At 61.4% G+C, this 53,435-nt stretch carries 68 protein-coding genes, 1 tRNA gene and 1 pseudogene (1 of these 70 running past the window's edge); 44 read left to right on the forward strand and 26 right to left on the reverse strand.

Annotated features, from left to right (window positions below):
• The 29 genes and pseudogenes from tuf to D0Y60_RS23135 form a co-directional block, all read left to right on the forward strand.
• A pseudogene (gene tuf, locus D0Y60_RS22995) lies at positions 1–122 on the forward strand (elongation factor Tu); the annotation flags it as partial.
• A 187-nt stretch (positions 123–309) separates the two neighbouring features.
• The gene (rpsJ, locus tag D0Y60_RS23000; RefSeq protein ID WP_003507767.1) at positions 310–618 is read left to right on the forward strand and encodes a 30S ribosomal protein S10; all 309 of its coding nucleotides are present in this window, start codon (positions 310–312) and stop codon (positions 616–618) included.
• Positions 619–776: 158 nt separating this feature from the next.
• On the forward strand, positions 777–1,460 hold the full coding sequence (rplC, locus tag D0Y60_RS23005; RefSeq protein ID WP_024270438.1) for a 50S ribosomal protein L3: 684 nt from the start codon (positions 777–779) through the stop codon (positions 1,458–1,460).
• Between the two features lie 12 nt (positions 1,461–1,472).
• Positions 1,473–2,093 carry a 50S ribosomal protein L4 gene (rplD, locus tag D0Y60_RS23010; RefSeq protein WP_117372285.1) on the forward strand — a complete coding sequence of 207 codons (621 nt, stop codon included), beginning with the start codon at positions 1,473–1,475 and terminating at the stop codon, positions 2,091–2,093.
• On the forward strand, positions 2,090–2,383 hold the full coding sequence (locus tag D0Y60_RS23015; protein WP_117372286.1) for a 50S ribosomal protein L23: 294 nt from the start codon (positions 2,090–2,092) through the stop codon (positions 2,381–2,383). Before rplD ends, D0Y60_RS23015 begins: the two co-directional genes overlap by 4 nt.
• 31 nt (positions 2,384–2,414) lie before the next feature.
• Complete coding sequence (gene rplB, locus D0Y60_RS23020; protein WP_117372287.1) at positions 2,415–3,251, forward strand: 50S ribosomal protein L2; 837 nt, start codon at positions 2,415–2,417, stop codon at positions 3,249–3,251.
• Positions 3,252–3,267: 16 nt separating this feature from the next.
• On the forward strand, positions 3,268–3,546 hold the full coding sequence (gene rpsS, locus D0Y60_RS23025; protein WP_023517272.1) for a 30S ribosomal protein S19: 279 nt from the start codon (positions 3,268–3,270) through the stop codon (positions 3,544–3,546).
• Positions 3,547–3,548: 2 nt separating this feature from the next.
• Positions 3,549–3,938 (forward strand): 50S ribosomal protein L22, encoded by a 390-nt coding sequence (rplV, locus tag D0Y60_RS23030; protein WP_117372288.1) that lies wholly within the window; start codon positions 3,549–3,551, stop codon positions 3,936–3,938.
• A complete protein-coding gene (gene rpsC, locus D0Y60_RS23035; RefSeq protein ID WP_117372289.1) occupies positions 3,938–4,669 on the forward strand; it encodes a 30S ribosomal protein S3 in 732 nt (243 codons plus the stop codon). The genes rplV and rpsC overlap by 1 nt, the downstream gene beginning before the upstream one ends.
• A 38-nt stretch (positions 4,670–4,707) precedes the next feature.
• Positions 4,708–5,121 carry a 50S ribosomal protein L16 gene (gene rplP / locus D0Y60_RS23040; RefSeq protein ID WP_117372290.1) on the forward strand — a complete coding sequence of 138 codons (414 nt, stop codon included), beginning with the start codon at positions 4,708–4,710 and terminating at the stop codon, positions 5,119–5,121.
• A 12-nt stretch (positions 5,122–5,133) separates the two neighbouring features.
• Entirely contained in the window at positions 5,134–5,334 is a 201-nt protein-coding gene (rpmC, locus tag D0Y60_RS23045; protein ID WP_117372291.1) for a 50S ribosomal protein L29, read from the forward strand.
• A gap of 12 nt (positions 5,335–5,346) precedes the next feature.
• Positions 5,347–5,583, forward strand: coding sequence for a 30S ribosomal protein S17 (gene rpsQ / locus D0Y60_RS23050; RefSeq protein WP_117372292.1), 237 nt, complete (start codon positions 5,347–5,349; stop codon positions 5,581–5,583).
• A gap of 249 nt (positions 5,584–5,832) precedes the next feature.
• Positions 5,833–6,201 carry a 50S ribosomal protein L14 gene (gene rplN, locus D0Y60_RS23055; protein WP_117372293.1) on the forward strand — a complete coding sequence of 123 codons (369 nt, stop codon included), beginning with the start codon at positions 5,833–5,835 and terminating at the stop codon, positions 6,199–6,201.
• Between the two features lie 12 nt (positions 6,202–6,213).
• Positions 6,214–6,525: a 50S ribosomal protein L24 gene (gene rplX, locus D0Y60_RS23060; protein WP_117372294.1), complete on the forward strand. Its 312-nt coding sequence runs from the start codon at positions 6,214–6,216 to the stop codon at positions 6,523–6,525.
• The gene (gene rplE / locus D0Y60_RS23065; protein ID WP_117372295.1) at positions 6,518–7,075 is read left to right on the forward strand and encodes a 50S ribosomal protein L5; all 558 of its coding nucleotides are present in this window, start codon (positions 6,518–6,520) and stop codon (positions 7,073–7,075) included. Before rplX ends, rplE begins: the two co-directional genes overlap by 8 nt.
• Positions 7,076–7,108: 33 nt before the next feature.
• Positions 7,109–7,414, forward strand: coding sequence for a 30S ribosomal protein S14 (gene rpsN, locus D0Y60_RS23070; RefSeq protein ID WP_117372296.1), 306 nt, complete (start codon positions 7,109–7,111; stop codon positions 7,412–7,414).
• 12 nt (positions 7,415–7,426) lie between these two features.
• Positions 7,427–7,825: a 30S ribosomal protein S8 gene (gene rpsH, locus D0Y60_RS23075; protein WP_117372297.1), complete on the forward strand. Its 399-nt coding sequence runs from the start codon at positions 7,427–7,429 to the stop codon at positions 7,823–7,825.
• A gap of 42 nt (positions 7,826–7,867) precedes the next feature.
• Positions 7,868–8,401 carry a 50S ribosomal protein L6 gene (gene rplF / locus D0Y60_RS23080; RefSeq protein ID WP_117372298.1) on the forward strand — a complete coding sequence of 178 codons (534 nt, stop codon included), beginning with the start codon at positions 7,868–7,870 and terminating at the stop codon, positions 8,399–8,401.
• A 12-nt stretch (positions 8,402–8,413) separates the two neighbouring features.
• On the forward strand, positions 8,414–8,776 hold the full coding sequence (gene rplR / locus D0Y60_RS23085) for a 50S ribosomal protein L18 (RefSeq protein ID WP_117372299.1): 363 nt from the start codon (positions 8,414–8,416) through the stop codon (positions 8,774–8,776).
• Positions 8,777–8,904: 128 nt separating this feature from the next.
• On the forward strand, positions 8,905–9,471 hold the full coding sequence (gene rpsE / locus D0Y60_RS23090; protein ID WP_117372300.1) for a 30S ribosomal protein S5: 567 nt from the start codon (positions 8,905–8,907) through the stop codon (positions 9,469–9,471).
• A gap of 12 nt (positions 9,472–9,483) precedes the next feature.
• A complete protein-coding gene (gene rpmD, locus D0Y60_RS23095) occupies positions 9,484–9,687 on the forward strand; it encodes a 50S ribosomal protein L30 (protein WP_064329863.1) in 204 nt (67 codons plus the stop codon).
• 11 nt (positions 9,688–9,698) lie between these two features.
• Positions 9,699–10,178 carry a 50S ribosomal protein L15 gene (gene rplO, locus D0Y60_RS23100; RefSeq protein ID WP_117372301.1) on the forward strand — a complete coding sequence of 160 codons (480 nt, stop codon included), beginning with the start codon at positions 9,699–9,701 and terminating at the stop codon, positions 10,176–10,178.
• A gap of 318 nt (positions 10,179–10,496) precedes the next feature.
• Complete coding sequence (gene secY, locus D0Y60_RS23105) at positions 10,497–11,837, forward strand: preprotein translocase subunit SecY (RefSeq protein WP_117372302.1); 1,341 nt, start codon at positions 10,497–10,499, stop codon at positions 11,835–11,837.
• Entirely contained in the window at positions 11,834–12,418 is a 585-nt protein-coding gene (locus D0Y60_RS23110) for an adenylate kinase (protein WP_117372303.1), read from the forward strand. The genes secY and D0Y60_RS23110 overlap by 4 nt, the downstream gene beginning before the upstream one ends.
• A gap of 228 nt (positions 12,419–12,646) precedes the next feature.
• The gene (gene rpsM / locus D0Y60_RS23115; RefSeq protein WP_117372304.1) at positions 12,647–13,015 is read left to right on the forward strand and encodes a 30S ribosomal protein S13; all 369 of its coding nucleotides are present in this window, start codon (positions 12,647–12,649) and stop codon (positions 13,013–13,015) included.
• A gap of 244 nt (positions 13,016–13,259) precedes the next feature.
• Complete coding sequence (gene rpsK, locus D0Y60_RS23120) at positions 13,260–13,649, forward strand: 30S ribosomal protein S11 (protein WP_023513823.1); 390 nt, start codon at positions 13,260–13,262, stop codon at positions 13,647–13,649.
• Between the two features lie 100 nt (positions 13,650–13,749).
• On the forward strand, positions 13,750–14,760 hold the full coding sequence (locus D0Y60_RS23125) for a DNA-directed RNA polymerase subunit alpha (RefSeq protein WP_117372305.1): 1,011 nt from the start codon (positions 13,750–13,752) through the stop codon (positions 14,758–14,760).
• Positions 14,761–14,898: 138 nt separating this feature from the next.
• Positions 14,899–15,324, forward strand: coding sequence for a 50S ribosomal protein L17 (rplQ, locus tag D0Y60_RS23130; RefSeq protein ID WP_117372306.1), 426 nt, complete (start codon positions 14,899–14,901; stop codon positions 15,322–15,324).
• Positions 15,325–15,502: 178 nt separating this feature from the next.
• Positions 15,503–16,702 (forward strand): GGDEF domain-containing protein, encoded by a 1,200-nt coding sequence (locus tag D0Y60_RS23135; protein ID WP_158565540.1) that lies wholly within the window; start codon positions 15,503–15,505, stop codon positions 16,700–16,702.
• Here D0Y60_RS23135 and msrQ read toward each other — a convergent pair.
• Both msrQ and msrP read right to left on the reverse strand, forming a co-directional pair.
• Complete coding sequence (msrQ, locus tag D0Y60_RS23140; RefSeq protein ID WP_117372308.1) at positions 16,699–17,346, reverse strand: protein-methionine-sulfoxide reductase heme-binding subunit MsrQ; 648 nt, start codon at positions 17,344–17,346, stop codon at positions 16,699–16,701. The genes D0Y60_RS23135 and msrQ overlap by 4 nt on opposite strands.
• Positions 17,346–18,287, reverse strand: coding sequence for a protein-methionine-sulfoxide reductase catalytic subunit MsrP (gene msrP / locus D0Y60_RS23145; protein WP_117372309.1), 942 nt, complete (start codon positions 18,285–18,287; stop codon positions 17,346–17,348). The genes msrQ and msrP overlap by 1 nt, the downstream gene beginning before the upstream one ends.
• Positions 18,288–18,526: 239 nt before the next feature.
• On the opposite strand from msrP, the gene D0Y60_RS23150 reads away from it, so the two are divergent.
• Positions 18,527–19,894, forward strand: a complete 1,368-nt coding sequence (locus D0Y60_RS23150) for a DegQ family serine endoprotease (protein ID WP_245409283.1) — start codon at positions 18,527–18,529, stop codon at positions 19,892–19,894.
• Positions 19,891–21,204, forward strand: coding sequence for a replication-associated recombination protein A (locus D0Y60_RS23155; protein ID WP_117372311.1), 1,314 nt, complete (start codon positions 19,891–19,893; stop codon positions 21,202–21,204). Before D0Y60_RS23150 ends, D0Y60_RS23155 begins: the two co-directional genes overlap by 4 nt.
• Here the strand turns inward: D0Y60_RS23155 and D0Y60_RS23160 are convergent.
• Positions 21,201–21,515 carry a DUF1883 domain-containing protein gene (locus D0Y60_RS23160; protein ID WP_117372312.1) on the reverse strand — a complete coding sequence of 105 codons (315 nt, stop codon included), beginning with the start codon at positions 21,513–21,515 and terminating at the stop codon, positions 21,201–21,203. The genes D0Y60_RS23155 and D0Y60_RS23160 overlap by 4 nt on opposite strands.
• 263 nt (positions 21,516–21,778) lie before the next feature.
• On the opposite strand from D0Y60_RS23160, the gene D0Y60_RS23165 reads away from it, so the two are divergent.
• Entirely contained in the window at positions 21,779–22,723 is a 945-nt protein-coding gene (locus tag D0Y60_RS23165; RefSeq protein WP_117372313.1) for an alpha/beta hydrolase, read from the forward strand.
• 108 nt (positions 22,724–22,831) lie between these two features.
• On the opposite strand, the gene D0Y60_RS24810 is transcribed toward D0Y60_RS23165, so the two are convergent.
• The 10 genes from D0Y60_RS24810 to D0Y60_RS23205 form a co-directional block, all read right to left on the reverse strand.
• Entirely contained in the window at positions 22,832–23,008 is a 177-nt protein-coding gene (locus D0Y60_RS24810) for a hypothetical protein (protein ID WP_158565541.1), read from the reverse strand.
• A gap of 101 nt (positions 23,009–23,109) precedes the next feature.
• Positions 23,110–23,748, reverse strand: coding sequence for an alpha/beta family hydrolase (locus D0Y60_RS23170; protein ID WP_117372314.1), 639 nt, complete (start codon positions 23,746–23,748; stop codon positions 23,110–23,112).
• Between the two features lie 33 nt (positions 23,749–23,781).
• The gene (locus D0Y60_RS24920; RefSeq protein WP_199564261.1) at positions 23,782–23,952 is read right to left on the reverse strand and encodes a hypothetical protein; all 171 of its coding nucleotides are present in this window, start codon (positions 23,950–23,952) and stop codon (positions 23,782–23,784) included.
• A gap of 59 nt (positions 23,953–24,011) precedes the next feature.
• On the reverse strand, positions 24,012–24,971 hold the full coding sequence (locus D0Y60_RS23175; RefSeq protein WP_158565542.1) for an endonuclease/exonuclease/phosphatase family protein: 960 nt from the start codon (positions 24,969–24,971) through the stop codon (positions 24,012–24,014).
• A gap of 178 nt (positions 24,972–25,149) precedes the next feature.
• Complete coding sequence (locus tag D0Y60_RS23180; protein ID WP_117372316.1) at positions 25,150–25,785, reverse strand: hypothetical protein; 636 nt, start codon at positions 25,783–25,785, stop codon at positions 25,150–25,152.
• 279 nt (positions 25,786–26,064) lie between these two features.
• Positions 26,065–29,877, reverse strand: a complete 3,813-nt coding sequence (locus tag D0Y60_RS23185) for a vitamin B12-dependent ribonucleotide reductase (RefSeq protein WP_117372317.1) — start codon at positions 29,875–29,877, stop codon at positions 26,065–26,067.
• Positions 29,878–30,502: 625 nt separating this feature from the next.
• Complete coding sequence (locus D0Y60_RS23190; protein WP_117372318.1) at positions 30,503–31,084, reverse strand: cache domain-containing protein; 582 nt, start codon at positions 31,082–31,084, stop codon at positions 30,503–30,505.
• Positions 31,085–31,266: 182 nt separating this feature from the next.
• On the reverse strand, positions 31,267–31,764 hold the full coding sequence (gpt, locus tag D0Y60_RS23195; protein WP_117372319.1) for a xanthine phosphoribosyltransferase: 498 nt from the start codon (positions 31,762–31,764) through the stop codon (positions 31,267–31,269).
• Positions 31,765–31,876: 112 nt separating this feature from the next.
• The gene (locus D0Y60_RS23200) at positions 31,877–32,719 is read right to left on the reverse strand and encodes a universal stress protein (protein ID WP_117372320.1); all 843 of its coding nucleotides are present in this window, start codon (positions 32,717–32,719) and stop codon (positions 31,877–31,879) included.
• Positions 32,720–32,783: 64 nt separating this feature from the next.
• Positions 32,784–33,539: a competence/damage-inducible protein A gene (locus tag D0Y60_RS23205; RefSeq protein WP_117372321.1), complete on the reverse strand. Its 756-nt coding sequence runs from the start codon at positions 33,537–33,539 to the stop codon at positions 32,784–32,786.
• Positions 33,540–33,705: 166 nt separating this feature from the next.
• Between D0Y60_RS23205 and wrbA the strand changes: the two genes are divergently transcribed.
• Positions 33,706–34,305 (forward strand): NAD(P)H:quinone oxidoreductase type IV, encoded by a 600-nt coding sequence (wrbA, locus tag D0Y60_RS23210; RefSeq protein WP_117372322.1) that lies wholly within the window; start codon positions 33,706–33,708, stop codon positions 34,303–34,305.
• A 136-nt stretch (positions 34,306–34,441) separates the two neighbouring features.
• A tRNA-Leu gene (locus D0Y60_RS23215) sits at positions 34,442–34,526 on the forward strand.
• Positions 34,527–34,546: 20 nt separating this feature from the next.
• Here the strand turns inward: D0Y60_RS23215 and D0Y60_RS23220 are convergent.
• The 5 genes from D0Y60_RS23220 to D0Y60_RS23240 form a co-directional block, all read right to left on the reverse strand.
• The gene (locus D0Y60_RS23220; RefSeq protein WP_117372323.1) at positions 34,547–34,852 is read right to left on the reverse strand and encodes a hypothetical protein; all 306 of its coding nucleotides are present in this window, start codon (positions 34,850–34,852) and stop codon (positions 34,547–34,549) included.
• A gap of 142 nt (positions 34,853–34,994) precedes the next feature.
• On the reverse strand, positions 34,995–35,999 hold the full coding sequence (locus D0Y60_RS23225) for an inorganic phosphate transporter (RefSeq protein ID WP_117372324.1): 1,005 nt from the start codon (positions 35,997–35,999) through the stop codon (positions 34,995–34,997).
• Complete coding sequence (locus D0Y60_RS23230) at positions 35,999–36,643, reverse strand: DUF47 domain-containing protein (protein WP_117372325.1); 645 nt, start codon at positions 36,641–36,643, stop codon at positions 35,999–36,001. The genes D0Y60_RS23225 and D0Y60_RS23230 overlap by 1 nt, the downstream gene beginning before the upstream one ends.
• 112 nt (positions 36,644–36,755) lie before the next feature.
• Complete coding sequence (locus tag D0Y60_RS23235; protein ID WP_117372326.1) at positions 36,756–37,334, reverse strand: hypothetical protein; 579 nt, start codon at positions 37,332–37,334, stop codon at positions 36,756–36,758.
• 52 nt (positions 37,335–37,386) lie between these two features.
• Positions 37,387–38,841, reverse strand: coding sequence for a TrkH family potassium uptake protein (locus tag D0Y60_RS23240; protein ID WP_117372327.1), 1,455 nt, complete (start codon positions 38,839–38,841; stop codon positions 37,387–37,389).
• A gap of 244 nt (positions 38,842–39,085) precedes the next feature.
• Between D0Y60_RS23240 and ilvA the strand changes: the two genes are divergently transcribed.
• From ilvA to D0Y60_RS23265, 5 genes are all read left to right on the forward strand, one after another.
• A complete protein-coding gene (gene ilvA, locus D0Y60_RS23245) occupies positions 39,086–40,333 on the forward strand; it encodes a threonine ammonia-lyase (RefSeq protein ID WP_117372328.1) in 1,248 nt (415 codons plus the stop codon).
• A 64-nt stretch (positions 40,334–40,397) separates the two neighbouring features.
• Positions 40,398–40,712 carry an HlyU family transcriptional regulator gene (locus tag D0Y60_RS23250; protein ID WP_117372329.1) on the forward strand — a complete coding sequence of 105 codons (315 nt, stop codon included), beginning with the start codon at positions 40,398–40,400 and terminating at the stop codon, positions 40,710–40,712.
• A gap of 156 nt (positions 40,713–40,868) precedes the next feature.
• Entirely contained in the window at positions 40,869–42,119 is a 1,251-nt protein-coding gene (locus D0Y60_RS23255; protein ID WP_199564262.1) for a GGDEF domain-containing protein, read from the forward strand.
• Positions 42,120–42,228: 109 nt separating this feature from the next.
• Positions 42,229–43,137, forward strand: coding sequence for a polyphosphate kinase 2 (gene ppk2 / locus D0Y60_RS23260; protein ID WP_117372331.1), 909 nt, complete (start codon positions 42,229–42,231; stop codon positions 43,135–43,137).
• Positions 43,138–43,152: 15 nt separating this feature from the next.
• Positions 43,153–44,163 (forward strand): CorA family divalent cation transporter, encoded by a 1,011-nt coding sequence (locus D0Y60_RS23265; protein WP_117372332.1) that lies wholly within the window; start codon positions 43,153–43,155, stop codon positions 44,161–44,163.
• Here the strand turns inward: D0Y60_RS23265 and D0Y60_RS23270 are convergent.
• A complete protein-coding gene (locus D0Y60_RS23270) occupies positions 44,160–44,621 on the reverse strand; it encodes an Lrp/AsnC family transcriptional regulator (RefSeq protein WP_117372333.1) in 462 nt (153 codons plus the stop codon). The genes D0Y60_RS23265 and D0Y60_RS23270 overlap by 4 nt on opposite strands.
• 159 nt (positions 44,622–44,780) lie before the next feature.
• On the opposite strand from D0Y60_RS23270, the gene ald reads away from it, so the two are divergent.
• Positions 44,781–45,899, forward strand: a complete 1,119-nt coding sequence (gene ald, locus D0Y60_RS23275) for an alanine dehydrogenase (protein ID WP_117372334.1) — start codon at positions 44,781–44,783, stop codon at positions 45,897–45,899.
• Between the two features lie 48 nt (positions 45,900–45,947).
• On the opposite strand, the gene D0Y60_RS23280 is transcribed toward ald, so the two are convergent.
• From D0Y60_RS23280 to D0Y60_RS23310, 7 genes are all read right to left on the reverse strand, one after another.
• On the reverse strand, positions 45,948–46,415 hold the full coding sequence (locus tag D0Y60_RS23280; protein WP_117372335.1) for a DUF1203 domain-containing protein: 468 nt from the start codon (positions 46,413–46,415) through the stop codon (positions 45,948–45,950).
• Between the two features lie 113 nt (positions 46,416–46,528).
• A complete protein-coding gene (locus tag D0Y60_RS23285) occupies positions 46,529–47,089 on the reverse strand; it encodes an OmpA family protein (RefSeq protein WP_117372336.1) in 561 nt (186 codons plus the stop codon).
• Positions 47,090–47,187: 98 nt separating this feature from the next.
• Positions 47,188–47,778, reverse strand: a complete 591-nt coding sequence (locus D0Y60_RS23290; protein ID WP_117372337.1) for a GNAT family N-acetyltransferase — start codon at positions 47,776–47,778, stop codon at positions 47,188–47,190.
• Positions 47,779–47,780: 2 nt separating this feature from the next.
• Positions 47,781–48,635, reverse strand: a complete 855-nt coding sequence (gene sseA, locus D0Y60_RS23295; RefSeq protein WP_117372338.1) for a 3-mercaptopyruvate sulfurtransferase — start codon at positions 48,633–48,635, stop codon at positions 47,781–47,783.
• Between the two features lie 12 nt (positions 48,636–48,647).
• Positions 48,648–49,391, reverse strand: coding sequence for an alanyl-tRNA editing protein (locus tag D0Y60_RS23300; protein WP_117372339.1), 744 nt, complete (start codon positions 49,389–49,391; stop codon positions 48,648–48,650).
• 5 nt (positions 49,392–49,396) lie between these two features.
• Positions 49,397–50,437 (reverse strand): cysteine synthase A, encoded by a 1,041-nt coding sequence (locus D0Y60_RS23305; RefSeq protein WP_117372340.1) that lies wholly within the window; start codon positions 50,435–50,437, stop codon positions 49,397–49,399.
• 127 nt (positions 50,438–50,564) lie between these two features.
• Positions 50,565–51,830 carry a cyclopropane-fatty-acyl-phospholipid synthase family protein gene (locus D0Y60_RS23310; RefSeq protein WP_117372341.1) on the reverse strand — a complete coding sequence of 422 codons (1,266 nt, stop codon included), beginning with the start codon at positions 51,828–51,830 and terminating at the stop codon, positions 50,565–50,567.
• 224 nt (positions 51,831–52,054) lie between these two features.
• Here D0Y60_RS23310 and D0Y60_RS23315 point away from each other — a divergent pair, with 224 nt between their 5' ends.
• From D0Y60_RS23315 to D0Y60_RS23330, 4 genes are all read left to right on the forward strand, one after another.
• Positions 52,055–52,267, forward strand: a complete 213-nt coding sequence (locus tag D0Y60_RS23315) for a hypothetical protein (RefSeq protein ID WP_117372342.1) — start codon at positions 52,055–52,057, stop codon at positions 52,265–52,267.
• A gap of 86 nt (positions 52,268–52,353) precedes the next feature.
• Positions 52,354–52,545, forward strand: a complete 192-nt coding sequence (locus D0Y60_RS23320) for a hypothetical protein (protein WP_117372343.1) — start codon at positions 52,354–52,356, stop codon at positions 52,543–52,545.
• Between the two features lie 48 nt (positions 52,546–52,593).
• Positions 52,594–52,869, forward strand: a complete 276-nt coding sequence (locus D0Y60_RS23325) for a PepSY domain-containing protein (protein ID WP_245409282.1) — start codon at positions 52,594–52,596, stop codon at positions 52,867–52,869.
• A 261-nt stretch (positions 52,870–53,130) separates the two neighbouring features.
• Positions 53,131–53,435, forward strand: partial view of a site-specific integrase gene (locus D0Y60_RS23330; RefSeq protein WP_117372344.1) — the start only. The gene runs 874 nt beyond the window's last position; the window shows 305 of its 1,179 coding nt (coding positions 1–305); the start codon lies at positions 53,131–53,133; its stop codon lies beyond the right edge, outside the window.

Genomic DNA, 53,435 nt, shown 5'->3' on the forward strand with positions numbered 1-53,435 from the left:
ACAACGTCACGGTTGCGGTTGAGCTGATCGTTCCGATCGCGATGGAAGAAAAGCTGCGCTTCGCAATCCGCGAAGGCGGCCGCACCGTCGGCGCCGGCATCGTCGCATCGATCGTCGAGTAAGTCTTAAGGCCCCAGGCCGCTGAAATAGGAAGGGCAGGATCACATCCTGCCCCTCCGGTCTTTGATAATTTAGCGGACTGGCCTTTCGGCATTGTGTTTTCATGTGCGTTCCGTTATGGGAACCGCAGAATCAAAAAAGCGCGTATTCCCCAAGCGAATCGCGAATAACGAACTAAGGAAAAGTCGTATGAACGGCCAGAACATCCGCATCCGCCTCAAGGCGTTTGACCACCGGATCCTTGATGCCTCCACGCGTGAAATCGTGTCGACGGCAAAGCGCACCGGCGCAAGCGTCCGCGGTCCCGTTCCTCTCCCGACCCGTATTGAAAAGTTCACCGTCAACCGTTCGCCCCACGTGGACAAGAAGAGCCGTGAACAGTTCGAGATGCGCACCCACAAGCGCCTGCTCGACATCGTAGATCCGACGCCGCAGACGGTCGATGCTCTCATGAAGCTCGATCTTGCGGCCGGTGTGGACGTAGAGATCAAGCTCTAAGTCCTGGCGCAAGCCGAATAACAAGGAAGGTACGTGGCGAAAGCCGACGTCTTCTAAAAACGGGAAACCCGACGGCCGCAGAGCCCGAGTGGAATCCTTAAACCAAGAGGCATGACGGGGCGTCACGATCCCGCCAGGACTTCTAAGAGGATTGAACCATGCGTTCAGGTGTGATTGCACAGAAAGTAGGGATGACTCGCGTCTATAATGACGCAGGTGAGCACATCCCTGTAACAGTACTGCGACTGGACAACGTCCAGGTCGTCGCTCAGCGTACGCAGGACAAGAACGGCTACACGGCTGTTCAGCTCGGCGCCGGCTCTTCCAAGGTGAAGAACACGGCAAAGGCTCTGCGTGGCCAGTTTGCTGCCGCAAGCGTCGAGCCCAAGGCCAAGCTCGTTGAATTCCGCGTTTCGGAAGACAACCTCATCGAAATCGGCGCGGAACTGACCGCCAGCCATTTCGTCGCCGGCCAGCTGGTCGACGTTACCGGCACCACGATCGGTAAGGGTTTTGCCGGTGCCATGAAGCGCCATAACTTCGGCGGTCTTCGTGCAACGCACGGCGTTTCCGTTTCGCACCGTTCGCACGGTTCGACGGGTAACAACCAGGACCCGGGCAAGGTCTGGAAGGGCAAGCGCATGGCTGGTCACATGGGCCAGACGCGCGTCACCACCCAGAACCTCGAAGTCGTCTCCACGGACGAAGAGCGCGGTCTCATTCTCGTCAAGGGCGCAGTCCCGGGCTCCAAGGGCGCCTGGATCGTGGTCCGCGACGCCGTCAAGTCCGGCACCCCGTCCGACGCTCCGCGTCCGGCCGCCGTGCGCGCCGCAGCTAAGTAAGGGAGCCTGATCATGGATCTCAAAGTCACGACCCTCGCAGGGAAGGACGCCGGCAAGGTCTCCGTTTCCGACGCGATCTTCGGCCTCGAGCCGCGCGAAGACATTATTGCCCGCGTCGTTCGCTGGCAGCTCGCAAAGAAGCAGCAGGGCACGCACCAGTCGCTGACGCGCGCTGAAGTGTCGCGCACCGGCGCCAAGATGTTCAAGCAGAAGGGTACGGGCCGCGCTCGTCACCATTCGGCTCGCGCTCCGCAGTTCCGCGGCGGTGGCAAGGCTCATGGCCCGACCGCTCGCAGCCACGCTCACGACCTGCCGAAGCAGGTTCGCGCTCTTGGCCTGCGTCATGCCCTTTCGGCCAAGCTGAAGTCCGACGACGTTATCATCATCGACGACCTCGTTGCCTCGGAAGCCAAGACGAAGGCTCTGGCCGGCGTGTTCGCTTCGCTCGGCCTCACCAATGCCCTCTTCATCGGCGGCGCTGAACTTGACGGCAACTTCAAGCTCGCAGCACGCAACATCCCGAACGTGGATGTTCTGCCGATCCAGGGCATCAATGTTTACGACATCCTGCGCCGCGGCAAGCTCGTGCTCTCCAAGGCTGCTGTAGAAGCCCTCGAGGAGCGGTTCAAATGACGGATCTTCGCCACTACGATGTGATCGTATCTCCTTCGATCACCGAAAAGTCGACGCTGGTATCCGAAAACAACCAGATCGTCTTCAACGTCGCCAAGCGCGCCTCCAAGCCTGAAATCAAGGCTGCTGTGGAAGCTCTGTTCGGCGTCAAGGTCACGGCTGTGAACACGCTCGTCCGCAAGGGCAAGGTTAAGCGTTTCCGCGGCTTCGCCGGCCGGCAGGGAGATGTCAAGAAGGCGATCGTCACGCTTGCTGACGGTCAGTCCATCGACGTCTCCACCGGGCTCTAATCGAGCAGTCGGCTAAAGAGGAAACAAGAAAATGGCATTGAAAAGCTACAACCCGACCACTCCGAGCCAGCGCCAGCTGGTCATCGTCGATCGGTCCGGCCTTTACAAGGGCAAGCCCGTCAAGGCTCTGACCGAAGGTCTGTCCAAGAGCGGCGGTCGTAACAACCTCGGTCGCATCACCGCTCGCTTCATCGGCGGCGGTCACAAGCGTACCTACCGCCTGGTCGACTTCAAGCGTCGCAAGTTCGACGTCGAAGGCACGGTCGAGCGTCTGGAATACGACCCGAACCGCACGGCGTTCATCGCTCTGGTGAACTATGCCGACGGCGAGCAGGCCTACATCCTGGCTCCGCAGCGCCTGACGGCCGGCGACAAGGTCATCGCCTCCACCAAGGCTGTTGACGTCAAGCCCGGCAACACCATGCCGCTGCAGTACATCCCGGTTGGTTCGATCGTCCACAACGTCGAAATGAAGCCGGGCAAGGGCGGTCAGATCGCCCGTTCGGCCGGTACCTTCGTACAGCTGGTCGGTCGCGACCAGGGCATGGCGATCCTTCGCCTGAACTCGGGCGAACAGCGCCTGGTTCACGCATCCTGCCTCGCAACCGTCGGCGCCGTCTCCAACCCGGACCACGGCAACATCAACGACGGTAAGGCTGGTCGTACGCGTTGGCGCGGTAAGACCCCGCACAACCGCGGCGTCGTCATGAACCCGGTCGACCACCCGCACGGCGGTGGTGAAGGCCGCACCTCCGGTGGTCGTCACCCGGTATCCCCGTGGGGCAAGCCCACCAAGGGCAAGCGTACCCGCTCGAACAAGTCGACCGACAAGTTCATCATGCGCTCGCGCCACTTGAAGAAGAAGTAAGAGAGGTTAGTCAGAAATGGCTCGTTCAGTATGGAAAGGCCCGTTTGTTGACGGCTATCTTCTCAAGAAGGCTGAGAAGGTTCGTGAAGGCGGTCGCAGCGAAGTAATCAAGATCTGGAGCCGTCGCTCCACGATCCTGCCGCAGTTCGTTGGACTGACCTTCGGCGTCTACAATGGCAGCAAGCACATCCCGGTTGCTGTCAACGAAGACATGGTCGGCCACAAGTTTGGTGAATTCGCTCCGACCCGGACCTACTACGGTCACGGTGCGGACAAGAAGGCGAAGAGGAAGTAACGATGGGTAAGGCTAAAGCCGAACGCCGGCTGAAGGATAACGAGGCGCAGGCCATCGCGCGCACGATCCGCGTCAGCCCCCAGAAGCTCAACCTGCTTGCTGCGCTCATCCGCGGCAAGAAGGTGGACCGCGCTCTCGCCGAGCTCGAGTTCTCGCGCAAGCGTAGCGCCGAGACCGTCAAGAAGACGCTCGAGTCCGCGATTGCCAACGCAGAAAACAACCACGACCTCGACGTCGATAGTTTGATCGTCGCTGAGGCCTATGTCGGCAAGTCGATCGTCATGAAGCGTTTCCACGCTCGTGGCCGCGGCCGCGCATCGCGGATCGAGAAGCCCTTCTCGCATCTCACGATCGTCGTCCGTGAAGTCGAAGCCAAAGGGGAGGCCGCATAATGGGCCAGAAGATTAATCCAATCGGTTTCCGCCTCGGCATCAACCGTACCTGGGACAGCCGTTGGTTCGCCGACAACGCCGAATACGGCCAGCTGCTCCACGAAGACCTGAAGATCCGCGCTTTCGTCATGGAAGAGCTGAAGCAGGCCGGTATCGCCAAGGTCGTCATCGAGCGTCCGCACAAGAAGTGCCGCGTCACGATCCACTCGGCTCGTCCCGGTCTGATCATCGGCAAGAAGGGTGCAGACATCGAGAAGCTCCGCAAGAAGCTTTCCGAAATGACGAATTCCGAAACGCACCTCAACATCGTTGAAGTGCGCAAGCCGGAAGTCGACGCAACGCTCGTCGCTCAGTCGATCGCCCAGCAGCTCGAACGCCGCGTGGCTTTCCGCCGTGCGATGAAGCGCGCTGTTCAGTCGGCCATGCGTCTTGGCGCCGAAGGCATCAAGATCACCTGCGCCGGCCGCCTCGGCGGCGCGGAAATCGCACGTACCGAATGGTACCGCGAAGGTCGCGTTCCGCTTCACACGCTGCGTGCAGACATCGACTACGGTACGGCTGAAGCCGAAACCGCATTCGGCATCTGCGGCATCAAGGTCTGGATCTTCAAGGGCGAAATCCTTGAGCACGACCCGATGGCCTCTGAGCGTCGCGCAAGCGAAAGTGACAGCCAGGGTCCCGCAAGCCGTGAACGCGGCGATCGCGGCGACCGTCGTCGTGAAAACGCGTAACAGTCGCGTTTGGCAGCCAATATCGGAGAAGTAAAAAAATGTTGCAGCCAAAGCGTACCAAGTACCGCAAGCAGTTCAAGGGCCGCATCAAGGGTGTCGCCAAGGGCGGCTCCGACCTCGCTTTCGGCGAGTTCGGCTTGAAGGCTCAGGAACCGAATCGCGTGAACGCTCGCGAGATCGAAGCGGCCCGCCGCGCGATCACCCGTTACATGAAGCGTGCCGGCCGTGTGTGGATCCGCGTGTTCCCCGACGTCCCGGTCACCGCTAAGCCCACGGAAGTCCGCATGGGTAAGGGTAAGGGTTCGGTCGAATACTGGGCAGCCAAGGTCAAGCCCGGCCGTATGATGTTCGAGATCGACGGTGTTTCCGAGGAAATCGCGCGTGAAGCGCTCCGCCTCGGCTCGGCCAAGCTCTCGGTCAAGACGCGCTTCGTACAGCGCATTGCAGAGTAAGGAGCGAGCGTCATGAAAGCCGCAGACGTCAAGGCGCTGAGCGCCGACCAGCTGAACGACGAACTGGCCAAGCTGAAGAAGGAGCAGTTCAACCTGCGCTTCCAGAAGGCGACCGGCCAGCTCGAAAAGACCTCGCGCATCAACGAAGTCCGCAAGGACATCGCGCGCGTCAAGACCATTGCCCGCCAGAAGGCGGCAGAAGCCAAGGCCTAAGGACCAAAAAATATGCCGAAACGCATTCTGCAGGGCACTGTTGTCAGCGACAAGAACGACAAGACCGTTGTCGTTCGCGTCGAACGCCGTTTTGCCCATCCCCTGCTTCAGAAGACCGTTCGCCGGTCGAAGAAGTACAAGGCGCATGACGAAACCAACCAGTACAAGGTCGGCGACGTCGTTTCCATCCAGGAATGCGCCCCGATCTCCAAGGACAAGCGCTGGACCGTCGTAGCGGCCCAGGCTTAAAATCAGTAGATTTCGCGCCCGGCCCTTGCGTCTGGCGCGAAACACTGTATGAAGCAGCGCAAGGACGCTCGGAATCACGAGCGTCTTTTGCTTTGAGCGCACGGAAGGTCCGTCGGTTCGCCGAAGGGAAACCACCCTGGCAACACATCTTCCCGCGCGAAGACATGAATTTCCATATGCTGGAACAGGGGGCCTTTCCTTGATCGGGATTGGCCCAACCGGTCTGGTGAAACAAGAAGGCGACCTGACATGATTCAGATGCAGACTAACCTCGACGTGGCGGATAATTCCGGCGCACGTCGTGTCATGTGCATCAAGGTGCTGGGCGGCTCCAAGCGCAAGTACGCTTCGGTCGGCGACGTTATCGTTGTCTCGATCAAGGAAGCTATTCCGCGCGGCCGCGTGAAGAAGGGTGACGTGATGAAGGCGGTTGTTGTTCGCACCGCCAAGGACATCCGCCGCCCCGATGGCAGCGTCATTCGTTTTGACAGCAACGCCGCTGTCCTGATCGACAACAAGAAAGAGCCCATCGGCACCCGTATCTTCGGACCGGTTCCGCGCGAACTCCGCGCCAAGAACCACATGAAGATCATCTCGCTGGCTCCCGAAGTACTCTAAGGAGCGATGGCTATGCAGAAGATCCGTAAAGGCGACAAGGTCGTCGTACTCACCGGCAAGGACAAGGGCCGTACCGGTGAAGTCGTGCAGGTGCTGCCGAAGGAAGACCGTGCGGTCGTCAAGGGTATCAACCTGGTGAAGCGTCACCAGCGCCAGACCCAGACCCAGGAAGCCGGCATCATCACCAAGGAAGCTTCGATCCACCTGTCGAACATCGCGATCGCCGACCCCAAGGACGGCAAGCCGACCCGCGTCGGTTTCAAGGTCGAGGGCGACAAGAAGGTTCGTGTAGCAAAGCGTTCGGGAGTGTCGATCGATGGCTGACACCAAGTATGAGCCCCGGCTCAAGAAGGAATATGTCGAGCGTATTCGCGCGGCGCTGAAGGAGCAGTTCTCCTACGCCAACGAGATGCAGATCCCGAAGCTCGACAAGATCGTGATCAACATGGGCGTGGGCGAAGCCACGGGCGACTCCAAGAAGCCGACCGTTGCCGCAGCCGACCTCGCAGCGATCGCCGGCCAGAAGCCGGTCATCACGCGCGCTCGCAACTCCATCGCGGGCTTCAAGGTCCGTGAAGGCATGCCGATCGGCGCGAAGGTTACCCTGCGCGGCGCCCGCATGTACGAATTTCTGGATCGCCTCGTGAACATCGCGCTGCCCCGCGTACGCGACTTCCGTGGTCTGAACCCGAAGTCCTTCGATGGCCGTGGCAACTTCGCCATGGGTATCAAGGAGCACATTGTGTTCCCTGAGATCAACTACGACAAGGTTGATCAGATGTGGGGCATGGACATCATCGTTTGCACGACGGCACCGACGGACGACGAAGCACGCGCTCTTCTGAAAGAGTTCAGCTTCCCGTTCCGCGCCTGACCGTAACGACAAGCGTAAAGAAGGATTACTGTTATGGCTAAAACCAGCGCAGTCGAGAAGAATAACCGCCGTCGCAAACTGGTCGCCAGCCAGGCTGCCAAGCGTGCAGCCCTCAAGGCGATCATCCAGAACCAGTCTCTTCCGATCGAAGAGCGCTTCAAGGCAACCCTCAAGCTTGCCGAGCTGCCGCGCAATGGTTCGAAGACCCGCATCCGCAACCGTTGCCAGGTAACGGGCCGTCCGCGCGCCTATTACCGTAAACTCGGTATGTCGCGTATTGCGCTTCGTGAACTGGGCAATTCCGGCAAGGTGCCGGGCATTGTCAAGTCGAGCTGGTAAGGAGACGGGTACATGGCAATGACTGATCCCCTGGGCGATATGCTCACCCGTATCCGCAACGGCGCCGCACGCCGCAAGTCGAGCGTTTCCACGCCGGCTTCCAACCTGCGTGCCCGCGTTCTGGATGTCCTTCAGGCTGAAGGCTACATCCGCGGATATTCGGAAGTCGAATTCGGCAACGGCAAGTCCGAGCTGAACATCGAACTCAAGTACTACGAAGGCGCGTCCGTGATCCGCAAGATCGACCGCGTCTCCAAGCCGGGCCGCCGGGTCTATGTCTCGGTCAAGTCCATCCCGCAGGTCGCGAACGGCCTCGGCATCACCATCCTTTCGACCCCGAAGGGCGTGATGGCCGATCACCAGGCACGCGAACAGAACGTTGGTGGCGAGGTTCTTTGCTCGATCTTCTAAGATCGGGCAAGGATCTCCATAACGAACAGACAGGATATAAAAATGTCTCGTATCGGTAAGAAGCCCGTTCAGGTTCCCGCTGGTGTCACCGCGACCGTTGATGGTCAGAAGGTCACCGCAAAGGGCCCGAAGGGCGAACTGTTCTTCGTCGCAAACGACGAAGTTTCGGTAAAGCTCGAAGACAACGCCGTTGTCGTTCAGCCGATCAACACGTCGAAGGACGCTCGTTCCAAGTGGGGCATGTCCCGCACGATGGTCGAGAACATCTTCAAGGGCGTCAAGGACGGCTACGAGCGCAAGCTCGAAATCAACGGCGTCGGTTACCGCGCGTCGCTGCAGGGCAAGAACCTGCAGCTGGCACTCGGCTTCAGCCATGACGTCGTCTACCAGACGCCGGAAGGCATCACGATCGCTGTTCCGAAGCCGACCGAAATCATCGTGTCCGGCATTAACAAGCAGCAGGTCGGCCAGGTCGCTGCGGAAATCCGCGAGTACCGTGGCCCCGAGCCCTACAAGGGCAAGGGCGTCAAGTACGCGGAAGAACGCATCGTCCGCAAGGAAGGCAAGAAGAAGTAAGGATCACGCGAAATGGCTAGCACCAAAGAAGCTCTCGTGCGCCGCGCCAACCGCGTGCGCCGTACCCTCAAGTCGGTGGCCAACGGCCGTCCGCGCCTGTCGGTTCATCGCTCGTCGAAGAACATCTACGTACAGGTCATTGACGACGTTGACGGCAAGACCCTTGCGGCTGCCTCCACGCTCGACACCGATCTGCGTTCGTCGCTGAAGACGGGCGCTGACACGGCAGCTGCTGCTGCCGTCGGCAAGCTCATTGCCGAGCGCGCAGTCAAGGCCGGCGTCACCGATGTCGTCTTCGATCGTGGCGCCTTCCTCTATCACGGCCGCGTCAAGGCTCTCGCCGAAGCCGCCCGTGAAGGTGGTCTGAACTTCTGATCATTCGGCTGGGCACTTTTCGTGCCCCGCCGATCACTCAGTAGGGTACTGGTCGCTACCATTTCCTGAATGGTGGCGGCTTTCGACAATCTGCCGATTGCACCCGGAAAAGAAAAAGGAAAAGGACAATGGCACAGGAAAAGCGCGGTCGCGAAGACCGCCAGCCCCGCGAAGAGCGCGACAGCGAGTTTGTCGATAAGCTCGTCGCGATCAACCGCGTCGCGAAGGTCGTCAAGGGCGGCCGTCGTTTCGGTTTTGCAGCTCTCGTCGTCGTCGGCGACCAGAAGGGCCGCGTCGGCTTCGGCCATGGCAAGGCTCGTGAAGTTCCGGAAGCGATCCGGAAGGCCACCGAAGCCGCCAAGCGCGACCTGATCTTCGTACCGCTGCGCTCTGGCCGCACGCTGCACCACGACGTGCACGGCCGTCACGGCGCCGGCAAGGTTCTGCTTCGTTCGGCCAAGGCCGGTACCGGTATCATCGCCGGTGGCCCGATGCGCGCCGTCTTCGAAACGCTCGGCGTTCACGACGTCGTCGCCAAGTCGACCGGCTCCTCGAACCCGTACAACATGATCCGTGCGACGTTCGACGCCCTCAAGAGCCAGATGCACCCGAAGGACATCGCAGCTCAGCGCGGCATGAAGTACGCCACGCTGCAGGCTCGCCGTACGTCTGCCGGCGTTGCTGCCGAAGAATAAGGAGCACTGATCATGGCTAAGAAAGAAACCGCCAAGAAGACGGTGACTGTCGAGCAGATCGGCAGCCCCATCCGCCGTCCGGCCATCCAGCGCGCGACGCTCGTTGGCCTGGGTCTCAACAAGATGCACCGGGTTCGCACGCTGGAAGACACGCCGTCTGTCCGCGGCATGATCCGTGCCGTCCAGCACCTCGTTCGCGTCGTCGAAGAGAAGTGAGGGGATAGATCATGAAACTCAACGAAATCAAGGACAACGAAGGCTCCTCGAAGAACCGCAAGCGCGTCGGTCGCGGTATCGGTTCGGGCAAGGGCAAGACCGGTGGTCGCGGCGTCAAGGGTCAGAAGGCTCGTTCGGGCGTTGCCATCAACGGCTTCGAAGGCGGTCAGATGCCCATCTACCGTCGTCTGCCGAAGCGTGGCTTCAACAACATCTTCGCGTCTGACTTCGTCACCGTATCGCTCGGCCGCGTTCAGCAGGCCATCGACGCCGGCAAGCTTGACGCCAAGGCGACCGTTGATGCCGCTGCCCTCAAGGCAGCCGGTGTTATCCGTCGCGAGAAGGATGGCGTACGCGTTCTGTCCGACGGCGAGCTGAAGGCCAAGGTTGCCTTCGAAGTCGCCGGCGCCTCCAAGCCCGCGATCGAAAAGATCGAAAAGGCCGGCGGCTCGATCAAGCTGCTGGTGGCAGCCGCAGAAGCCGCCGAATAATTCGACATTTAATCGCCCGGTGTGCTTCACACCGGGCGATTTTGCTCCCATATGTGAGCCTCACGACGATAGACGGATTCTCAAATCTGCATCGTTATCCGGAATTAAAACCAGGGTGAGGCCGGGATTGCTTGACAATCCGCGTTTCAACCGGTTTAGGCTCCATCCGCCCGATTTGCTGCAACGGCAGGCGGGCACGACCAATTTCAGCATCGGCGTGACCGGTCCGGGGAGGGCAGGGCGCAGGTGCCAAACGGATCAGCCATTCCGGACCTGGCCGGGCTTCACCGCCGCCGGATCGGCTACGCGGAGAAATGCATGGCTTCGGCAGCGGAACAACTTGCCTCTAATCTGAACTTCTCGACTTTCGCCAAGGCGGAAGACCTGAAGAAGCGCCTCTGGTTCACGCTGGGCGCGCTGCTCGTCTATCGTCTCGGCACCTATATCCCTTTGCCGGGCCTCAATCCCGAAGCCTTTGCCCAGGCCTTCCGCGGCCAGTCCGGCGGCATTCTCGGCCTGTTCAACATGTTCTCCGGCGGCGCCGTCGAGCGCATGGCGATCTTCGCACTCGGCATCATGCCGTATATCTCCGCGTCGATCATCGTGCAGCTGATGACCTCCGTCGTGCCTTCGCTGGAACAGCTGAAGAAGGAAGGCGAACAGGGCCGCAAGATCATCAACCAGTACACCCGCTACGGCACGGTGCTACTCGGCACGCTGCAGGCCTACGGCATTTCCGTCGGCCTGGAGAGCGGGGCGGGCCTCGTGAACGATCCGGGCTGGTTCTTCCGCATTTCCACCGTTATCTCGCTGCTCGGCGGCACGATGTTCCTGATGTGGCTCGGTGAGCAGATCACCTCGCGCGGCATCGGCAACGGCATTTCGCTTATCATCTTTGCCGGTATCGTTGCAGCCCTGCCGCACGCTCTGGCCGGCACGCTGGAACTCGGCCGCACGGGCGCCCTGTCCTTCGGCGTGATTCTCGCCGTCGTGCTCATGGCCGTCGTCGTCATCGCGCTCATCGTCTTCGTGGAACGCGCCCAGCGCCGCCTTCTGATCCAGTATCCGAAGCGCCAGGTCGGCAACCGCATGTTCCAGGGCGATACCTCGCACCTGCCGCTGAAGCTCAACACCTCGGGCGTCATTCCGGCGATCTTCGCGTCGTCGCTGCTGCTGCTTCCGGCAACGCTGGCAGGCTTCTCGAACACATCCGAGCTGCCCTCCTGGGCGACCGCCGTCATCGCGTCGCTCGGCCATGGCAAGCCCCTCTACATGGTGCTCTACGCCGCCATGATCGCTTTCTTCGCCTTCTTCTACACGGCCATCGTCTTCAATCCGAAGGACACGGCCGATAACCTGAAGAAGCACGGCGGCTTCATCCCCGGTATTCGTCCGGGCGAGCGCACCGCCGAATATATCGACTACGTGCTGACCCGCATCACGGTCATCGGCGCGGCCTACCTGATGTTCGTCTGCATTCTTCCCGAAATCCTGATCTCGCAGACCGGGGTGCCGTTCTACCTTGGTGGTACGTCGCTTTTGATTGTTGTCAGCGTGACCCTCGATACTGTAGCACAGATACAGGGTCACCTGATTGCTCAGCAGTATGAGGGGCTGATCAAGAAGTCGAAGCTGCGTGGAGGAAAGAGGGGACGATGAGACTGATTTTTCTGGGACCGCCGGGGGCCGGGAAGGGAACCCAAGCCAAGCTCCTGACGGAAAAGTACGGCATTCCGCAGCTTTCCACGGGTGACATGCTGCGGGCGGCCGTCGCCGCCGGCACGGATGTCGGTAAGCGCGCCAAGGCCGTCATGGACGCCGGACAGCTCGTCTCCGACGCGATCGTCAACGAAATCGTTTCCGATCGAATCGATTCGGCTGACTGCGCCAAGGGTTTCATCCTCGACGGTTACCCGCGCACGGTTCCGCAGGCGCAGGCCCTCGACGAAATCCTTGCCGGCAAGGGCATTGCCCTCGACGCCGTCATCGAACTGAAGGTCGACGAGGACGCGCTGGTCAAGCGCATGGAGAATCGCGTTGCCGAAACGATCGCCGCCGGCGGTACGGTTCGCTCCGACGATAATCCGGAGGCCTTCAAGCGTCGTCTCACGGAATACCGCGAGAAGACTGCGCCGCTGTCGAATTACTACGCTTCGACGGGCAAGCTTCAGACGGTCGACGGCATGGCCAATGTCGACAAGGTGACTGCCGAGATCGGTGGAATCCTGGAGAACGCCTGATATCAGGTTAAAAAGGACGGCCGGGGAGTTGACTTTTTCGGCCGATTCCCCTTAAGACAGCGCCAACTCGCGACATGAACCTTGCGATCGGCGCGGACTTCCAAGAACGAAGTCCGGGTACGGTCGTTTTCGACGTGTCCCGAACATCAATTGAGCAGCGGTCGTTTCGGCCGTATCGAATGAAGAAAACCACTTGCCGGATGGCAACTGGAAGCAAGGAGAACAGGCGTGGCACGTATCGCTGGCGTCAACATCCCGACCGCGAAGCGCGTAGTCATCGCGCTGACCTACATCCACGGGATCGGCCCGAAATTCGCACAGGAAATCATCGAGAAGGTCGGTATTCCGGCTGATCGTCGCGTGCACCAGCTCACGGACGCAGACATCCTGCAGATCCGTGAAACCATTGACCGTGACTACCAGGTCGAAGGCGACCTGCGTCGCGAAACCTCGATGAATATCAAGCGTCTCATGGACCTCGGTTGCTACCGTGGCCTGCGTCACCGTCGTGGCCTTCCGGTCCGCGGTCAGCGCACGCACACCAACGCCCGCACCCGCAAGGGCCCGGCGAAGGCAATCGCAGGCAAGAAGAAGTAATTTCCCGGAAACGGGGAACGAGGGGCTGGCGCTTCGCGCCGGCCTCTTTTGAGTTTCGAGCGGGGCCTTGTTTTTCATCAAGAGGTCCCGGTCGGTGGAGCTGCTGGCACTACGGCAGTGACGATATCGCCGCAGACGTTCCCCTTCGGGGCGTGTGCAAATTTTATTCAGGGCAGGGGTTTCGTCCCGGCCCGGTGGAGCCGCTGGCATTACGGCGGTGTAGAGATCAACGAAAGGACTATCCATGGCCAAGGAAGCCGCACGCGTCCGCCGTCGCGAACGCAAGAACATCACCTCGGGTGTTGCTCACGTCAATTCTTCGTTCAACAACACGATGATCACCATCACCGATGCACAGGGCAACGCCATTGCCTGGTCGTCGGCCGGTGCAAAGGGCTTCAAGGGTTCGCGTAAGTCGACCCCGTTCGCTGCCCAGATCGCTGCTGAAGACTGCGCCAAGAAGGCTCAGGAACACGGCATGAAGTCGCTGGAAGTCGAAGTCTGCGGTCCGGGTTCCGGCCGTGAATCGGCTCTGCGCGCCCTCCAGGCTGCCGGCTTCATGATCACGTCCATCCGCGACGTGACCCCGATCCCGCACAACGGTTGCCGTCCGCGCAAGAAGCGCCGCGTCTGATCATCGCATTCGAACAACCGTGGAGGCCATCCGGCTTCCACGGAACTTCAGGGCTCGGCCGTCACGATTGAATGGTGGCGGCGAACGGAAGGCAAAACATATGATCCAGAAAAACTGGCAGGAACTGATCAAGCCGAACAAGGTGGAATTCACCTCCTCCGGCCGCACCAAGGCAAGCCTTGTTGCCGAGCCGTTGGAGCGTGGCTTCGGCCTGACGCTCGGCAACGCGCTGCGTCGCGTTCTCCTGTCGTCGCTGCGCGGTGCGGCTGTTACCGCCGTGCAGATCGACGGCGTCCTGCACGAGTTCTCGTCCATTCCCGGCGTCCGGGAAGACGTGACTGATATCGTGCTCAACATCAAGGAAATCGCCATCAAGATGGATGGCGACGATTCCAAGCGCATGGTTGTCCGCAAGCAGGGCCCGGGCGTCGTAACGGCTGGTGACATCCAGACGGTCGGCGACATCGAGATCCTGAACCCGAACCATGTGATCTGCACCCTCGACGAGGGCGCGGAAATCCGCATGGAGTTCACGGTCAACAACGGCAAGGGCTACGTCCCGGCCGATCGTAACCGCTCTGAAGACGCTCCGATCGGCCTCATCCCGGTCGACAGCCTCTACTCGCCGGTCAAGAAAGTGTCCTACAAGGTGGAAAACACCCGTGAAGGCCAGGTTCTCGACTACGACAAGCTGACCATGTCCATCGAGACTGACGGCTCCGTCACCGGCGAAGATGCGATCGCGTTTGCAGCCCGCATTCTTCAGGACCAGCTCTCGGTCTTCGTCAACTTCGACGAACCGCAGAAGGAAGCCGAAGAAGAATCGGTCACCGAACTGGCGTTCAACCCGGCGCTCCTCAAGAAGGTCGACGAACTGGAACTTTCCGTCCGTTCGGCGAACTGCCTGAAGAACGACAACATCGTTTACATCGGCGATCTCATTCAGAAGACCGAAGCCGAAATGCTTCGCACTCCGAATTTTGGTCGCAAGTCGCTCAACGAAATCAAGGAAGTTCTCGCTTCCATGGGCCTGCACCTCGGCATGGAAGTGCCGGCATGGCCGCCTGAGAACATCGAAGATCTCGCCAAGCGCTACGAAGACCAATACTAAGGCCGCACGCGCCCCTCGGGGCGCGTAAAGCTGGCCTTAGCATGATTAACGCGCATTTACCTTGGTCCCGCGGAGCGCGGGACGGACATGCGCCCCATCAAACGGCAGGCAACAGCCTGCATGTGAAGGAGACCCGAGATGCGCCACCAGAATTCCGGTCGCAAACTCAACCGTACTGCCAGCCACCGCAAGGCGATGTTCGCCAACATGGCTGCCTCGCTCATCCTGCATGAGCAGATCGTAACGACGCTGCCGAAGGCGAAGGAAATTCGCCCGATCGTCGAAAAGCTCGTAACGCTGGGCAAGCGCGGCGACCTGCATGCTCGCCGCCAGGCGATCTCGCAGATCCGCGACGTTGCCGTTGTTTCGAAGCTGTTCGATGCAATCGCAACCCGCTACGCCAGCCGCAACGGTGGCTACCTGCGTATCATGAAGGCTGGCTACCGCCACGGCGACAACGCCCCGCTCGCCGTCATCGAGTTCGTTGAACGCGATGTCGATGCCAAGGGTGCAGCCGACAAGGCCCGCGTTGCCGCTGAAGCTGAAGCTGCCGAAGCCGCATAAGCATCACCGTTCGATCCGAACGGTTTGAAGCCGGACGCCACCGCGTCCGGCTTTTTCTTTGCGTGAAGGCGAGGTCTGCGTGTGAAAGGTGGGGCAAGATTTCGGAAACCATGTCCCTAGGCATTGTTTTCAGCCCTTACTCCTAAAATTCACCAGCATCTAAAATCGGGTTCGAATGATGAGCGAGAACTTCGCATTCCTGCTGCCGGTGGTTCTCACTCTGTTCGGCGTCGCGTTTCTCATCGTCGGCCGCTTTGGCAATCGCTCCGCCGTTTTCTGGGGCGCCGGTTATCTCTGCGCGGCGCTCGGCTTCCTCGCGCCGCTTCTTGAAATCATCGTTTCCGTGCCTGTTGTCGCGATGATGGCGGATGCCGCATTCCTTGCTGCATTCCTGCTTTACAGCCACGGGCTCGTCACGCATTTCGAGGCGCAACGGCTTCTCGGCGCCCGTCTGACAATTGCCGCTGTCGCCTATGCTGGCACGACCTATGCGGTTCTGATCGCAGGGAGCCTGCGCTACGAGCTTTTCATCAACGACATCGCCTGCAGCCTGCTGATGCTGGTCGCTACGCTCTCCTCCTGGCGTCGGCGGCGCAATTGGGTCGATCGCGCCCTGCTGGGCGCAGTGATCTTCGTGATGCTGGAGACGTCTGTGCGGACGATTGTCTTCTTCGTCATGGCCGGGACGCTGGCGATGGGCGAGTTCATCGGCTCGAGTTACGCCTATATCATGCAGATAACGTCGACCATCGGTGCGCTTGTTCTGGCTCTGACGGCGCTGTCTTCTGTCGCGCTGCGTATCGTCGAGCGGCATCGCAAGGCGGCGGAGGAAGATCCCCTGACCGGCCTGCTCAATCGCCGTGGCTTCGACCAGTTCATCCGCGAACGGGGTCACGCCACCGGTAGAGAGGCGGCGATCATTGTTGCCGATATTGACTGGTTCAAGTCGGTGAACGACCACTATGGCCATTCAACCGGCGACGATGTCATCCGTGAAGTGGCGGCGTTGCTACGCACACTGTCGTGGCCGGAGGCCGCTGTCGCGCGTTTCGGCGGCGAGGAGTTTGTGGCTTACTTACCCAATTGTCGGCTTCAGGACGCGCACACGCTGGCAAACACGGTTCGCCTTGCGCTCTCCGAGCGTGATTTCCGCAGCATCGGCATTGACCGCGCGATCACTGCGAGCTTCGGTGTCGCGGTCACAGCCGCCGGCGACCATTCGATCCACGACGCAATCAGCCGCGCCGATCGGCTGCTTTATCTCGCCAAGAGCAGTGGCCGGAACCGGGTGGTCAGCAACGCCGCCGAGGTTTCAACGGCATCCGTCCCCAAACTCTTCGTCGTGAAAGACGATGGCGAGGCGGCAAGCCGCCGCTAGGCTGAGCGCTCGCTTTCTCTCAGAGCCGGTCCCGACGGCCTCCGCTTCTTCCCGCGCAGCATCGGCCGGATCGGCCTGTAGGCGAGAAGCACTGCCACCAACGCGATATAGGTCCACGGCTCGAACCCCACGACCTTCACCGACATGGCGAAGTGCAGCGCCCCGGCTGCGGTGATGATATAAATCAGCTTATGAAGCTTCACCCAGCGCGGCCCGAGACGGCGGATCGACCAATTGTTGGAGGTCAGCGCTAGTGGAATGAGCATTATGAAGGCGCCCATGCCAATCGTGATGAAGGGCCTTCTCACGATATCGACGAAAATCGCGGAAAAGTTCAGGTACTGGTCCAGCACCATATAGGTCAGGAAGTGCATCAGAACGTACCAGAATGCCAGCAGCCCGAGCGCCCGACGGTAGCGGATCCAGTTGATGCCAAAGAGATCGCGCATCGGCGTGATCGCCAGTGTGGCGACAAGGAAACGCAGCGCCCAGAGCCCCAGCAGGTGTTCGAATTCCTTTACCGTATTGCCGGGCAGCCGGCCCGTCGCGCCGAGCCAGAAGCCATAGGCCGCGGGCAGTAACCCAGCGGCATAGAGCAGCCAGATCGAGGCTGCATGGTATTTGCGGGGCAGGGTGGGCAGCATCAGTAATTCGCCCTGAGATCCATGCCGCTATAGAGGCTGGCGACCTCGTCGGCATAGCCGTTGAAGGGCAATGTAGGCCGGCGGTTCGCGCCGAAGAAGCCGCCTTCGCCGATGCGGTTTTCGCTCGCCTGGCTCCAGCGTGGATGGTCCACCTCCGGATTGACGTTGGCATAGAAGCCGTACTCATTCGGCGCGGAAATATTCCAGGTCGAGGGTGGCTGCTTGTCAGTCAGCGTGATCTTGACGATCGACTTGATGCCTTTGAAGCCGTATTTCCAGGGAACGACGAGACGTATCGGCGCGCCGTTCTGGTTAGGCAACGTCTTGCCGTAGACGCCAACGGCGAGGATGGCGAGTGGATGGCGGGCCTCGTCGAGCCGCAGGCCCTCGACATATGGCCAGGGCAGCGACTGGAAGTAACCTGATTGGCCCGGCATTTCCTCCGGTCGCACCACCGTCTCGAAGGCAACGTACTTGGCATCACCCAGCGGCTCCACCTTGTCGAGCAGGGCCGCCAGCGGAAAGCCGACCCAGGGAATGACCATCGACCAGGCCTCGACGCAGCGCATGCGGTAGACCCGGTCCTCCAGGGGCATGGCCAGCAGCTCCTCGAGGCCGAATTCCTTCGGCTTGCCGACCAGTCCGTCCACCTTCACCGTCCACGGCGTCGGCTTGAATTTTTCCGAGTTCGCCGCCGGGTCTTCCTTGCCCAGACCGAATTCGTAGAAATTATTGTAGCCCGTTACGTCCTTTTCGGGCGTCAGCGTCTCGTCGACCGTGTATTTGCTTTTGGACGCCTTCAGCGCTTCCGCAAAGGCTGGCGTTCCCGCCGCGGCAAGGGCGCCGCCGGCTGCCGCTGCCAGAAAGCCGCGGCGGTTCAGGAACCAGCGCTCGGGCGTAATTTCAGAAGAGGCGATGCGCGTGGGGCGGTAGAGAGACATGGTGTGGCTCGACTGGTTGGTTGTTTCCCTGCTTCTACGTAACGGCGGAGCATGTTGTTTCAACGGCCGCGAATATTTCTTGCGACCACTTTTTCGTGCGCATTATGTGAAGCTGCGCGAGTGGTGAAGATTGCAAAGTTTGCCTTTTTTCCTGCGAAATCCTATCTGATCGTGAGGCGGAAACGAAGGAGACTCAATTTATGACGCATATCCGCATTCTGCTTGCCGCGCAGCTTGCCATGGCATTGGCCCTTATGACGCCCGCCATGGCCGAGGAGCGCATCGTGCCGCAATCGCGCACGGAAATGCAGCTCTCCTTTGCGCCGCTGGTCAAGCAGGTCGAGAACGCCGTCGTCAACGTCTATGCCGAGCGCGTCGTCGAGCGCCGCTCGCTCTTCGACGGCGATCCCTTCTTCGAAGAGTTCTTCGGCCAGCGGATGCCGAACCGCAGCGAGAAACAGTCCTCACTCGGCTCGGGCGTCATTGTCGGCGCCAGCGGCATTGTGGTGACGAACAACCACGTCATCGAGGGGGCGAGCGACATCAAGGTGGCGCTGGCCGATGGCCGCGAATACGAAAGCACCGTCGTACTGAAGGACGAGCGCGTCGATCTCGCGGTGCTCAAGATCAAGGCGAAGGGCGATTTCGCCACCCTGCCGCTTGGCGACAGCGACGCGGTCGAGGTGGGCGATCTCGTGCTCGCCATTGGCAATCCGTTCGGCGTCGGGCAGACCGTGACGAGCGGCATCGTCTCGGCGCTCGCCCGCAACCAGGTGCGTTCGGGCGATTTCGGCTTCTTCATCCAGACGGATGCGGCCATCAATCCTGGCAATTCCGGCGGCGGCCTCATTAACATGAACGGCGAGCTGATCGGCATCAACACCGCGATCTTCTCGCGCGGCGGCGGCTCCAACGGCGTCGGCTTCGCCATTCCGGCCAATCTCGTGAAGACCTTTATCGCCAGCGCCGAAAATGGCAGCGCCAGCTTCGACCGCCCCTTCGTCGGTGCCACGTTCGAGGCTGTTACCTCCGAGGTTGCGGAGGCGCTCGGTCTCGACCGTGCCCGCGGTGCTCTGATTTCAAAGGTCCAGCCCGGCAGCCCGGCGGAAAAAGCCGGCATGAAGCCGGGCCAGATCGTCACCGCTGTCAACGGTATCCCCGTCGAGCATCCCGATGCGCTCGGCTATCGCCTCACCACCGTCGGCATTGGCGGCACGGCGCGCATCACGGTCGTCAGCAACGGCAAGCCACAGGATCTGACGCTTTCGCTCGACCGTGCGCCGGAGACCACGCCGCGTGACGAACGCCTCATCGAAGGCCGCAACCCCTTCTCGGGCGCTGTCGTTGCCAATCTCTCGCCGCGTGTTGCCGAAGAGCTGCGCATGCCGTCCGGTCAGGGCACGACGAACGGCGTCGTGGTCACCGAGGTCAACCGTGGCTCGCCGGCCGCGCGCATCGGCCTCCAGCCGCGCGACATCATCATCGAACTTAACGGCACCGCCGTCACGACCACCGAGACGCTCGCCAAGCTTACCGGCGAAGACCCGTCGATCTGGCGTGTCGAGATCGAGCGCGACGGCCAGCGCATCCGCCAGTTCTTCCGATGAGCGATCTCTTCGCCCCGCGTGAGCCGGAGGACATGAAGGCGAAACGGCCACTGGCCGACCGCCTGCGTCCTCGCACGCTGAGCGAAGTCTCCGGCCAGGAACACCTGACCGGCCCGGATGGCGTGCTCTCGCGCATGATCGAGGCGGGCTCGCTCGGTTCGATGATCTTCTGGGGGCCGCCCGGCACGGGCAAGACGACGGTGGCGCGGCTGCTGTCGGGCGAAACGGGCCTTGCCTTCGAGCAGATTTCGGCGATCTTCTCCGGTGTCGCCGATCTCAAGAAGGTGTTCGAGGCCGCCCGCGCGCGCCGCATGGGCGGCCGCCAGACGCTGCTGTTCGTCGACGAGATCCACCGTTTCAACCGCGCCCAGCAGGATAGTTTCCTGCCGGTCATGGAAGATGGCACGATCGTGCTCGTCGGTGCGACGACGGAAAACCCGTCCTTCGAACTCAACGCCGCTCTCCTGTCGCGCGCTCGCGTGCTTACCTTCAAGCCGCATGACGAGACCAGTCTGGAAGAGCTTTTGAAGCGCGCCGAGGCCGTCGAAGAAAAGCCGCTGCCGCTGGATGAGGAGGCGCGCGCCTCGCTGCTGCGCATGGCCGATGGCGACGGCCGCGCGGTGCTGACGCTCGCCGAGGAGGTTTGGCGCGCCGCCCGTGCCGGCGAGACTTTCGGGCAGGACGATCTCTTCCGCATCGTGCAACGCCGCGCGCCGGTCTATGATAAGTCGCAGGACGGCCACTACAATCTCATCTCCGCCCTGCACAAGGCGGTGCGCGGCTCCGATCCCGATGCCTCGCTCTACTATCTCACGCGCATGCTCGATGCCGGCGAAGACCCACTGTTCCTCTGCCGCCGTATGGTGCGCATGGCCGTTGAGGATATCGGCCTTGCCGATCCACAGGCGCTTGTCGTCTGTAATGCGGTGAAGGACGCCTATGATTTCCTCGGCTCGCCGGAAGGCGATCTGGCGCTGGCGCAGGCCTGCGTCTATCTCGCGACCGCGCCGAAATCGAACGCCATCTACACCGCCTACAAATCCGCCATGCGGGCGGCGAAGGAGCATGGCTCGCTGCTGCCGCCGAAACACATCCTCAACGCCCCGACCAAGCTGATGAAGGGCGAGGGCTACGGCGACGGCTATCGTTACGACCACGACCAGCCGGATGCCTTTTCAGGCCAGGATTATTTCCCGGAAAAGATGGGGCGCCAAACCTTCTACGATCCGCCGGAACGCGGTTTTGAACGGGAGCTCCGCAAGCGGCTCGACTGGTGGGCGAAGCTGCGCAAGGAGCGCGGTGACGGCTAAGCGGCGCTGAAGCGCTGCGCCGGCTTCTGTGGCGCAAGCGGCACGAGCTTGATCGACGATTGCGCCTTGCCCGGATGTCCTTCCATATCGACGACGACGTGCCAGTGACCGTTTTCCGGAATTTTCAGCCGGATCGGCGATTGCTTGGCGACGCCGCCGAGGAACTTGTGCTGGCGCGCATTCTTGAACAGGTCGAAATTGGCATGGCTCATCAAGCGGACATTGGCGATGGCCGACAGCGTGATTTCGACCACGGTCCCGCCGCGTTGCAGGTCGAGATCGTAATGGGTGTAGGAGAAACTGTGCGTCATGGCCGGCCCGGAAGCATCTGGTCTAGCGCTAATATGCACCTGTATCCGTTAAAAATTTCTTCCTCCTAAGACCTCCTTCGTGCGGCCGTCTCTCTTATAATTCAATGGTATAGAACAAAATCCGGAATCGAATCCGCAGCGACTTGATTCAGCTTGCGAGCTGCGCGCCCGAAAATTTTCCTCGCCCTGTCGGCATGCGACGATCATGGGCGTCCTTGGTGCATGAAGCCTGCAAGGCGCCGGCTGAAACCGAGGAGAGAGACATGCCGAAATTGACCGTCATCACCCTGCTGACCGCAGCCCTTGCCGCCTTCGCACCCGCCGCGGCGCAGGCGGAGGAGATCAAGGAAAACCCGTTGCAAAGCATCGTCGGCAAGCCCGACAAGGCCGGCCACCTGTCGATCAACGGCATCGACTACTATTATGAAATCCGCGGCAAGGGCGAGCCGCTGCTTCTGCTGCATGGCGGCCTTGGCCTGATCGAGATGTATGGCGAAAACCTCAAGACCTTGCAGGAGAAGCGCCAGGTCATCGGCGTCGATCTCCAGGGCCATGGCCGCACGCCGCTCGGCAACCGACCGATCGATATCCCGGCCATCGGCGCCGACATGGCCGCGCTCGTTAGCCAGCTCGGTTATGAGCAGGTCGATGTGCTCGGCTATTCCTTCGGCGGCGGTGTCGCGCTGCAGATGGCCGCGCAGGCACCGGACAAGGTGCGTCGCCTCGTCATCGCGTCCGCACCGTTTGCCCGCAACGGCTTGTTCGCTGAAATGCTGCCGCAGCAGGCCTCTGTATCCGGCGCCATGGCGGACATGATGAAGGAGACGCCGATGTACAAATCCTACGCGGCTGTAGCGCCCGATGTCTCGCAGTTCCCCAAGCTGCTCGACGCCATGGGGGCTGCGATGCGCGAGCCGTATGACGCCTCCGACGCGGTCGCAAAGCTCTCGATGCCCGTCATGCTGATCTATGGCGACAGCGACATGATCCGGCCCGAACACATGATCGAATTCTACCAGAAGCTCGGCGGCGGCCTGCGGGATGCCGGCTGGATGCGGGAAAACATGTCGAAGAACCGCCTCGCCATCCTGCCCGGCCTGACACATTACGAAACCTTCGCAGCACCCGCGCTCGTCAGCACCGCCCTGCCGTTCCTGGATGGCGAGACCGGCGCACAGAGCTGGGCCGGCCAGATCAGCGGCAATTGAAAACGCTGAAGCCCGGAGGCGAAGATCGCATCCGGGCTTCAGTCCGTCCGTGAGGCCGTCGTGCCGGCGGGAGCCGCGCGTCGAACAACCCCTGTCGAGGGGCTCCGCTCAGCGGCAGACGCGGACGTGTCTGATGATCAGGTTGCCGTAATAGTCGTAGGACTTCACCTTCTTGATGAAGCAATGCGGCTGGTAGCCGTAGCTGTAGGAACCAGCCTGCGAGGGAGACGAGAAGGAAGAGACCGATGCAAGGGCAAGGGCGGCGATGAGGAGGATGTTGCGCATGGTCTGTTCCCCTAGGGTTCGGTTGCGGATGGCTCGTTGCATCCAGTGACCGGACCTTCGCATGACGGGACCTTGTGCGCTGTTCCGCATGGAACAGCGGCTCAGCGCAGCGTCTCAGTCCAGGCCTTGACCGTCCTTGCCATAGTGGCGAGGTGGTCGGCAGCGGAGAAGCCGGATAGGCTTTTGCGTGGTTTGAGGTCGTGGTCGCCGTCCTCAAGCCAGAGAATGCGAATACGCTCCGGCAGGTCGTAACCCAGCACCTCGTCCTTCGTGCCAAAAGGATCGCGCGTGCCCTGGCAGATCAGGGTGGGCACCTTCAGGTCCATCAGATGCGTCGTGCGCAGCTGGGCCGGTTTTTCCGGCGGGTGGAAAGGATAGCCGAGGCAAACGAGGCCGGCGACCTTGCCCTTGGCGTGCAGCTCATCCGCCACCATGCTGGCGACACGCCCGCCCATCGACTTGCCGCCGATGATCAGCGGCCCCTTGGCGCCAAGCGCTGCAACGGCGGCCACGAATTCCGGGTTCAACGTCTCGGCCTTTGGCGGCGGCTTGCGGCTGCCGTCTATGCGGCGCGCGGCCATGTAGGAAAATTCGAAGCGGGCGACCCGCAGGCCTTCCGCGGCGAGCGCTGCGGTTGCCGCGTTCATCGCCGCCGAATCCATCGGCGCGCCGCTGCCATGGGCGAGCAGCAGGGTGACGGGCGCGTCGTCAGGGCCATCGAACAGGAAAGGCGGGCTCATGCCGTGGTCATATCTATCGGGCCGGCAGTCGGTTTACTTGGCATGGTCCTTTACCTCGCCGGGCGCGATCGGATCGCTGGCGGGAAATGTCTCTTCCAGTGCCTCTTCGAGATAATCGTCCTGTTCCGCCTTCGCAGCCTTGTCCTGCTGTTGGGCGCGCTCCTTTTCGAGCGAGGCTTTCGGGCTGTCTTTCTCCGTGGCCATCGTCTTCTCCTGGGTTGCCTTCCCTAGAAGATAGGGAATTTTCCCGAAAGGGCGAGGGGTCAGGTCTCCGGCATGGCAAGTTCGACGATGACAGGCAGGTGGTTCGAACCGAACGCCGGGCCGACACGGTGGCTGCGCACCGAAATGTCAGGCGATACGGCGACATGGTCGATGGTGGCGCCGATATAGGCGAGCCAGTCGAGCTTCAGGCTGAAGCGCGTGACCGGTTGCAGCCAGCCGCCTTCGGTGGAGGCGAGGCCGGCCTGGCGCAGGAAGCTGCGATAGAAGGGCGACCAGGTCGGCGTGTTCCAGTCGCCGGCGACGATGACCGGCGCGCGCTGGAGATCGCCTTTCGCCGCATCGGCCGCCGCCGAGAGATAGGCGTTGCGGTCGCGCCACTGCCAGAGCCGGCGCGGCGTCTCTGGATGGAAGGCATAGAGGAAGAGCGGCTTGCCGCGCATGTCGAGCTCGAGCCGCAGCGGCTGCTTGTAGGCCTTGGGCTCGGTGAAGGCGCGCTTCAACTCGGTTTCTGCGCGGATCGGCAGGGTGGAATAGACCTTGATACTGTCGCGCGACAGGGCTTCCGCCCCACTCTCGTAGGGAAAGAGCCCGGCCGTGGAAAGGGCTGCCGCCCAGCGCCCTGTGGTTTCCTGCAGGACGACGATATCGGGCTTTTCCCGCCGCAACAGATCGATGAAAACGGCGGGATCTTCCGGGTTCTGCACGAAGAGATTGGCGGTCAACACCTTCAAGCCGTTGCCGGCCGCGGAGGGGCGGGCGGTTGGCACGTCGAAGGCGGGAATGAGGGCGACGGCAAGGCCCGCAAGCGCAATCACGATCGCCTTCACCCGCCGCGTGACAAGTGCCGCAACGACCAGCAGCACGCCTGACGCCACAACATAGGGCCAGGCGAAGGTGAGCAGATCGACAAGCCAGAACCGGTCGGCGGCAAGCACCACGATGCTGACGGCAAAGAGATAGGCGATGACGCCCGGCAGGACGAGGACACGGTAAGCCATGGTAATCGGCCCCCGGCGCGGCGCTGTCAGCATCGACTGTTCCCTCTGCATCACGGAATTCGGTTCAGCGCGATTCCCGTAACGGGAGGCTAGCATGTAGCCTGTGCATCCATGCGCTGCAATGACAAGGTGCCACTGAGCGACCGCTAGGAAAGGCTCTCCTGCACAGGTGCCCTGCTTATCCCGTTCCCGGTGAAGGGGGTGATAAGGGCGCTATCAGATGGGATATATCCGCCCATTCCGGGTTCAACGCTTCGATAAAGCCGATCTTCCTTTGCCTAGGCCATTTCTGAATGGCCTTTTGCCGCAAGAGCGCATCCTCGAACGTGTCGTATATCGCGTACCAGACGAGTGTTTCCATCTGGTGCTCAGGTGTTGCGCCGCGCAGGGATTTCTTCCGGCGCTCGCTAAGGATGTCTGGGAGGTCGGTATCTACCCTGACGATGAGGGCGTTGCGGGGTGGTGAAGAGACGATGTAAACGTAGGACTTATGCTTGAGCTCTTGATCGCCGCCCTCCGAAAAGCCGCTGGGCGATAGACGCTGCCTTTCTGCACGGACTGCCTCGATGAGCTTGATGTCCGCACGTATTGCCGCTTCGTCGAACTGCATGTCATCCAATACGTCATGCTCTTCGTCCGGTGGGAGCGTCATTCCATGTTGCATTGCATTTTCAAGGCACAAACCCTTGCTAGGAAACAATAACATCGATCGCCCGATCTTTTTGCCCCGGCGATCGTAAAGCTCCCAACACCAACCCAGGTCGGTCTTGAAGACGCGCAATCCTTCGGTGAAATTTCCCCTCTTTTCGGGCATGGCCTCTCCGCTTCCAATGACTCGCGCAATGGTGGCGATAGGTTGATCGACTGAGGAATTATGTCAAGACAATCAAGGTGATAATTCTTTTGTGTCCTGGATGTTGAGGCTCTGGATCGGTTGTACTAAGCGGCGAATACCCCTCATTTTTATTTACTGAAAGTGTAAAATATACACGTATTGATTGATTTTTGTCCTTTGAGATAGGTAAGGTCATACAAAAAAATACCCCGGCGATTGCCGGGGTATTCATGACGGTTTCGGAAGGTTCCTGGGGCCTCAGCTGCACCCGCTCGTCGCACCACAGGTATCGCACTTCTCGCAGGTGCCGTTGCGCACCATCGTGAAGTTTTGGCACTCCGAGCACATGTTGCCCGTGTAGCCCTGGGCGATGGAGCGCATGCGGCGTTCGTTTTCGAGCTTCTTGGCGTCGGCCTTGGCGCTTGCGGCTTCGGCGGCGGCCTTGTCGGAGAAGAGGGCGGTGATGCCTTCTGCTTCCTCGGCAGCGTCGTCGGCCATTTCCTCGGCCAGTTCGGCGGCGCGTTCCTCGTAATCGCGCTTGAAGGCGACGATTTCGTGGGTGCTGGCAGCGACGGTCGGCTCCAGCTTGCGGGCGGTGTTGCCAGCAAACGCTGTCACGTTACCCGTCGAGGCTGCCTTGGCGGGGGCGGCGGTGGCGGCACCCTTCGGCTCGGAGAGCTGACGCTCGGTCTGGCCGCCCTGGATGAGCGTCGGCTTGTGGCCACGCGTCCAGCCGGTCGAGAATGGGTTGGTCTTGCCTTCCTGGATGCCCTTGCCAAGCGCGGTGTTCGAGAAGTCCGACTGGTCGACATGCGCAAGGTCGTGACGGCCGAGATAAGAGACGGCAAGCTCGCGGAAGACGTAGTCGAGGATCGACGTGGCGTTCTTGATCGCGTCGTTGCCCTGAACCATGCCGGCCGGCTCGAACTTGGTGAAGGTAAAGGCCTCCACATATTCTTCGAGCGGCACGCCGTACTGGAGACCCAGTGAGATGGCGATGGCAAAGTTGTTCATCATCGCACGGAAGGCCGCACCTTCCTTGTGCATGTCGATGAAGATCTCGCCGAGGCGGCCATCACCGAATTCGCCGGTGCGCAGATAGACCTTGTGCCCGCCGACGACGGCCTTCTGGGTATAGCCCTGGCGGCGGTTCGGCAGCTTCTCACGGTCGCGCACGACGCGCTCGATGATACGCTCGACGATCTTTTCGGTGACCGTGACCGCCTGGGCGGCGGCGGGGGCCGCGACCAGCGCCTCGATCGCATCGTCCTCGTCCTCTTCGTCCTCGATCAGCGAGGCATTGAGCGGCTGGGAGAGCTTGGAACCGTCGCGGTAGAGGGCGTTGGCCTTCAGCGCGAGCTTCCAGGAGAGCATGTAGGCGTTCTTGCAATCCTCGACGGTCGCCTCGTTCGGCATGTTGATCGTCTTGGAAATGGCGCCCGAGATGAACGGCTGGGCGGCCGCCATCATGCGGATGTGGCTTTCGACCGAAAGGTAACGCTTGCCGATCTTGCCGCAGGGATTGGCGCAATCGAACACGGCGAGATGTTCGGCCTTGAGGAAGGGCGCGCCTTCCAGCGTCATTGCACCGCAGACGTGGATGTTGGCGGCTTCGATTTCCTTCTTCGAGAAGCCGATATGCTCCAGGAGGTTGAAGGACATGTCGGAGAGCTGGGCGTCCGAAACCTTCAGCACGTCCTTCAGGAAGTCGGCGCCGAGCGTCCACTGGTTGAAGGCGAACTTGATGTCGAAGGCGGACTTCAGGCCGGCGTTGACGGCTTCGATCTTCTCGTCGGTGAAGCCCTTGGCCTTCAGCGAGCCGGGGTTGACGCTCGGTGCCTGGTTGAAGTTGCCATGGCCGACCGCATAGGCCTCGATCTCGGCGATCTGGCTTTCCGAGTAGCCGAGCGTGCGCAGCGCTTCCGGTACGGCGCGGTTGATGATCTTGAAGTAGCCGCCGCCGGCGAGCTTCTTGAACTTCACCAGAGCGAAGTCGGGCTCGATGCCGGTCGTGTCGCAGTCCATGACGAGGCCGATCGTGCCGGTCGGCGCGATAACCGTCGTCTGGGCGTTGCGGTAGCCGTGCTTTTCGCCGAGTGCGACGGCCTTGTCCCAGGCGGCCTTGGCATGGACGATCAGGGTCTGGTCCGGGCACTCGTCGTGGACGAGGGCGACGGGGTTGACCGAGAGGGCCTCATATCCGGTGGTCTCGCCATAGGCGGCGCGGCGATGGTTGCGCATGACGCGCAGCATGTTGTCACGGTTCGGCTCGAAATTCGGGAACGGGCCGAGCTCGCTCGCCATTTCGGCAGACGTCGCATAGGACACGCCCGTCATGATGGCGGTCAGCGCGCCGGCGATGGCGCGGCCTTCCGTCGAGTCGTACGGGATGCCGGAGGACATCAAGAGGCCGCCGATATTGGCGTAGCCGAGGCCGAGCGTGCGGTATTCGTAGGAGCGCTCGGCGATCTGGCGCGAGGGGAACTGCGCCATCATCACGGAAACTTCGAGCACGACGGTCCACAGGCGCACGGCATGTTCATAGTCGGCAATGTTGATGTTCTTCGTGGCCGCATCCTTGAACTGAAGCAGGTTCAGCGAGGCGAGGTTGCAGGCCGTGTCGTCGAGGAACATGTATTCCGAGCACGGGTTGGAGGCGCGGATCGGGCCTTCGGCCGGCGAGGTGTGCCAGTCGTTCATCGTCGTGTTGAAGTGCAGGCCCGGATCGGCCGATGCCCAGGCGGCGTAGGAGATCTGCTCCCAGAGGTCGCGAGCCTTCAGCGTCTTCATGACCTTGCCGTCCTTACGGGCGGTCAGGTTCCAGTCACCGTCATTCTCGACGGCACGCAGGAAGTCGTCCTTCAGTGAGACGGAGTTGTTGGAGTTCTGGCCGGAGACGGTGAGGTAGGCTTCCGAATCCCAGTCGGTGTCGTAGGTCTTGAACTCGAGGTCCTTGTAGCCCTGCTTGGCGAACTGGATGACGCGCTTGATGTAGTTTTCCGGAACCTGGCTCTTCTTGGCAGCGCGGATTTCGCGCTTGAGGGCCGGATTTTCCGCCGGGTCATAGCAACGGTCGCCTTCGGCCGAGCAATTGACGCAGGCCTTCATGATGGCCTTGAGGTGGCCGGCGACGATCTTCGAGCCGGTGACGAGGGCCGCCACCTTCTGCTCTTCCTTGACCTTCCAGTTGATATAGGCCTCGATATCCGGGTGATCGATATCCACCACCACCATCTTGGCCGCACGGCGCGTCGTGCCGCCCGACTTGATGGCGCCGGCGGCGCGGTCGCCGATCTTCAAGAAGCTCATCAGGCCGGAGGAACGGCCGCCGCCCGAAAGCTTTTCGCCTTCGCCGCGCAGATGCGAGAAGTTGGAGCCGGTGCCGGAGCCGTATTTGAAGAGGCGGGCTTCCCGCACCCACAGGTCCATAATGCCGTTTTCGTTGACGAGATCGTCTTCAACCGACTGGATGAAGCAGGCATGCGGCTGGGGATGTTCGTAGGACGATTTGGACTTGGTCAGCTTGCCGGTGAAGGGGTCGACATAGAAGTGGCCCTGGCCGGGGCCGTCGATGCCATAGGCCCAGTGCAGGCCGGTGTTGAACCACTGTGGGCTATTCGGGGCGACGCGCTGGGTGGCGAGCATATAGGCAAGCTCGTCCTTGAAGGCAGCAGCGTCTTCTTCCGATGCGAAATACTTGCCCTTCCAGCCCCAGTAGGTCCAGGTGCCGGCGAGACGGTCGAAGACCTGACGGGCATCGGTTTCCGAGCCGAAGCGCTCACCCTCGGGGAGCTTCGCCAGAGCGTCGGTGTCGGGCACGGAGCGCCACAGGAAGGAGGGAACGTCGTTCTCCTCGACCTTCTTCAGGCGCGCGGGCACGCCGGCCTTGCGGAAGTACTTCTGGGCGAGGATGTCGGCCGCGACCTGAGAGAACTGTGCGGGCACGTCGATATCGGCGAGGCGGAAGACGATGGAGCCATCCGGGTTCTTGATCTCGCTGGTGGCCTTGCGGAATTCTATCTCCGCATAGGCCGACTGGCCGGGTTTGGTGAAACGACGTTCTATGCGCATGTCCGTTGTCCTCTTCTGCCGCATCCTGCCTTCAAGCCAGGGCGCAATTATCCCCGTCCGGCCACGACATGACTCGCAGCCAGCCTCGATGTTCCAATCCGTTTGGAAATCCCGATCGATCTCGGGATCCTGTATCTTGCGGTGAGTTTAGCTGCAAACACTAAATATAGTATCAACAGCTTCTTCTTTCCAGTCCCATGGATCGCAATGACGCTTCAGGAAATCCTGCGCAAACACCCTCGTGCAGCGAGCGGATCATCCACCCGGCCACATGCGCATGGAACGCGATTTCGTGATGAGAACCGACCTCGTAACAATACGGTTCAGCCGCCGCCGCAACTTGGATTTCATTAACCTCATCAGGCCGATTCTCGTCAAGGGCTGGTTTGTGAACGAAGTTTGAACCCTATATCTTGTGCCTGCTGCCTGTGGAAAATGGGGACAGCACGGGATGCCTGAAAAATCAGCGGCTTCCGGGCGAAAGGTGAGGTGGCGAGCCACGCCGTTGTGGAAAAGCGAAAAAAATCACGGGTGAAAATGCGGGTTTTTTTTACACCCCGACTTCAAGCAATAGCCAAGGAAGGTGACTTGTGATCCGTGGATAAAGTGATTCTCGTCCGTGGCGTCAGAGCGCGTCCAGATTAACGCCCACGGTGATGGCGCCGATGATTTCTCCATTACCGGGATCGCGGATGGGAAGGCTCGCCTGCGACTGCATGAGCTGAGTCGATTCGTCTCGCTCCGCCTCCTCGATATGCACCAGCCCTGCACCAAAACTCTTCAGCCATTTGGTCTCGTCGCCCTGCCAGTAGTCGGAGGTGATGTCGCTCTGACCGACATTGAGGCCGCGATTGTCCATGACGAAGATTTCGGTGATCAGCCCTTCGGTCGCACGCTGCTGGCCCTTCAGGTAGAGCGACAGCGGGTTGGAGAGTGCCGCGTCGATCAATGGTCGCTTGGCGCTCAAGAGTTCGGCGCGCCAGCGTGCATCGAAATCTTGGATGTCCGCCTGGCTCAAACGGGAATGAAGCGCATTCTGGGCGATGACGGCATTGATGATGGCAGGCTCGGTCAGCCAAGGGCGCACATTGGCTTCGACATAGTCGGCGACGGCGGTGATGCGAATATCCTGCTGCGCGTCCACCGGTGCAGCCGGGAGCAGCGCGATGACAAGGGCCGCCGCCAATGCCGGCGATTGATAGGGCATGACTGTTCCGCGCCTCCCATCACCGATCCGATCGGCGAACATAAGGACTATCTTTTGCAGGCATTGCGGAAAGATTAAGCCGGCGGAGTGCTGCGCGCACTCCGCCGGCTTTTCACGAAAATTTGTCAAATCAGGACGTTGCGGCGCAACCTTCGATCGATTTACCGCAGTTTTGCGGCACGTCAGCCGCGCGTGCCCTTGGCGATCGGCTCCTGATAGGTGAAGCCCATGTCCCAGGGGAAATAGATCCAGGTGTCCTGGCTGACCTCGGTGACGAAAGTATCGACCAGTGGACGACCCTTCGGCTTTGCATAGACCGCGGCGAAGTGCGCCTTCGGCAGCATGGCGCGCACCTGGGCGGCGGTCTTGCCGGTGTCGGTGAGGTCGTCGACGATGAGGATGCCTTCACCGCCATGCTGGGTCAGCTCCGGCGAGATGCCCTTGAGGACATGCATGTCGCCCTGCGAGACATAGTCGTGATAGGAGGCGACGCAGACCGTCTCGATGAGGCGGATGTTCAGCTCGCGCGAAATGACGGCGGCTGGGACGAGACCGCCGCGGGTGATGCAAACGATCGCCTTCCATTCACGGTCGCCATCGGCCAGCCGCCAGGCAAGCGCCCGTGCATCGCGGTGGAACTGGTCCCAGGATACGGGAAAGGCTTTGTCGGGCAGCGACATGGCGGGACTCCTGCTAGGCGGAAAAAGAAGATTCCTCTTTTCTAATCCACTTCGCTGGTCAAGAAAATGATCGCCCGGTCATGCAAGCCGGGCGATCCACAGGCAAGTCCGCCTACCGCGACATCAGCACCGGCACACGCGCGCCGCGCATCATGGCGCTGGTGACGCCGCCGAACAGGCGCTGGCGCAACCGCGAATGGCTGTAGGCGCCCATGACGATGAGGCCGGCATCGATATCCGTGGCCCGGCGGTTCAGTGTTTCGGCAACCGAATGATGGGTCGACGATGCGGACGCGGTGGAAATCTTCACGCCGTGACGGGAAAGCGTGGCAGCCAGTTCCGCACCGCAGAAATCGGCCGACTGCATGCCGTTGTCGGGTGGATCAATGGTGAAGATCTCGACTTCCTTAGCGGCCGTCAGGAAGGGCAGGGCGTCGAAGGCGGCGCGCGTCGCCTCACGCGAGCCGTTCCAGGCGAGCAGCACACGATCGATCGGTTCCGGGCCGGCCGGCACGTTAGAGACGAGATAGACCGGCCGCCCGCTCTCATACAGCAGGTCCTCGATATCCTCGCGGGCTGGGCCATCGAGATCGGGATCGAATTGGCCGGCAAGCACGATATCGGCCGCACGCGCACTGTCGATCACACCGGCCGAGGCATAGCCGGCTGAACCGGTGAAGAGCCGCCACTCATAGGAGATGTCGTCGCGTTCGCAGCGCGAGCGGAACGCCTGCTCGACGGTCCGGGATTGCTCGCGGGCGCGTTCCTGGAGCTGGAGCACGGCGTTGGGATCCGGATATTCCATCGGCGCGATCAGCGTCACGACGACGGGCGCTTCAGCGTGGATACCGATGACATGCCCACCCGTGCGGCGCGCAAGCGCCAGCGCGTGATCCGTGACTTTTCCGGCGTCCTCAGTGGCGCTCAACACCGCCACGATGGTCTTGTAGGTCATTTCGGCCTCCTGTCTGGTTCTGCGCCAGCATCCCCTCGCCAAGACCGGAAAACCTTGATCAGGATCAAGACACGGCCTTGGCTGTGGCGATTTCGGCGATCATCGCCATGATATCACGTTCGGCCGCTTCCGCCGGTGCTTCCTCGCGGCTGCGGATGACGATTTCCGTCGAAAACCGATTCTCCGAAAAGCGCGGATAGGAGCCAATGCTGGTGTCCGGATGGTTTTTCTGAATCGCCGCCAGCGCGCTGCCGATGTCGCCTTCGCCGAAGGGCGAGGCGACGGAGCGAGAGAGCATCGGCTTGCCGCCCGCGAGCTGCGGCACAACGGTGCCGAGCATGGCGGTAAAAACCTGCGGCACGCCGGCCATCACATAGACATTGCCGATATGGAAGCCCGGCGCGGTGGAGACGGCATTTTCGATATGGACAGCGCCCTCGGGCATGCGCGCCATGCGCTGGCGGGCTTCGTTAAACTCCACGCCGCGCTTCTCATACATCGCGCCGAGCAGCTGCATGGCAAGCGGATCGTGCAGGCAGGGCACGCCGAAGGCCTTGGAGATCGCATCCGCCGTGATGTCATCATGGGTCGGGCCGATGCCGCCGGACGTGAAGACATAGGTGTAGCGAGCGCGTAGCGCATTCAGCGCCGCGACGATATCGTCCTCCTCGTCGCCGACGATACGAACCTCCTTGAGGTCGATGCCGGCGAGGAAAAGCATGTCGGCAAGTTGGCCGATATTCTTGTCCTTGGTGCGCCCGGAGAGCAGTTCGTCGCCGATGGCGAGCATGGCGGCGGTGGCGATCGCAGTGGAACTCATGGGTGCTTCCTGGATTTCGTAAGAAATGCCGACCGATCAGGCAGGCATTGTCAATGGCAGGTGAACAGTCTGTCGACCGGGCAGCTTCTGACGCCGCTCACCCAAAGTGCTACATCCAAGCCGACGCCGCGATCAAGCGGAAAGCCTTTTCGAACAGGAGACGACAATGGCGAAAGTACTGGTTCTCTATTATTCGGCCTACGGCCATATCGAAGCGATGGCCTATGCGGTCGCGGAAGGTGCGAAGTCGGCCGGTGCCGACGTGACCGTCAAGCGCGTTCCGGAACTGGTATCGGAAGAGGTCGCCAAGGCTTCCTACTACAAGATGGACCAAAAGGCCGAGATCGCCAAGGTAGAGGAACTGGCCGACTACGACGCCATTATCGTCGGCGCAGGTACGCGTTTCGGCACGGTCGCCTCGCAGATGCGCAATTTCTGGGACCAGACGGGTGGCCTGTGGGCTGCCGGCAAGCTGGTCGGCAAGGTCGGCTCGGTCTTCACGTCGTCCGCCACCCAGCACGGCGGCCAGGAATCGACCATCCTCGGCTTCATCCCGACGCTCCTGCACCACGGCCTCGTCGTCGCCGGCCTGCCGTATGCCTTCCAGGGCCAGATGGGTGTGGACGAAATCAAGGGCGGTTCGCCCTACGGCGCTTCCACGATCACCGACGGCGACGGCTCGCGCCAGCCTTCGCAGGTCGAACTCGACGCCGCCCGCTTCCAGGGCGCTCATGTCGCCAAGCTCGCGGCAAAGCTTTCGGCCTGACGTTCTCCTGAAACGTCGCTGAAAAAGAGGGTGCGGCCAGCGTCAGGGGCCGCACCCTTTTTTATTGTTTGAAAACGGGTGTGTCTCCGTCGGCCACTTGATCCCGATGATCGCGTCGGCTACCCACTGTTGCCATGCGGGCGTGGCGAAACTGGTAGACGCAAGAGACTTAAAATCTCTCGGCCTTGGCTGTGCGGGTTCGATCCCCGCCGCCCGCACCAGTTTCCAGACTCTCAGGAAATTACTTGGTCGGCTTCACCAGTGAGATGACGCGCGGCTTGGAGGGGGCGTCGAGCCATTCGATCCAGGTGTCGCGTTCCTCGATTGTATCGAAGAAGCGCCAGAGCTTGAATTCGTCGTCGGTGGTTTCGAGCATTTCGCCGATGGAGACGAGTTCCATAGGCAGCGTCACCTCGTTGCCGTCATAGCGGATGAAGTAGATGCCTTCGGCGGCAAGCCGGATGACCTGGCCGGTGCCGTAGCTGCCATCGGGATCGTCGACGGTGAAATACATGCCGGTCAGCGTGTCGAAAACTTTGTCGTTCATGGGGTCCAGTGCAGTTCTGAAAAGCGCGTGGTTTCGCCGTCTTGATGGACCCACAACAGGGGTTCGTCAATCCGCAGGCCTAAGGGGCGGGGCTGAAATCGCCATCTGCGCGCGGAGGATAAAAATCCCCCGCGCTACAGAATCAGCCGAAGGCGTTGAACACGAGATAGAACAGCGCCGAAATTGCGGCCGCCGAGGGCAGGGTGATGATCCAGGCCCAGACGATGTTGCCGGCAAGGCCCCAGCGCACGGCCGAGACGCGGCGGGCGGCACCCACGCCGATGATGGCGCCGGTGATCGTGTGGGTGGTCGAGACCGGGATGCCGAGCCAAGTGGCGCCAAACAGGGTGAGCGCGCCACCGGTCTCCGCGCAAAAACCCTGCATCGGGTTGAGGCGGGTGATCTTCGAGCCCATCGTGTGCACGATGCGCCAGCCGCCCATCAGCGTGCCGAGCGCCATGGCGGCCTGGCAGGAGATGACGACCCAGAAGGGCACGTAGAATTCGCCGCCGAGATAGCCCTGCGAATAGAGCAGCACGGCGATGATGCCCATCGTCTTCTGCGCATCGTTGCCGCCATGGCCCAGCGAATAGAGCGAGGCGGAGATGAACTGCATGACGCGGAAGGTGCGGTCGACGGCGAACGGCGTCTGACGCCTGAAGAGCCAGGAGACGATGAGCACGAGGATGAGCGCCAATACGAAGCCGATCATCGGCGACAGGAAGATGGCACTCGCCGTCTTGATGAGACCGCTCCAGACGACGGCGCTGAAGCCGGTCTTGGCAAGGCCGGCGCCGACGAGGCCGCCGATCAGGGCATGCGACGAGCTCGAGGGGATGCCGAAGATCCAGGTGACGACGTTCCAGATAATCGCACCCATCAGCGCCGCGAAGATGACGAGCGGGCTGACGATGCCGGGATCGATGATGCCCTTGCCCAGCGTTTCGGCGACATGCAGGCCGAAGAACAGGAAAGCGATGAAGTTGAAGAACGCCGCCCACATGACGGCATATTGCGGGCGCAGGACGCGCGTCGAGACGATCGTGGCGATCGAATTTGCCGCATCGTGCAGGCCGTTCAGGAAATCGAACAGCAACGCGATGCCGACGAGCGCGATCAGCAGCGGAAGGGCGAGGGTCGCGTCCATCAGACGTTCTCGATCACGATACCGCTGATTTCGTCCGCCACGTCCTCGAAGCGGTCGACGACCTTTTCGAGTTCGGCATAAATCTCGCTGCCGATGATATAGGCCATCGGGTCGGACTTGCCGAATTCCTTGAACAGCGCCTTCACGCCCTGATCGTGCAGCTCGTCCGAGCGCCCTTCGACGCGGGTGACTTCCTGGGCGATCGCGCTGAGGCGGTCGGCATGCACGCCGACCTTGTCGAGCAGCGGGATGGCCTCGGCGATGAGATGGGCGGCCTTGACGACGGTGGCGCCCATTTCCTGCATGCCGGGCTGGAAGCTCGTCTGCTCGTAGAGGCGGATGGTCTTGACCATCTTGTGCATCATGTCGATGGCGTCGTCCATCGACTGGATCAGGTCCTTGATGTCGCCGCGGTCGAAGGGCGTGATGAAGCTGCGGCGCACGGCAAGCAGGACCTCGGCCGTGATGGCGTCGGCCTCGTTTTCCAGCGCGACGATGCGGTTGCAGTGTTTTTCCATATCCGGCCCGCCGGCCAGAAGCGCCTGCAGAGCCTCGGCGGCGCCGACGACGGTGCGGGAATGCTGCTCGAAGAGATCGAAGAAACGGTCTTCACGCGGCATGAGTTTGCGAAACAGCGAAAGCATGGATGCCCCTTACCTGGCTGGGGTTGTCATGCGGCTGTCATAATTGAGCGAGCACGCGCTGGAAAGCGCTGATTCGCCGCTTGTCACAATTCTCTTGGCGTTCGGTAAACGCCTATTGGACTATCTTGAACGGCTGTTCGCTGATGGCGACGGCACCACTGGCGGCATCGCGGAAGCGGTATCGCAGGACGTAGTCGCCCGCTGGAGGGCCGCTGAGGTTAAGTGTCAGCTTGGCGAAGATCTCCTGGTTGCGGACGGTTCCTTTGAAATCGAACGAGCCGAAGGCCTTTTGCTCGGCAAGCACGATTCCCTTGGGGTCGAGGAGCTCCAGATCGACGGTGAAATGCGATTCGAGCGCGCCGTCCTTGCCGGGCCGCCAGGTCAGACCCACAGGCTCGACATACGAGATCAGCGCTTCGCCGGCCTTGAAACTGGCCTCCGGGCGCGCGGTGAACATCCCGTAGCCCTCGGGTGGGGCGGAGACGAAGACCGCTTTGCCGATGGAGAAGGGCAGCGTGGCGGCAAACGCGCCATAGGCGTCGCGGATTGTATTGTGCGCGCCGACCGTATCGCCGGCGGCGGCCTGTTCCTCGGCCTTCTTCGCCGCATCGGCAAGCGGTCCGGCAAATGCGGGCGCCGGTATTAGCGCAGCGATAAACAGCATGCGCAACAGGGACTTCGACACGACCATACACTCAACCTCCAGCCGGATGGCCGCAGGATGCGAATAAGCGTGACAACAGTCAACTCTTCCAGAAGAGTGGGGTTAATATGACGAGCACCGTGAGGATTTCCAGGCGTCCGAGCAGCATGAGCAAAGAGAGCAGATAGAGCGCCGCATCGTGGAACCCCGCGAACGTGCCGGCGGGGCCGATAGCCTGCGTCACGCCAGGGCCGACATTGGAAAGCGAAGTCGCTGCCGCGGAGAGCGCCGTCAACACGTCGTAGCCCATGAGACTAAGCGCGATCGCTGCGAAGGCCGAGATCGCCACATAGGTGATGAAGAAAAGGAAGACGCTGCGCTGGAGATCGGCATCGACGGTCATCGGCCCGTAGCGCACGGCGTGGATGCCGTCGGGATAGATCAGGCGGTAGAGGCCGGTGCGGATGAAGTTGAAGAGGATGATGAGGCGATAGGCCTTCAGGCCGCCGGCCGTCGAGCCCGAGCAGCCACCCATGAAGGTCGCGACGAAGGCGAGCGCCACGATGAAATGGCCCCATTGGGTATAGTCGTCGCTGGCAAAACCGGTCGTCGAGAGGATCGAGGAGACGGTGAAGAAAGAATGCGCCAGCGCCTGATGGAAATCGACGCCGTTCTGCAGGCGCTGGAAGACGCTGGCCGCGATGGCGAAGAGAGCGAGATAACCGAGAAAAACGCGGATCTGCGGGTCACGCCACGCGTCGATGCGCCCGCGCACGACGAAGAGGATCAGCACGGAGAAGGGCAGGCTCGACAGCGTCATGAAGAAAGTTGCGGCCCAGAGCAAAGGCAGGCTCTTGAAGTAGCCGAAGGAGGCGTCGTGGGTGGAAAGCCCGCCGGTCGCGACCGTCGACATGGCGTGGTTCAGCGCATCGAAGCGGCTCATGCCGAGCGCGGCATAGACGACGGCGCAGATCAGCGTGATCGCCACATAAATGGCGAGGAAGGCGCGCGTGTAACTTGCGATGCGCGCGAAGGGCTTGTCGGCGGTATCGGAGGATTCGAGCTTGAAGAACGACATGCCGCCGACGCGCAGATACGGCATGATGAAGAGGCCGAGCGCCAGAATCCCGACGCCGCCGAGCCAGTGTAGCAGCGAGCGCCACATCAGGACGCCGGGCGGCGCATGATCGAGACCGACGATAACGGTGGAACCGGTTGTGCTGATCGCCGAGACCGATTCGAAGAAGGCTTGCGCGAAGGTTAGGTCGAGCGACGACAGCCAGAGCGGGATCGCGCCGATGACGCTGCCCGAGAGCCAGAGCATGTTGACGACAAGAAAGCCCATGCGCTTGTTGAAGGGCGGCGGGCCGGCGCGGGTGGCCGCCGCCGTCGCCAGCGACAGCGCGCCGGTGAAGAACGCCGAGAGGAAGAAGATTTCCGAGTCGGGGTGCCCATAATAGACGTCGATCAACGCGGGCAGCAGCATCGCGACCGAAAGATAGATGCCACTGATGGCGGCGATATTGATGGCGGACCGGAAGATGGTGGCGTTCACGGGTGTCCTGCGTGCCGGCTGGGCTCAAGTTGGTCTCGAAAGGCCGCGCGGCCGGGACGGGTGGTGTCCGTCGCTGCGATATGCAATAGCGTTTGCATCGCCCAAACTCAAGGATAGGCTACTCTGCCACCCTGAGAGCGTTGAAAGGTTTGAAGAATGATCGGCTTGTGGTGCCTCTGTCCCTGCCTGTGAAGGTGCGGCATGCCGTTTTGAACCTGAACCCTTTTGTAGACGGACCATTAGCATGAAATCCGATGTTGACTCGGCCATGGAGGCCTTGCGCGGTCTTTTCCCCGAAACGCCGCTCCAGCTGAACGAGCACCTTTCCGCCCGCTACGGCGCCGAGATCTACCTGAAGCGCGAAGACCTTTCGCCGGTGCGATCCTACAAGATCCGTGGCGCCTTTAATTTCTTCCGCAAAGTTCTGGCGGAGGAAAGCGCACCACGCAGCTTCGTCTGCGCCTCGGCCGGCAATCACGCGCAGGGCTTTGCCTTCGTCTGCCGCCATTTCGGCGTGCCAGGCGTGGTGTTCATGCCGGTGACGACGCCGCAGCAGAAGATCGACAAGACGCGCATGTTTGGCGGCGAATTCGTCACGATCAAGCTGGTCGGTGACTTCTTCGACCAGTGCTACAAGGCCGCACGCGACCATGCGGAAGCGACCGGTTCGCTGATGGTGCCGCCTTTTGACCATGCCGACATCATCGAGGGCCAGGCGACGGTGGCGGCGGAAATCGTCGAACAGCTTGGCGACGGCAAGTTGCCGGATCTTGTGGTTCTGCCGGTCGGCGGCGGTGGCCTCGCGTCCGGCGTTACGGGCTATTTCGACGGCACGATCGGGCCGTCCAACTTCTTGTTCTGCGAGCCATCAGGCGCGCCAAGCCTCAAGCGCAGCCTCGAAAGTGGCGCGGTGGTGACGCTCGAAACGGTCGACAACTTCGTCGACGGTGCCGCCGTCGGCCAGATCGGCGCACTGAATTTCTCGGCTCTCCGCCGGTTCTCGGCCGATCAGGTCATGCTTCTGTCGGAAAACGCGATTTGTGTGACCATGGTGGACATGCTGAACGTCGAGGGCGTGGTGCTGGAGCCGGCCGGTGCACTGTCGCTGGCGGCGCTGGAGGAACTGGGCCGCGAAAAGCTGGAGGGCAAGACGGTCGTCGCCGTCGTCTCCGGCGGCAATTTCGATTTCGAGCGGCTGCCCGATGTCAAGGAACGCGCGATGCGCCACAAGGGGCTGAAGAAATACTTCATCCTGCGCCTCGCGCAGCGCCCCGGCGCGCTTCGCGATTTCCTCAACCTGCTCGGGCCGGATGACGATATCGCCCGCTTCGAATATTTGAAGAAATCCGCGCGCAATTTCGGCTCGATCCTCATCGGCCTTGAAACCAAGTCGCCCGAGAATTTCGTGGCGCTCAAGAAGGCCTTCGACGGCGCGGGCATGGGCTATCAGGACATCACCGAGAACGAAATTCTCGCAAATCTTATTATTTAGGGACTGGCATGGATGGGCGCGCTCGCCTCTTGGAGGGCGTGCCGGCCTGTGTTAGCAATCGGCCATGGCTTCTTTCTTTTCAAAACTCTTTGGTCGCGGCGGCGATACGGCAACTCCGTCAAAATTGGCGGAGGAAACCGAGGCTTACAACGACCTCACCCTTGTCGCAGCGCCCATTCCTGAAGGCGGCCAGTATCGCCTAGCCGGGCGGATCGAAAAGCGCGACGGCGATCGGGTGCTGACCCGCAGCTTCATTCGCGCCGATCTGTTCTCCTCACGGGATGACACGGTCGCTTCGACCTTCCGCAAGGCAAAGCAGATTGCCGATCAGCACGGCGTCTCCCTGTTCAGCGACGGTGTGGACAGCCGACAGGTTTGATCCTGCTCGATAAAGCTGTTTTAGCCAATAAAAGTCATACAAAAAGTGCCGGGACGCTGGAGTACTGGCGCGAATGGCTGTATCCGCAGCACAAGTGACTTGTTGCAACTATGCCGGTGTTGTTAGCTGCCGGCAGTCGACGAATTCTGCGGATCGATCATGGGTACTGAAAATCTGATCCTGCTTCTCATCGAGGCCGGGTTCTATTTCGTCTTCATGGTGGGCCTGCTGCATCTGCGCCATCAACTCGGCATCGGCGTCTTCGTCGCAGCGCTCGGCGTGATGCACTTCCTCGAGACCTATCTTGCCGCCGTCTTCTATATCGAGCTGCCCTTCGGCGTGATTTCGCCGGGCTCTTCGGTTCTGTTTTCCGGCAAGCTGATGATGATCCTTCTTCTCTATGTGAAGGAGGATGCCGCCGTCGTGCGCGCCCCGATCTACGGGTTGCTTGCCGGCAATTTCCTGACGGTGGGCCTCAGTTTCTTCCTGCGTCATCACCAAACGATCGGCGCCGTGCCAGGCCGCATCGCCGATCTGGCCTTCATCGACGAGATGGGCTGGTTGATGCTTTGGGGCACAATGCTGCTCTATGTCGATGCGCTCGCCATCATCCTGCTCTATGAGCGCTTAGGACGTGTCTTCAAGAAGAGCACGGCGCTGCGCTTCTTCGTGTCGGGCGTGTTCGTGCTCACCTTCGACCAGATCGGCTTCTATTCCGCGCTACATCTCCTGAACGGTGCGCCGATCGCTGTCTTCTGGGGCGGCTGGATCGCCAAGATGCTGGCAGCCTGCGTCTATGCGGTGCTGATCACCGTCTATCTTTATTATTCGCGCATTTCCGCCATCCCCGTCTCGCCGCGGCCGATCGCTGATATCTTCGCCGACCTCACGTTCCGCGAGCGCTACGAGGATTTGCTGGATCGATCCGGCCGTGATGCACTGACTGGCGTCTACGATCGCAGCAGGCTGGAATTCGAGGCGCCGCGCCTGCTTTCGGCCATGTTGGTGGACGGCAAGCCGATGGCGCTGATGATCATCGATGCCGACCACTTCAAGGACGTTAACGACCGGTTCGGCCATCTTGCCGGCGACGGCGTGCTGAAGGACACTGCTTCCTGCCTGCAACGCGCACTGCGGACGAATGACCGTCTCTTCCGCTTCGGCGGGGAAGAATTCGTCGTCATCTGCGGGGATATCGCACCTGTAACTGGAGCTGAGCGGGCCGAAACCCTCCGCCGCGCCGTCGAGACAGAAATCCGCCGGCCGGATGGCGTGCCGGTCACGGTCAGCATCGGCGTCGCCAACAGCTATACCGACGGCACGACGCTGAACGCACTGCTCTCGGCCGCTGACAGCAGGCTCTACGCCGCCAAGAGCGCCGGCCGCAACCGCGTGATATCCGAATAGGCCTGCACCGTTTTTGGGCGCTCGCAGCCTGAAAAATCGTCCGTCACAAAAGGTTCATATGTGCTTCCTATACGGGCAGCAGAGCCTCTCCCATGGACGGATAGCGATCATGTTCGAAGACCACCATCTGAGCCGTATCAAGGCCGAAATCGCCGACAGCTTCGATGAGGAGCTGGAAATGCAGATCGAGGAGGAGCGTCTGGACGAACTCGTTGCCGAGGGCATGTCGGAAGTGCCGGCTCAAACGCTGGAGCGCCGGGTCTACTTCCGCGAGCTTTTCCGTCTCCAGCATGAGTTGGTGAAGCTGCAGGACTGGGTGCAGCACAAGAAGCTTAAGGTCGTCGTTCTCTTCGAAGGGCGTGATTCCGCCGGCAAGGGCGGTGCGATCAAGCGCGTGACGCAGCGTCTCAACCCGCGCGTCTGCCGCGTCGTGGCGCTTCCCGCGCCGACCGAGCGAGAGCGCAATCAATGGTATTTTCAGCGTTATGCCGCCCATCTGCCGAGTGCCGGCGAGATGGTGCTGTTCGATCGCTCCTGGTACAACCGCGCCGGCGTGGAGCGCGTCATGGGTTTCTGCACGTCTGAGGAGCTGGAAGAGTTCTTTCGCTCGGTGCCGGAATTCGAGCGCATGCTGGTGCGCTCCGGTATCATCCTCATCAAATACTGGTTCTCGATCACCGACGAGGAGCAGGAGTTCCGCTTCCGCATGCGCATCCACGATCCTTTGAAGCAGTGGAAGCTCTCGCCGATGGACCTGGAAAGCCGCGTCCACTGGGAAGACTACACCAAGGCCAAGGAAGAGATGCTTTCGCGCACCCATATCCCGGAAGCGCCCTGGTGGATTGTCGAGGCCGTCGACAAGAAGAAGGCCCGCCTCAACTGCATCGCCCATCTTCTGGCGCAGGTGCCTTACGAGGACGTGCCGAAACAGGCGATCGACCTGCCGGAGCGCGTACGCCATGACGACTATATCCGTCATGAGCCACCGGATGAGATGTATGTGCCGGATGTCTACTGAAACCGGCCTCCGCCCTTGAGCCTTCTCGACCAGACGGAGCGGGGCCTCACGCCGGGCCTCGTCGGAGCCTACCGGGCCTCGCCCGGCGGGCCCGTCGTACCTGTAGCAGCGCAGGATATCGAGGCGGTGCTGGCAGCACCTGACGGGTGGGTCTGGCTGCATGTCGATCTCGTTGACCAGCGCACGCAAGCCTGGCTGCCGGGCCGTTGCGCCTTGCCTTCTGCCGCCCGCGCCATCCTCGAAGGCCATGACGAAAGCCTTGTGCTCGGCCATGAGGCAGGAATGACGCATGGCGTCATCGCCGATCTCCAGCAGCAGGAGACCGAACGCGCCTCCACCACAGTGGGGCGGCTGCATTTCGCGCTGACGGAGCGCCTGCTCGTCACCGGGCGGCGCCATCCCGTGGAGGCGGTGAACCGGGTTCGCCGGTCTTTTGCCGAAGGGTTTTGCCCGGCGACGGCCTACGAACTCTTCGAGGCGATCGTCGCGGCTTTCTGCAAGAACACCGCTATCAAGCTGAAGGAGGCTTCGGCCATGCTCGACGCGGTAGAGGATCGGCTTGTCACGGAGCGGCTGAGCGACGAACGCCGAAGCCTCAAGGAGGTCCGTCGTCTCGCCGTATCTTTGCATCGGCCGGTTGCCGGCATGGTGGCGCTGTTCGAGGAGGAGGACCGGGAGGATTGGGCGCTCTCGGACAATGCCCATGCGGTGCTGCGCCGCTTGTCGATGCGGCTTGAACGGCTCGACCGCGAAATCGTCATGGTCAACGACCGCGCGCGCCTGCTGCAGGAGGAAATGGCGGCGGAGCTGGCGGACGAATCGAATCGCAGCCTGAAGGCTATGGCCGTTATGAGTGCTTTGCTGCTGCCAGGTACGCTCGTCGTCGGCGTCTTCGGCATGAACACGGCCGGCCTGCCGTTCAGCGTCGGTGAAACTGGATTCTTCTGGGCGATGATGCTGGGTATCGGTGCAACCGCGCTGTTTTATTGGCTGCTGCGCCGCGCCGGTATCAACCTGCGCTTTTAGATACCGACATTCGGCCGGTCGATGATTTCGCGCAACGCGAAACTCGAATTGATCTTCACCACATGGGGCAGGGCCGACAGCCAGTCGCGGTGGATGCGCTCATAGTCTTCCAGATCCTTGGCGGCGACGCGCAGGATATAGTCGTATTCCCCTGACATCAGGTAGCAGACGAGCACGTTCGGGCAGAGCTTCACCGCCTGCTCGAACTCGGCAAGCGTCTTGGCGAACTGGCCCGAGAGCGAGATGTGCACGATGGCGATCATCTTGTAGTCGAGCGCCTTGGGTGAAACGCGGGCGTGATAGCCGTTGATGACGCCGGATTTTTCCAGAATGTCGAGACGCCGCGAACAGGCCGAGGGCGACAGGCCGACGCGTTCGGCGAGTTCAGCATTCGAAATCCGGCCGTTCTGCTGAATCACCTTCAGGATCGTAGTATCAATCGCATCCAGTTGTGCCATTCGAATTTCTTTCGAAAAAATATCTAATATTCGAAGAATATTCGATTGAGAGCAGTTTCGCAAACGCGCTTTGCAAGGACATTGCGCGCGTCCTCTGGTTCCATTGTGGTCCCCCGCTGGGAGCGCGGGAGATTGCAACGAGACAGGAGAGGAACGCGCATGCGTGTCGGTTGTCCGAAGGAAATCAAGAATCACGAATATCGGGTCGGTCTGACGCCGGGTGCTGTTCGCGAATATGTGGCGCATGGCCACGACGTCATCATCGAAACAAAGGCCGGCGCCGGCATCGGCGCTGATGACGATGCCTACCGCGCCGCCGGCGCGAAGATCGTTGCCACCGCCGCGGATATCTTCCAGAAGTCCGACATGGTGGTGAAGGTCAAGGAACCGCAGCCCTCCGAATGGGCGCAGCTCCGCGACGGACAGATTCTCTACACCTACCTGCATCTCGCGCCCGATCCGGAGCAGACCAAGGGACTGCTGGCCTCCGGCGTCACGGCCATTGCCTACGAGACGGTGACGGATGATCGCGGCGGCCTGCCGCTGCTGGCACCGATGTCCGAGGTTGCCGGCCGTCTCTCCATCCAGGCGGGCGCCACGGCGCTCCAGAAGGCCAATGGCGGCCGCGGCATTCTGCTCGGCGGCGTGCCCGGCGTGCTGCCGGCCAAGGTCGCGATCATCGGCGGCGGCGTTGTCGGCCTGCATGCGGCGAAGATGGCCGCCGGCCTCGGCGCCGACGTCTCCATCCTCGACCGCTCGATCCCGCGCCTGCGCCAGCTCGACGATCTCTTCGGCGGCCGCATCCACACCCGCTATTCGACGATCGACGCGCTGGAAGAGGAAGTCTTCTCCGCCGATCTCGTCGTCGGCGCCGTACTGATCCCCGGTGCTGCCGCGCCAAAACTCGTGACCCGCGAAATGCTCTCGGGCATGAAGAAGGGTGCCGTCATCGTCGACGTCGCCATCGACCAGGGCGGCTGCTTCGAGACCTCGCATGCAACGACCCATTCCGATCCGACCTACGAGGTCGACGGCGTGGTGCACTACTGCGTCGCCAACATGCCGGGCGCCGTGCCGGTCACCTCGGCGCATGCGCTGAACAACGCGACGCTGCACTATGGCCTCCAGCTGGCCGACAAGGGTCTCAAGGCCATTGCCGAAGACCGCCACCTGCGTGCTGGCCTCAATGTGCACAAGGGCCGCGTGACGAACGCTCCGGTGGCCGAAGCCCTCGGCTACGATGCCTTCGCGCCGGAAGCCGTGCTGAACGTCGCCTGATTTTTTCAGATGCGAAACTGAGAAGGCCCGGAGCGATCCGGGCCTTTTTCATGCCCGCTCGACGCGGCACTGGTAACAGTTGTTACGGGCGGAGCGGATATGCAGATAGGCGACATCCTCGCGGTCGAGCAGGTCCTGCGCGTAGGCGGGAATATCGGCGTTCGGCACCACAGAGCCGGTGCCGTAAAGGATGCGGTTTTCCGCGGAATAGCCGCGCACGATATAATCGCGGCTGGTCAGCATCGGCGGCATGTCCGCTGATGGCTGGTGTGCGGCACAGGGCTCGGCATGCAGGAAGATCGGACCGGTCTCCGCATAGGGCTGAAGGGCCGGGAAGGGGCGGTGGGCGAGGATCAGGTAGGGCTCGCCGGCACCGACGAGCCGCAGGCAATGGCGGCAGGGCACACCGTCGCCGTCGGATACCTGCCGTTCCGGTTTCAGGCCATAGGCGTCATTGCCGCCGCCCCAATAGGCGGCGGCGATCTCGGTGGGCATGGGCAAGAAGCGGATGGACATGGAGGGCTCCGATCGTTGGACTGGAGGCCATCTTCTCCATTCCCGCTTCTGGCGACACCCGATACTTGCCACGGCAAACAAAACCGCCGACGCGCGGCCGGCGGTTGGAGGCGTTAGCGAACGAATTCGTCGATGCGGCGCAGCGTGACGCGACGGTTGCGCCATTCTTCGTACTGGGTCTGGACCAGCAGGTATTCCTCGCCATAGCCGACCGTTTCGAGGGCGCGGGCGGGGAGGAGGAATTCCTGCACAAGTACGCGCTTCAGCGATTCGGCGCGGCGTTCGGACAGGATCTGGTTCGATTCGAACGAGCCGACGGCATCCGTATGGCCTTCGATGAGGAAGACGGCATGGCGGCGGCGGCGCAGCAACTGCTCCATGGCGCGAGCAATCTGGCGGACCTTGCGATATTCCGAATGTGGAATTTCCGCCGAGCCGAAGGCGAAGTTGATCGACTGGATGTTGATTGAGGAAGCCGCACCACGCAGGTCCGGCCGGCGCTTGAATTCGCGCACGGTCACACGCTCCTCGTTGCGCAGACGACGCGACGGCGCTGCATCGAGGCGACGCAGGATGATTTCTGCCGACGGGGTTTCCTGTGCCAGCGCGGCGTTCGAGAAGAGCGGAGCGGCGAAGGCGGCGGAAAGCGCGGTCAGAAAGGCGCGGCGTTGCATGATGTGGTCTCCTTGGTCCTGATCGTTTGTTGGCGCCAAAGTGCCATTTGCGATCTGAAGCAGACCTGAACCCCGCCTTTATCTCCCGTTCAGATTGTTTAACGGGGTTCCGCCGGCATCAGACAGTCGCGTTTGGCGAGGGCCAGCAGTTCAGCATCCGAGAGCGGCACCACTTCGGCGTCGCGCGTGCCGACTGGCGAGAAGCCGAACATCTGGTAGAGCTGGAGGGCGCGGGGATGGTCGAGATTGTTCGTCGTCACCGTCACGCGCTTCGGGCCGAGCGCCCACGCGGCATAGAGCGTCTGGAGCAGGAACCACTTGCCGATGCCCAAGCCGAGCGCGCGCTCGAGCAGGCCGAAATGCGAGAGCTCGATGACGTCGTCGTCAAGTTGCAGCAACTCAAAGAAGCCGGCGGGAGCGCCGTTGACGTAGAGCACGGTGACGGAGTTGCGCTTGTTCCCGAGCGTCGACGCCAAGGTCGCATCGTCCATGCGCAGCCGATCGACCCAGTGCCAGCGGCTGCCGACCTGCCGGTAGAGGAAGCGGTAGAAGGCCAGCGGAATGTCCGGCGCGCTGAGGATGGCCGTATGCACATTGACCGGCACCGGCAGGCTCTGCTTAGGCGGTGCGGTCATTTCGAGCGCAGTAATATGCACGGCGATGGGCGCGGGCTGGACCTTCTTCGCCATAGTCAGTCCTTTCCGGTCACGACGGGCGTATCCTCACGGCTGCCCCATTCCGACCAGGATCCATCATAGAGCGTATTGTTCTCGTGGCCCAGCGAATGGAGGGCAAGCGTGATGATGGCCGCCGTGACGCCGGAACCGCAGCTGGTGACGACAGGTTTGGAGAGATCGATGCCGGTTTCCTCGAAGTGCCGGCGCAGGCTCGCGAGATCCTTGAATTTGCCATCGACGGAGAATGTGCCCGACGGCATGCTCTTGGCACCAGGCATGTGGCCGGAGCGCATGCCGGCGCGGGGCTCCGCCTCTTCGCCTGTGAAGCGGCCAGCCCCGCGGGCATCGGCGATCTGCTTCGAGCCCGTCGAGACGATGCCGCGCATCTCCTCAAAGGAGGTGACGGCATAGGGGTTGAAATTGGTGTGGAAGACGGCGGGTGCCGGCTCGGGCAGGTCGGTTGTCAGCGGGCGCCCTTCCTTCTTCCATCCGTCGATGCCACCATCCATGACGAAGACGTTCTTCGCGCCCATCGTGCGGAACAGCCACCAGACGCGCGGCGCGGTGAAGATGCCGGGGCCGTCATGCACGACGATGGTGTCCGTGTCGGAAATGCCGAGCTTGCCGACTTCGGTGGCGAAGAATTCGGCCGAAGGGATGGTGTGCGGCAGACTGCTCGTATGGTCGGCGATGACGTCCTGATCGAAGAACACGGCGCCGGGAATGTGGCCCGCGGCATATTCCGCCGCGCCGTTGCGGTTTTGTGCGGGCAAATACCAGGAGGCATCGACCACGCGGAATTCCGGTGCGCCGAGCTGCTTTTCCACCCAATCCGCCGAGACGACGAACCTGCTCTTGTCGTTGGACATGTTTGGTCTCCCTCAGGCCTCGGAACCGGGCGCACCGAAACGGATGCGGAACCGGCGGTTCTCCTTGCCCTTCTTTTCGATCTTGGCGATGTGAATGGCGCCGACTTCCTGCGTTTCCGACACATGCGTGCCGCCGCAGGGTTGGCTGTCGATGGACGAATTCTCGCCGATGCAGACGAGGCTGACGCGGCCGAGCCCCATGGGAGGGCGCACGTTCTTGGATTTGACGATACCCGGATTGGCGGCAAGCTCCGCATCGGTGATCCACTGGACGAATATCGGGTGGTTTTCATCGACGAGCTTCATCAGCTTCGCCGTCACCTCGTCCCTGTCGATCGTGTCGGTCATGTCGAAATCGACGCGGCTGTCCTCCTCGCCCACCGCCGCCCCGGTGATCGGATAGGGGCAGACGACTGAGAGCAGGTGGCAGGCGGTGTGCATGCGCATTAGCTTGTAGCGCCGCGCCCAGTCGATATGGGCAACGACCGTCTCGCCGACGATCGGCTGCGTCTCGCCCTCCAGCGGGCGGTGGATGATGATGTCCTTCGTCGCGCCGGTGACGGCCGGGCCGAGCGCGATGCGGCTGCCGTCGGCGCGTTCGAGAAAGCCGGTATCGCCGGGCTGACCGCCCGACGTCGCGTAGAAACAGGTTTGGTCGAGCTCGATGCCGCCGTCCTCGTGCACCGCCGTCACCACTGCCTCATGTGTCGAAAGATAGAAATCGTCGCGAAAGAGAGCAGTGGTGGGAAGGGGCATGAGACCTATTCGACTGGCTGATAGGGGACCTTGATCCCCGATTTCGCCTTCAGCCATGCCGGAACGGGCAGGCCCTTCGAATCGAGGAAGTCCGGATTGAAGAGTTTCGACTGATAGCGGTTAGCATAGTCGCAGAGGATCGTCACGATCGTGTGGCCCGGACCGAGGTCGCGGGCAAGCCGGATCGCGCCGGCAATGTTGATGGCCGAAGAGCCGCCGATGGCGATGCCCTCGTTTTCGATGAGATCGAAGACGATCGGAACGGCTTCAGAGTCCGGGATATTGTAGGAGTAATCCGGCGTGAAACCCTCAAGGTTCGCCGTGATTCGGCCCTGGCCAATGCCCTCGGTGATCGAGCTGCCGGCGGACTTGAGTTCACCGTTGGTATAATAGCTGTAGAGTGCCGCGCCATCCGGATCGGCCAGCGCGATCTTGATGTTGGGGTTCTTGGACCGAAGGCCTGCGGCCACGCCGGCCAGGGTGCCGCCGGAGCCGACGGCAGAGACGAAGCCGTCGACCTTGCCATTGGTGTCGCGCCAGATCTCCGGGGCGGTCGTCTCGATATGAGCGTCGCGATTGGCGACGTTGTCGAACTGGTTGGCCCAGATCGCGCCGTGCGGTTCGGTCTTGGCGAGCTGTTCGGCAAGCCGGCCAGAAAGCTTCACATAGTTGTTCGGGTTCTTGTACGGCACCGCCGGCACTTCCACGAGCTCGGCGCCGAGGCCGCGGATGGCGTCCTTCTTTTCCTGGCTCTGGGTCTCCGGGATGACGATGATCGCACGGTAGCCGAGCGCCTTGGCGACGAGCGCGAGGCCGATGCCCGTATTGCCGGCTGTTCCCTCGACGATGACGCCGCCCGGACGCAGCTGTCCGGCCGCTTCCGCCTTGCGGATGATCGACAGCGCCGCACGGTCCTTCACCGACTGGCCGGGGTTCAGAAATTCCGCCTTGCCGAGGATTTCGCAGCCCGTTGCCTCCGAGGCGCCCTTGAGGCGGATCAGCGGCGTGTTGCCGATTGCATCCAGAACGGACGGAAGAATGGACATGGGAGACGAGCCTCGCTGTATGTGCCTAGATTTGGAACCGTCTTTTCGGCCGGCAAGCTACGCTTTGCAAGAAAACGCGTTCCCCGGAAGAGGGCTTCAAGAGGGATTTTTTCCACTGCCGCGCGCATTAGGCAAGCGGGCGCGTGTATACCACCTGCCGCACATCGATATTGCGCGCCCGAAACCCCGCCTCGCAATAATAGAAATAGAACTCCCAGAGCTTGCGAAAGCGCTCGTCGAAGCCGAGCGGCACGATGCGCTCCCAGGCCGCCCAGAAGCGGTGGCGCCATTCGGCAAGCGTGCGGGCATAATCCGGACCGAAACCCATATCCGACGCCATGCCGAGCCCGAACTGCCGACCGAGCGCCGAGAGATGCTCGCGGGTCGGCAGCATGCCGCCGGGAAAGACGTATTTCTGGATGAAGTCCGGGTTGGCCTTATAGTCCTCGAAGGCTTCCTGCAGGATGGTGATGATCTGCAGGCCGGCGCGGCCGCCGGGTTTCAGGCATTCGTTGAGCTTGGAGAAATAGGCAGGCCAGTATTTCTCGCCGACCGCTTCGAACATTTCGATGGAGACGATGCGGTCATAGGTGCCGGTCTCATCGCGATAGTCTTGGAATTTCAGCTCGACGCGGTCTGAGAGCCCGGCCTTGGCTATGCGCTCGCGGGCGAATGTGAGCTGTTCACGGCTGATCGTCAGACCCGTGACCTTGCAGCCGATCTCGCTGGCCGCAAATTCCGCAAAACCACCCCAGCCGCAGCCGATTTCCAACACATGGTCGTTTGATCCGATGCCCGTCGCTTCGGCGAGTGCGCGATATTTGGCAAGCTGCGCGGAGGTGAGGTCGTTTGCGCCTTGGGAGTAGAGCGCCGAGGAGTACGTCATCGTGGGGTCGAGCCACGCGGAATAGAAGGCATTGCCGAGATCGTAATGGGCGGAGATGTTGCGTTTCGAGCCGCGCCGCGTGTTGGCATTCAGCCAGTGACGGAACTTCTCCACCAGCAGGAAGAGGCCGCGCGGGCCGTTGGAATAGTGGCGCACCACATTGCTGTTGACGAGGATAAGCTCCATGAAGGCGCCGGCATCCGGGCTTTCCCAGTCGCCATCGATGTAACTTTCCGCAACGCCGATCACCCCGCCGCCGACGGCGCTGTGCATGAGTTTCCAGTTATGGAGCGTCACGGCGGCCCGGGGGCCTGGCATCTTGCCCGTAATGATAAAGGTCTGTCCGCCGGGGATCTTCATGGCGAGCGTGCCGGCTTCGAGCTTCACGAGGCCGCGCAGCACGAGCTGCGCCTTGAAGGGCAATCCCTTGGTTTTTTCGGAAACCGTGTCCGGCGTTAAATGCACGCCTGCGAAAAATGTATTTTCTGAAATCATTTCAATCGTCATCGATTGTCCCTCTGCCAACCCGATGTAAGGGGAAGCTAGCGTTAATGGCTCTCAACGCCAAGACGTTAATCTTGAGATGTTGGATCACAAGAAAATCGCGACACCGCTAAAATGTGCTCGACCTTTAACGGGCTGTTAGCAAACATGGTTAATTTTGCGTCTATCCGGCGCGCTGGCGGGAACGGAATCCTCGCCCGTCCGTTGGAACGGGAAAAGGAGATACGATGATGCTTTTCGGATTGTTTCGGCCCAAGTCGATCGAACATGAGGACGATGTCGCAACCGGCACCTTCGCTGACGGAATGATTGGCATGCCGCTTTCCGACGCCTTTGTCCGTTCGCGCGAACGCAACCAGGCCTTCCGCCACAGCGTAGACGAGCGCGATTACAGCATCATCCGACTGGCGGGCCAGATGGGGGCGGGGCTCGTTCCCTGATCCCGAAAAGTCCATAAATAACAGCATGTCGGGGGAACATAGTGCCTCCCGCCGTGTTTCTCCTCCATGCGAACGGAGGAATGTCCATGACCCATCACATCGATATTAGCCGCTTCACCCCGCGTGAGACCCGCGTCGTCCACGATGTTGTGGACCATTGCCGCAAGAATGGTATCGACAAGGCGCAGGAGCGAAAACTGCTTCTCCTCTTCGGCCGCTTTGCCACTCGCCACGAACTCCAGATGAACACAAAACGCCCACCGTTGAACCTCCGCTAGGGCCGGGTGCTGCGACGTTTTTGTTGGTGGCAAAAGATGGAGATCAGCATGTCGAAAAGAATGGCGACCCTTGCTCTCGGTATCTGGACGGGGCTTGCGGCTGTCGCGCACGCGCAGGAGGCAAAGGATAAGCCTGTGGCGGAGACCGGCAAGAAGCCGTCCACGATTATTTCCGAGATAGAGAGCCGGCCGGATTTCGCGCGCCTCGACTCGCTGTCTTGGAACGACAAGGGCTATTACGAAATCGAGTACCGCACCACCGATAAGGCCCGTGTTGAGATCAACATCGATGCTGCGACGGGCATCGCCGTCGATCAAGACTAGCGCCGGCCGCCGCGTTGATCTGAGAACGAATAATAAAAAGATATAGGGGCCGGCTCAATCAAGAACCGACCCCTAAACTATAATCAGCATGCTAGCTGAAGAAACTGGCTCCCCGGGCCGGATTTAAGTAGCTGATACTGCTGTCTTTTATTGTAACCCTCTTGGTTCATGCTCCTAATTTCATTTATATAGGTGTCACGGGTGTCTACACGCGTACACGTGTAGCGCGCACCTCACATTGGGAGCGATGTTAGGATCAAGATGGCGAGAAATCTGCTCACTGTCGCGGAAATAAAGGCCGCAGCGAAGCCTAAGCTCCGTGACGGCGACGGGCTATGGCTCCACACATCGAAGAGTGGAAACCGTAACTGGGTTTTTATCTTCGTGCGGCACGGCCGACGGAGAGAGATGGGACTTGGACCGTTCGGCAGCGGGACCGGGCAGGTATCTCTCGCTGCTGCCCGGCAGAAAGCAGAAGAGATTAGGACCATACTCGGCCGAGGCGGCGACCCATTCGCCGAAATGGAAGAGCGCCAGCGAAAGGTGAAACCGGTCCTCTTCGGCGA

Source organism: Shinella sp. WSJ-2 (assembly GCF_003432075.1).
Taxonomy (GTDB): Bacteria; Pseudomonadota; Alphaproteobacteria; order Rhizobiales; family Rhizobiaceae; genus Shinella.

Coding starts and splice junctions, on each gene's coding strand:
- D0Y60_RS23305 (WP_117372340.1), bottom strand. CDS start 50,437: ATGTCCATTCTTCCGTCCGTTCTGGATGCAATCGGCAACACGCCGCTG.
- ald (WP_117372334.1), top strand. CDS start 44,781: ATGCGTGTCGGTTGTCCGAAGGAAATCAAGAATCACGAATATCGGGTC.
- D0Y60_RS23270 (WP_117372333.1), bottom strand. CDS start 44,621: ATGGCACAACTGGATGCGATTGATACTACGATCCTGAAGGTGATTCAG.
- rpmC (WP_117372291.1), top strand. CDS start 5,134: ATGAAAGCCGCAGACGTCAAGGCGCTGAGCGCCGACCAGCTGAACGAC.
- rplC (WP_024270438.1), top strand. CDS start 777: ATGCGTTCAGGTGTGATTGCACAGAAAGTAGGGATGACTCGCGTCTAT.
- rpsK (WP_023513823.1), top strand. CDS start 13,260: ATGGCCAAGGAAGCCGCACGCGTCCGCCGTCGCGAACGCAAGAACATC.
- D0Y60_RS23315 (WP_117372342.1), top strand. CDS start 52,055: ATGATGCTTTTCGGATTGTTTCGGCCCAAGTCGATCGAACATGAGGAC.
- gpt (WP_117372319.1), bottom strand. CDS start 31,764: ATGTCGCTGCCCGACAAAGCCTTTCCCGTATCCTGGGACCAGTTCCAC.
- msrQ (WP_117372308.1), bottom strand. CDS start 17,346: ATGCTGCCCACCCTGCCCCGCAAATACCATGCAGCCTCGATCTGGCTG.
- D0Y60_RS23310 (WP_117372341.1), bottom strand. CDS start 51,830: ATGACGATTGAAATGATTTCAGAAAATACATTTTTCGCAGGCGTGCAT.
- D0Y60_RS23325 (WP_245409282.1), top strand. CDS start 52,594: ATGTCGAAAAGAATGGCGACCCTTGCTCTCGGTATCTGGACGGGGCTT.
- rplX (WP_117372294.1), top strand. CDS start 6,214: ATGCAGAAGATCCGTAAAGGCGACAAGGTCGTCGTACTCACCGGCAAG.
- D0Y60_RS23230 (WP_117372325.1), bottom strand. CDS start 36,643: ATGCTTTCGCTGTTTCGCAAACTCATGCCGCGTGAAGACCGTTTCTTC.
- rplP (WP_117372290.1), top strand. CDS start 4,708: ATGTTGCAGCCAAAGCGTACCAAGTACCGCAAGCAGTTCAAGGGCCGC.
- ilvA (WP_117372328.1), top strand. CDS start 39,086: ATGAAATCCGATGTTGACTCGGCCATGGAGGCCTTGCGCGGTCTTTTC.
- rpsQ (WP_117372292.1), top strand. CDS start 5,347: ATGCCGAAACGCATTCTGCAGGGCACTGTTGTCAGCGACAAGAACGAC.
- rplO (WP_117372301.1), top strand. CDS start 9,699: ATGAAACTCAACGAAATCAAGGACAACGAAGGCTCCTCGAAGAACCGC.
- D0Y60_RS23155 (WP_117372311.1), top strand. CDS start 19,891: ATGAGCGATCTCTTCGCCCCGCGTGAGCCGGAGGACATGAAGGCGAAA.
- sseA (WP_117372338.1), bottom strand. CDS start 48,635: ATGTCCAACGACAAGAGCAGGTTCGTCGTCTCGGCGGATTGGGTGGAA.
- D0Y60_RS23135 (WP_158565540.1), top strand. CDS start 15,503: ATGAGCGAGAACTTCGCATTCCTGCTGCCGGTGGTTCTCACTCTGTTC.
- D0Y60_RS23280 (WP_117372335.1), bottom strand. CDS start 46,415: ATGTCCATCCGCTTCTTGCCCATGCCCACCGAGATCGCCGCCGCCTAT.
- D0Y60_RS23015 (WP_117372286.1), top strand. CDS start 2,090: ATGACGGATCTTCGCCACTACGATGTGATCGTATCTCCTTCGATCACC.
- rpsS (WP_023517272.1), top strand. CDS start 3,268: ATGGCTCGTTCAGTATGGAAAGGCCCGTTTGTTGACGGCTATCTTCTC.
- D0Y60_RS23180 (WP_117372316.1), bottom strand. CDS start 25,785: ATGCCCGAAAAGAGGGGAAATTTCACCGAAGGATTGCGCGTCTTCAAG.
- D0Y60_RS23110 (WP_117372303.1), top strand. CDS start 11,834: ATGAGACTGATTTTTCTGGGACCGCCGGGGGCCGGGAAGGGAACCCAA.
- rpsE (WP_117372300.1), top strand. CDS start 8,905: ATGGCACAGGAAAAGCGCGGTCGCGAAGACCGCCAGCCCCGCGAAGAG.
- rpmD (WP_064329863.1), top strand. CDS start 9,484: ATGGCTAAGAAAGAAACCGCCAAGAAGACGGTGACTGTCGAGCAGATC.
- rpsC (WP_117372289.1), top strand. CDS start 3,938: ATGGGCCAGAAGATTAATCCAATCGGTTTCCGCCTCGGCATCAACCGT.
- D0Y60_RS23205 (WP_117372321.1), bottom strand. CDS start 33,539: ATGAGTTCCACTGCGATCGCCACCGCCGCCATGCTCGCCATCGGCGAC.
- msrP (WP_117372309.1), bottom strand. CDS start 18,287: ATGTCTCTCTACCGCCCCACGCGCATCGCCTCTTCTGAAATTACGCCC.
- D0Y60_RS23200 (WP_117372320.1), bottom strand. CDS start 32,719: ATGACCTACAAGACCATCGTGGCGGTGTTGAGCGCCACTGAGGACGCC.
- rplV (WP_117372288.1), top strand. CDS start 3,549: ATGGGTAAGGCTAAAGCCGAACGCCGGCTGAAGGATAACGAGGCGCAG.
- rplR (WP_117372299.1), top strand. CDS start 8,414: ATGGCTAGCACCAAAGAAGCTCTCGTGCGCCGCGCCAACCGCGTGCGC.
- D0Y60_RS23185 (WP_117372317.1), bottom strand. CDS start 29,877: ATGCGCATAGAACGTCGTTTCACCAAACCCGGCCAGTCGGCCTATGCG.
- rplD (WP_117372285.1), top strand. CDS start 1,473: ATGGATCTCAAAGTCACGACCCTCGCAGGGAAGGACGCCGGCAAGGTC.
- rpsJ (WP_003507767.1), top strand. CDS start 310: ATGAACGGCCAGAACATCCGCATCCGCCTCAAGGCGTTTGACCACCGG.
- D0Y60_RS23150 (WP_245409283.1), top strand. CDS start 18,527: ATGGCATTGGCCCTTATGACGCCCGCCATGGCCGAGGAGCGCATCGTG.
- rplN (WP_117372293.1), top strand. CDS start 5,833: ATGATTCAGATGCAGACTAACCTCGACGTGGCGGATAATTCCGGCGCA.
- D0Y60_RS24920 (WP_199564261.1), bottom strand. CDS start 23,952: ATGGCCACGGAGAAAGACAGCCCGAAAGCCTCGCTCGAAAAGGAGCGC.
- D0Y60_RS23290 (WP_117372337.1), bottom strand. CDS start 47,778: ATGGCGAAGAAGGTCCAGCCCGCGCCCATCGCCGTGCATATTACTGCG.
- D0Y60_RS23285 (WP_117372336.1), bottom strand. CDS start 47,089: ATGCAACGCCGCGCCTTTCTGACCGCGCTTTCCGCCGCCTTCGCCGCT.
- D0Y60_RS23125 (WP_117372305.1), top strand. CDS start 13,750: ATGATCCAGAAAAACTGGCAGGAACTGATCAAGCCGAACAAGGTGGAA.
- D0Y60_RS23170 (WP_117372314.1), bottom strand. CDS start 23,748: ATGAGCCCGCCTTTCCTGTTCGATGGCCCTGACGACGCGCCCGTCACC.
- rplE (WP_117372295.1), top strand. CDS start 6,518: ATGGCTGACACCAAGTATGAGCCCCGGCTCAAGAAGGAATATGTCGAG.
- ppk2 (WP_117372331.1), top strand. CDS start 42,229: ATGTTCGAAGACCACCATCTGAGCCGTATCAAGGCCGAAATCGCCGAC.
- D0Y60_RS23220 (WP_117372323.1), bottom strand. CDS start 34,852: ATGAACGACAAAGTTTTCGACACGCTGACCGGCATGTATTTCACCGTC.
- D0Y60_RS23250 (WP_117372329.1), top strand. CDS start 40,398: ATGGCTTCTTTCTTTTCAAAACTCTTTGGTCGCGGCGGCGATACGGCA.
- D0Y60_RS23235 (WP_117372326.1), bottom strand. CDS start 37,334: ATGGTCGTGTCGAAGTCCCTGTTGCGCATGCTGTTTATCGCTGCGCTA.
- D0Y60_RS23225 (WP_117372324.1), bottom strand. CDS start 35,999: ATGGACGCGACCCTCGCCCTTCCGCTGCTGATCGCGCTCGTCGGCATC.
- D0Y60_RS23165 (WP_117372313.1), top strand. CDS start 21,779: ATGCCGAAATTGACCGTCATCACCCTGCTGACCGCAGCCCTTGCCGCC.
- D0Y60_RS23320 (WP_117372343.1), top strand. CDS start 52,354: ATGACCCATCACATCGATATTAGCCGCTTCACCCCGCGTGAGACCCGC.
- D0Y60_RS23190 (WP_117372318.1), bottom strand. CDS start 31,084: ATGCCCTATCAATCGCCGGCATTGGCGGCGGCCCTTGTCATCGCGCTG.
- rplF (WP_117372298.1), top strand. CDS start 7,868: ATGTCTCGTATCGGTAAGAAGCCCGTTCAGGTTCCCGCTGGTGTCACC.
- secY (WP_117372302.1), top strand. CDS start 10,497: ATGGCTTCGGCAGCGGAACAACTTGCCTCTAATCTGAACTTCTCGACT.
- rplB (WP_117372287.1), top strand. CDS start 2,415: ATGGCATTGAAAAGCTACAACCCGACCACTCCGAGCCAGCGCCAGCTG.
- D0Y60_RS23175 (WP_158565542.1), bottom strand. CDS start 24,971: ATGGCTTACCGTGTCCTCGTCCTGCCGGGCGTCATCGCCTATCTCTTT.
- rpsH (WP_117372297.1), top strand. CDS start 7,427: ATGGCAATGACTGATCCCCTGGGCGATATGCTCACCCGTATCCGCAAC.
- D0Y60_RS23160 (WP_117372312.1), bottom strand. CDS start 21,515: ATGACGCACAGTTTCTCCTACACCCATTACGATCTCGACCTGCAACGC.
- D0Y60_RS23300 (WP_117372339.1), bottom strand. CDS start 49,391: ATGCCCCTTCCCACCACTGCTCTCTTTCGCGACGATTTCTATCTTTCG.
- rpsN (WP_117372296.1), top strand. CDS start 7,109: ATGGCTAAAACCAGCGCAGTCGAGAAGAATAACCGCCGTCGCAAACTG.
- rplQ (WP_117372306.1), top strand. CDS start 14,899: ATGCGCCACCAGAATTCCGGTCGCAAACTCAACCGTACTGCCAGCCAC.
- wrbA (WP_117372322.1), top strand. CDS start 33,706: ATGGCGAAAGTACTGGTTCTCTATTATTCGGCCTACGGCCATATCGAA.
- D0Y60_RS24810 (WP_158565541.1), bottom strand. CDS start 23,008: ATGCGCAACATCCTCCTCATCGCCGCCCTTGCCCTTGCATCGGTCTCT.